Genomic DNA, 55,301 nt, shown 5'->3' on the forward strand with positions numbered 1-55,301 from the left:
CAGCCGCATCAAGAAGCCGGATATACGTCTGCAGTTGTGACCGTCGATCCTGATCAAGCCGGCCGTTGCAATCGGGCTTTTCGGACCTGATAGGCCCGGCTCGCAACGTCTGCCTTTGAGGTAAAGCGGACTGGCTAGTTGCGCACTCGGACTTCTGAGTTTGACCCTGAGCGGAAGTATTGAAATGCTCGTGAAGGTCGGCTCTCGAAAGTAAGGCCGACGAAAATCCTGAAACGAGAATCCGACGCGGTACACAGCGCAACCGCAGGTAAAACGAGCACGGCTGGATGCGGAACTCCAGTGTCCGTGAGCGGGCACTCGTTATCTTGCGTGAGCTCTGATCCACCGAGCTCCCCGTATGAGGACGCAATGCCTAGTCCGTTGGCCGCTCGATCTGTTCGGCAGCGTCATCGAAGGACGGCGGGGCCGCGTGCGCGGTCATCGAGACGGAGGTTGTCCGCCAGGGGTGCCCCCCTGCGTTGCCGCCGACGGCTGAATTGACCGCGCCTTGTCCAATAAGGTTAGAGTGTTGTCCACGCATGATTTCATGGATTCTTGTGGATCGCATCGCACAGCAATCGTCGCATCTCCGTTCCGCATGAAGAATGCGGCACCACCACCTCGGCGAAGGACGCCGCGACCAGGGTCGCCGCCGCGACCAGAGTCGGCACCTCGCAACAGTTCGTCCAAATCACGGTCAATTCGAGCGGAGGAATCCCGTCCATCGGCGCCAGCTGCGTTCTGGCCAAAAGCGGGCGGCGAAAACAGCAAAAGCATGGCCGTAACGACAATAGCCTTGTTCATGATCGCTCTCCAATTTGGGGGTGCACCTCGGGAGCGGGACGTTGTTCCTCGATTGCCCCGCTCTGGCTCTGCTGGAGCGACATTTCTGTCGAGCACTCAATCAGGATAGCCGATTTGGAGATATCCCTAGTCCGGGCATATCCGTCGGCGAACGATAACGAGAAAATCTCCGTCCGCGTCTCGCAAGCTCCGGGTGAGGAAATAACACTCTCCTTCCTCTCCGCCGTGGCGCCGCTCAGCTATCCTCTCGGCGAACCGTTCCCGCAGGTGGCCGCGCCCGGCTCCGTCGTCCTCATCTTCCTCGCGGTCACGCCAGTTGCTCATCCGCTCGCGCAGGCGGCTTCGCAGCTCCGGCCGGTCGCGAAGAAGGTCGACGATGAGATCGCGGAGATCCTCGCGCGTCCGTATCCGATCCCTCAGGAGATCCCGCAGATCGCGGCCCATCCCTCCGTCCCTGTCACGTGCTTCTTGGGCAGATGCAGGGTTTGTTGTCACAAATATCATTGGAACAGACGCAGTAGTAGCGAGGAGGAATGCTGCGGCAATTGCTGAAAATCGCGTCATGGCGTTCTCCCTTCAGTGGCCCCAATGCTCTCTTCGAATATTCCCCTTCGCCGTCGAGATTGGACTTCCTGAGCGGTTGCCCCAAGTGCTTTACTGAGCCAGCCAAGTATGACGAGAGCGTGAAGTCTGCCTGTTCATTTCAGCTAAATAAGGGTCATGGACCGTGACTGGTTTGGATGCTCAAGGGAACGTCCGCCAGCGAAGCGCCAGGAACGGCACGACTTAACATCGTGGGAGCGTAAACTTTTGTTCGAAGTTCAATTGGCCCAGCTAGAGCAGCGCCCAAAAGCCCTGGACGCGAACGCGGAACTTGCGTCGGCATCCGCGGGAGAAATCATTGTTTGCGTCTGCCATTTCCGATTTTGGCGATCGACGGCATCGAGCGACTCCGCTTCAACGTCGTCTTCTGCGCGCATAGCGGACACGGCAATTGAGATACAAGCTGGCTACAGTTCTCGTGTCCCGGAGGCAACGGGGCGTCCTGCAGCGGGCTGCCCGTCTCAGCCGCCGGCGCCGGTTTTGCCGATGCGTAGGGCGGGAGGCTCATAAACGTCCGCTTGGGAGTTTGGAGCGGAGGACGCGCTGCTTCGTCGTGATCGACAACTTGTGACCCGGAACGGACATCCTGAACGTTTTGAAAGTCGCGCCCTGAGAGTTTCACTAACTCGGCGGGTTGCAGGTATCAGCGCTGGCAATCGGTCTGACGCAAGTGTCTTCGTTCCATTAAATGGAACCATCGGCATTCTTCGAAGGGACGCGAAACATTTTCGCATCTCTGTAACTTAAGTTAATTATGGGGCCTACCGAAAGGTCGCGATATGGAGCCGACCAGTCGAAAATCGGATCACATCGATCGTAAGACTGCCCGGTCGATCTGTGACGAGGTGGGTGACAGATTGCAACAGAACTTATCTCTTGAAGCCTCGCCTCTGCCGCCCTACCTCGAACGTCTAGTCGATGAATTGCGCAAACAGGAGCGTCATCTAATTGATGGCGTCGCAGCTCCCGCTAACCGTTTCCTTCATGCGACGCGGCGGGTAGTCGCGACCGTCTGATCGCGTAACGAAGAAGCCGTCGCAGTGCTCAACCCGGCGACGGCTTTTCCGCTAATCTTGTCGCTGAGGCATTCCAGGCTTGGCCGCGCCGGACGCGATCAGGACGTGCTCATTCAGTGAACGGTCAAGCCGGGTTGCTTCCCCTAAGCGGATATGCGCGACTGATTGACCGACGCCGGTTTCGCCTTTTTTGGAACACACACTCTGCAAATTTCGCGAGAGGCACTAAGAGCTTCGCGCTTTAGTCTCGACCTTGCTGTCCGTCAAAATGCAGACGCTGACCAATAGAACCCAAATCGGGAATACCACCAGACTCCAGTCGAAATAGTAGCTACCGATCAAGAGAATGGCTGCGACCGCATATCCGGTCAGTGCCAACCAGCGCGGCGTGAAACCCGTATAAACGCCGATGGTCGAAGTCGTAATCATGAAAACGGACGCCGTTTTCACCACGTAAATATTGATCATTCCGTAGGCCAGGCCGCGCCCAAAATGGAAAGTTGCCGAATTGACCATTTCCGGAGCCGCATGAAATGCAAGTATGATCGCGCCCACGACGGCTGCAGCCGCAAACAGCATCGCCAACAACAGCAAGCCACTGCCAAGAAACACAGTGGCAAAAAATTGATCCTCGCGTTGCCCCAGCTTGTCGCGGAGTGCGCCGACAAACCAGAGAAAGGCAATACCTGCAAAGGGCACGAGGTTTAACGCCACCAAAACGTTGGTCGTGCCGGTGTGCAGCCACACTCCCGCCTCGAGCGGGTCTCGCGGCACCGAATGTCGCATCAGCAGAAATACCGCAAAAAGGAGGACGGAGAACACAACTCCGGCTATGGCGGCAGCTTTTGGAGTTCGCAAATGGGCGTGAGTCACGCCTGACCCGTCAACAGAATCGCGCATAAGAAACCCTCCGCTCAAGCATCGCTTCGCACCGCAAATCGGTCTACTGGCCAACGACGGGGATCAGTAAATCAACCGCCGGAAGCAGACCCCGCGACTTTGGACCGAGCCGCCTGCTTCGATTTGGCAAAAGCCTCGTAGTCTTGCTCGGTCTGCATGGCATAGCTCACCGCAAACTTGCAGATGGCTTGGTCAAGTGCGTCGCTCTTGCCGCAATAACCAGCAATCGTTGCAGCATCGCCAGACTTGGCGTGCGCCGAAGCCAGCGCCCAACCACACATCCCGCAGTAGTCGGACAGAGTCTCAAGATCTTCGAGCTCGGCACCGCCCTTCAATTCTGAAAGCGGCGAACGTAGAAATCCCTTCCGTCAGTTCGTGCCCAACCCAGGAAAATGTCCGGCGAACCTTGTGTGAGGCGCTGCCCCATGACTACCCTGCGGCCTTGGTGGTCAAATGGCAACTTGATGCTGATGTAAGGTGCAAGTACCGACTGTTGTGCTTCCTTGATCTGGAGAAAGAGCGGATCGTCCTCGTCGGTGCCCTGCAACAGGAGCACCCAGCACAGCACCCGGTGCCGACGCTTCCGATGCCAACGACCTTGCGCGCAAAATCGTGTTTTTGGACCGTCTCCTGGAAGCTTACATCGGCTCGATGACGCGCGTCACGTGCTCGATCAGCGGAACCTGCTCGAAGACGATCGTCGTCTACTTCCTCGGAGCGGCAACCGGTGGAAGTCTGTTTGCACTACTTCGTCGCACTTATAAGGGTTCGAGACGGGCACTATGGGTTCGTCCTGAAAAACCCGCGTGCGAAGGTGCAATACCAAAGTGCCGGACGGATCAGGCGGCGCTTCGACGGCCGGCGATCAGTCCGTAGACGAATAGGACGATGATTGCGCCGACGACGCTGCCAATCCAGCCTGCGCTTTCATTGGACCCATACCAACCCAGGGCCTGTCCTAGGAAGGTCGCTACGAACGCACCTACGATGCCCAATATCGCGGTGAGAATGAAACCCGAAGGCTCGTTGCTTCCGGGCATGAGAAACTTGGCAATCACTCCGACAATAAAGCCAATGATGATGGTCCAGATTATGCTCATCTGATGCTCCCGCTTATCCAATGAACAAATGCGGTTCTTTCGCTCGTACGCAAACGCCTTTGCTCGCACATCTCCTCACTTCTTGCGAGGTCTGGCGGACGGTGGTTGATCTAGATCAACGTCGAGGATCGTAACCCCCTTGCTACTATTGCGGGGCAGGAACAAAAAACAAAGGAAGTTTAGACATTGCTAGGGAAATCCAATCGGGATTGATTTCGCGTCGATCAGCGTTTTCGCTCTTAGCCGCAGCGTTGGGCTTGGCGTTGCCAGCCACTATCTTAGCCGTTCCAGAGGTGGAGGCTCAGACCGCAGGGATGGAGCGGCGCCAAGACCGGCGCGAAGGCCGCCGAGATCGCCGTGAGGACCGACGCGAAGGCCGCCAAGACCGCCGAGAAGAGCGCGAAGTCCGGCGCAATGACCGGAGGGGCGTGACCACGGGCAGCGTTGCGACCACCGGCTCGAAATAGATCAAGCGCAAAATAAACACCCCGCCGCGCATGTCCGCGCGCGAATGAGCAGATATCGCGCGTGATGCCAGGCTCGAGAGCCAGGTTACAGCTACCTTTCAACAGGAGGCAACAATGGGTTTACTCGACGCTCTGAACGGAATGCAGCTTGGTCCGCGGGGGCAAGCTTCCCGGCCTGCCGCCGGAACGCGCGGCGGTAGGTCGCCCGTCGCCATGGCCGGTATGGGCCTGCTTGCGCACAAGGCCATGAAACACCTGGGCGGAGGCCAATCAAGTCCAGCTCCGACCGATCCCAGCAACGCATCCGCTTCCGGTTCACGCGGTAGTCTCAGCGATTTGCTCAGTGGCGGATTGGGCGGCCTTCTCGGCGGCGACGCCGCCGGGCCGACGGTAACCGGCGGCCTAAGCGATCTGCTCAACCAATTTCAGCAGAAAGGCCATGCCGACGTCGCCAACTCCTGGGTTGCAACGAGCCTAACAAACCGATTTCGCCGGACGTTTTGTCAAAAGTGCTGACCGAGGATCAGGTCAAAATACTCACGCAGATGACGGCGATGTCGCGTGATGAATTAGTCAAGACTTTGAGTGCACGTCTGCCGAAGTGGTCAATCAACTGACGCCGCAGGGGCGACTACCTACCCAACAAGAAGCATCGCGTTTGCTTTGACAGATGACATAGGGAAGCTCTCGCGGCGGGCGCATCCCTAGGTGCTCTTCATGATCTGACGCACTTTGGGCATCTCGGCACTATGCCGGGTTAACTTCCGCTCGGTCAGGCCTGCCGATTTGGATCGCAGCGGGGGTGCTTGGCCTTGAGCACACGCTTGACCAAAGCCAGTGACGCCTTTGATTTAACGCTACGGAAGTTCTGTACGAGCTCCATACTTGCTCCGCTGGGATCCACCCAACAATGGAGGCAAGTATGAATACTAAAATACTTTTGGCGGCTGCGTCCACTTTCGCATGCGCGACATTCCTTTCGTTCGGCTGGTCAGAGCAAAGTGGTCTGTCGCTGTCGGTTCACAAGGCTGAGGCGCAAACGCGGCTGTATGTCGGGCGCCTCTACTGTGGCGGCTATATCGCGATACGACCAGCCTGCCTTGGTATGCAGTGCGAGCCTATTAAGCGGACGGACCTTGGACATACGGCTATAGCGGCTGGACTGATTACGCCGCGCGGAACGGTATTGGCTGTGTCCCCGGTACGCTTTGTAAAGGGCGGGGACGGCATCATGTACGTTTGTCAATAAGCAAGGCGAAGATTAGGGAGGCGGCCTAAGGTCGCCTCTTTCGGCTTCGTCATTCGACCAGATCAAGGCCATGATTGTCGAGGCGCAACCACCGACGAATCTAGGCTCGCAACTGGCTAGTGGGTCCTGATTGGAGCTATGAAGCGCCACTCCGGTCGGTGCTACGGCGTGGATCCGCTAGCTGGACTGCTCGGCGTCGGTTGGGACGACCCGTCTGGGAGACCCCCGCCGGTCGACCTTCGCTTCCCGAAGCTGCGCGAGGGCACCAAACGTCACGTTGGCACGCTCTAACAGGCCTAGATGGGATGTTCAGATACCAAAACCGTGCTAGTGATTTGATTGCCTGGCCACGGTACGCCGCCGAAGCGATCATACTCGGCTTGGGTGGAGTCGCGCATCAACAGGAGGCGGCCTGTATATCACTTTAGCGGCGATGTTTTTTCGAAGTAGGCGAAGCCGCTGGCGCCATCGATATCGATGCCACCGGCACCTCAGGGAGGGCCTGTTCGACACCGATCTCGCGGCGCGGCCAGGAGGGATCGTCGGCGCGGCCCGCAGGCGGGTTCAGCGGTTCGCCCTTCACCAGCGTCCGCGCGGCCAGCGCGTCGACCTGAACCGGAGGCAATCCCGGTCCTCCCAGCAAATGATCGGTCGAGATCGAAACTGCAACCAGTGGCACGATCGGCCCGGCCAGCGGCCGCGGCGCGGGCTGGCCGGGCTCCGCACTGGCGTCCGGTGTCGCCGGCTCGCGCGGGAGCTCGGCCGGGCCGGAGCGCGCGGCCAATAGCCGCGTGATCTCGCGCTCGACATAGTGCGCGAGCTTGCGCGCGCCGGGCTTGGTGAAATAGACGCCGTCAGGGGTGCGGAGCTGGCGGATCTGGCCTTCGAAGTCTGGGCCCTTTTGCAGGAAGCGGCCGGCCTCATCAACAAAGCCGTCCCAGACGTCAACATAGGTGATGCCGGCCTTGTTGGCGCGCTCGCGGTAGAGCGAATCCAGGAACAGCATGTCCGCCGTGCTCTTCTCTCCGCGGATCGCCGGCAGGCCGACCCAGAGTACCGGCACGCCCTTGGTCTTGAGCACGCCGATCAGTTCCTCGATCTTCTTGCTGTAGAGTTCCGCCCAGTGGTCGTCGTGGAATTCAGAGACGCCATTGGACGAGCGTGCGCTCTTTGCCAGTGCCTTGATCTGCGCCGCATTGTCGGCATCGTCCTGCGGCAAATCGGCATCGTCCGGGCTGGCTGCGGCGTCCGCGCCGTCCAGTTTGGTATTTGAATTTGCCGGCACCTTGGTACGCGCGTTCTTGTCGTTCTTGTCAGCCGGTTTGTCGGACTTGTCGGGCGCAGGCTCGCGGATTGCAATGCGGTCATTGAGCCCGAGTAAGACGACGATGACGTCGGGCTTTTCGTTATCGAGGATGCCCCTTGCCGCGGCGGTCCAGTCCGAGGGCTCACCATTGGGCTGGTACTTGATCAGGCCGGAGGTGGTCTTGTGTTTCCGGATCACGCCCATTTCGGGCTGTTCGCTATAGGCGTCTTCCAGGCCATAGGCCAGCCAGTCCGCCATGCTGTCGCCGAGCACGAGCACGTTGCGCTCAGGTATTACGTCCCGTTTTGCTGGCGGCGGCGCTCTGGAAAAGTCCTCTCGCGCAGACGGTGCGGTTTGCCGTCTCTCCCAACGAGGCTGGGGAACACGTTGCTGGAACGGGCCAAATGAGTCATTCCCGAACCAGCCGCCACCCCAGCCACCGCCGCGTTGCGGCTGCGGCCGCTGCTGAAATCCGCCGAAGTTGAAAAACTGCGCCGATGTCGGTTCCCCAGCGATCAGCAACATTATCGCCGCGATCGCCAGAGCAACCAGCGGACCGATTACGGTAAAGACCTTCTTTGGTTTTTCGGACACGTTATCTAACAGACCTAGTGGCAGAAGGGGACGATCGCCCCGGTGGCCGGATGAGGCCGTCCCCCTCAGTTTCTTCGGCTGATATCCTTGTAGTATGCCAATGCGTCGTCGATGCGGCCATGCGGCTCAAGGCGTCTGGCAGGCCGTCCTGGGCTCCCGGCTGTTTACTGTCCCCGGTGTTAGAAAAGCTCGCCGCAGCTGTTAACAATTCGGGGAGCTTGTCCCGTCTGATATCCAGCAAGAGCAAGCGTCCCAAGAAGTGCAGTCATCGACGGCATTCCGCGGTTCATGTTACCTCCTTCGCGTGTTTTCCGCCGTCTTGGGTTCGTCAGTCCGATCAAACCCCGAGAGCGCCTGAAATTTCGGCCAAGGTCGCTTTCTCGGCCTCACTGACCTGAACGCCGCCAAGACCTAGTAAGCCGCCACCTTCTTTTGCGGCTTCGGCGGTAGCTTGACTGATCTGACGCAACCAACTCTTAAAGGCTGCAGCGTCGCCAGGAGCCTTTGCCGTCAAGACGGCCGAAACCTGGCGCAAAGCTTCAACCGATTTAATCTTGACGTCTGCGGGCTGACTGTTGGCGAACTTGGTTTTGAGTCCATCGCGCGCAGCGCTTCGCGCCTCGCTCGTCGAAAAGTCGGCAGCAAGCGCCTTCACCAACGGATTGGCGCCGGGATCGGAAAGCGCCTTCGCGAGCGCATTGCCGCCGGCCAATGATTCTTTTAGCAAACCCCAAAGGCCGCTTGGATCGGCCGCAGTGATGGCCATGCCAGCCATCATCGGGCTCTCAAGCAGAAGCGTCCACTCTTCCTTCGTAAAGTTCGATTTGTCCGCCACGACTGTCCTCCTCGAAACGTTTGAAGCGGCGTTGCTTGTCACGGTCACCCACGGGGCCGGTCGCCAATCCCATGTTCAATGCTTCAGATCGGCAGGTACATTTCCGCCATTGTCCGCCAGTTTGGTCATCACCTGCTTGTGCAGCCAAACATTCATACTTGCCGAGTCATTGGTGTCGCCGGTGAAGCCGAGTTCCTTGGCAAGCTCCTTGCGCGCGCCAATGCTCGAGTCGATGTCGAGTGCCTTCATCAGATCGACAATGGACGTTCGCCACTGCAGCTTTTCCCCCTTGGCTGCGACGGCCTCGTCGAGAACAAGAGCGATATCGACCGCCTGCGTCGGCGTCGAAGATTGACTGCCAACGCTACTCGGACTCGCAGAAGCGGCCGAAGCCGTGGTGCTAGCCGACGGGGCCGCTTCCGCCTTGGTGCTGCCCGACGTGGCCGCTTCAGCCTTGGTACCAAAGATTGCGCCCGCAATCTTACCAAAAATACTCATCCAAACCTCCTCTTTCGGAGCGCTTCATGTGACGATCGAAAGTTCGTGGCCGGACGGTAGTAGCTCTTCGTCAACGGCGTTCTTGACCTGAATCAATGAAGCGACCTGCTAGAATGACGCTACCCACTCATGGAACGGTTGGCAGCGTTCCGGGCGAGATCCCTCGCGGGGCTTCTAAGGCCGTCGCAAGCTGACATGGCTCTTCCGGTTGCGCAGGGAGCAACCGGCGATGGGAACACGTTCGACGCGTGACAACCCATGGCTGCGGTCGACGTTGCGTTCCTTGGAGTGCTGCAGAACATGGAGACTCATCGGCACCATCAACGTGACAAGAGAGCCGGTTCCGTCAATTAGGAACAACGGCTCCGCGCCTTGCATCCGCAGTCTTCGCCGCCGATTCCACGGGCTGGACTAATATTGGAACCGGCAGCGAGACACGCGCGTGGTCACCGCCTTCATGCGAGCTGCGCCACGGCTCGCTCTTGATGTACATCAATGGTGGCGCTGTGACCCGCGCAACCGTGAGTCATGGGATGGGAAGATCGCCTTTTCATCGCGCTGATCGTGCTGGCGATTGGCCCTTCAAACTGGCTGTTCTGGACCGCGGCCGGCTCTGTAGGAGTACTGGCGCATGCCGCGCTATTTCTTCCACGTCACCCACAAACGCCGCGAACTCGACCTCGAAGGCGAGGAGCTGCCTGACGAGCAGGCCGCTTGGTATGAAGCCACGGTAACGGCGGGGCAGATGCTCCAAGGCCTCGATGGGAAATTAACGCCCGACCGCGAATGGCGGATGGAAGTCGTGGACGAGTCCCAAGACACGCTCTATGTCCTGCATATTAATGCCGAGAAGCGAAAGTAAGGCTTGGCTCAGTTGGCGGCTTCATCGCGTTTATCGTGCTGTCGATGCTGGGGGGCGGCCGAACGTTCGCGAGTCGGTCCGGCGTGTCTGTCTGTCGCCTTGGCACTGGCACGCCCCTGTTAGTGGCATTGGATCTTTTGGAATTCCGGATCGGCCGGATCGCCGACGATCCGCACGTCCTTCTCGCGTCATTGGACAGACCGCCGGTGTTCGTGACGACCGCGACGGTAGCGGCAAACGCAGCGGCGAGCCTGCACATCGGCTGGAATTCGCTCGATGGGTTCAGCGCGGCCAGCCGGCCTTGATCGGCCAAGGCCTCGTGCGGGTTTGTTAGCGACCGATGAGCCCTATCATCCATGCAGTTGCGACCAGCATTGCCGCTGTGGTCGCGATAAAGACCATCGCTTCCATTTCAGCCTTGGGCCACATATCCGCGAACGGTCCCACTCAGCGCCGACAGAAATGGGACTTCAAGACGACCCGGCATCAGCGGGCGTTGACTGAACTGATACCTCAATGACGCGGCGAGCATTCCCGCACGACAATCTTCGCGCGGGGCGCCTGCGGCATGAGGAAGAAGCTCGCGCCACACTGCAAGCAAGCCAGATGTTCCCCGACATCACCGGGATCAATCTCGAAATTCGCGGTCGAGCAGTCCGGGCATTCGAGATGATTAAGGGATTCCAGAATGTGCTCGATGGCGGTGCCGGCCGATGGTTCGGTCCAGCTCTCTCGCTTCGATGAGACGAGCCCCGACGCGAGGCTGGGGGCCGGAGTTTGTACCGGGGCCGCCGCTCGCCGCCCACCCGGAGCACTTGGAGGTAGGACCGGTCCGGCAGCCGAGGAGGATGAGCTGCGAATGTCGAATTCGATATCGGCGGGATTGACGGCTAAGTTGAAAGGATTTTGCCCGAGCCTCACGAAAATGCGGCGCCACGTGATCCCGGTAATAATACCCGCGACACGGGTCCGCCGGTGAATGACAGGACGGCCTTCGTCCCCCGGTCGAGGCTGCTTCATCGTTGCCCCCAGTTGCGTTGCGATTTAGACACAACGGGTGCGAATCCGAAAGTGCAGTTTGTGCCATCCTGTGATGCCATGACGGAAAGCCCGTTGCTGCTAGGCTTCTATGGAACCGACGGGCGTGTGCGTGGTCAATCCGCGGCGCGGCAAGCTTCTATCAGCGCGACGACTGTGTCTCGTTGATGCGGAGGTCGGAGAGCTTGGGTGGCTTTGCGATCACGGTAGCAGCCGGCAACCGTGATCTTCGGTCGCCACCTTTGCCCTTGTCGCGTTGCCCAGCCTTCTTCATCTCTCGCAGCAATTCGCCTGCCCTGATTTCCGCGCGCATGCGAATCTCGGTGGCGTGCTCGATCAGCGCGGCTTTGTCGGTGCGCACACAATCGAGATTGTCTCTACCCCAAGCGCGACCCTGCCGAGCGATGTCGGCACCATGACGATTGTTCGTTTATCAACCACGGCGCCGCGCTCTATCAATCCACCGCGCCACAATTTCCAGAGCGCCATCGAGCCGCGCCCGTTCAGTGTGAAGGAAAACATGTGCGGGTCGTGCTTGACTTCACCGCGCGCTGCGGCTTCCAGCGCCCGACGTTGCGCCTTGGTGAGAGAGATGCTGCCCGGTGTCTCCCGCGCCACTGCTCGGCCTCAATGGTCCACTGTTGCCATAAGATCAGAAAGAAGGTCGGCCCCGGCGCTCTGGCTTGGGGCTGATATGGCGCCGGAGCCGCCTTTCCCCGCCGCCAACAGATGCATTTGAGGGAGGACATCCGCCGGCGGCTAGAGAAATCGAAACTTCGATAGCAAAGCGCGAAGGTCTCCCTCGTTCCTCGCCCAGTACCGACCCGACCGGAACACCTTGTGCTGCAAATGGGATACACCTGCGGGGGTGAAATGTTTAGATGTTTCAACCATAGTGTGCGGAGCCTGTCTCATGCGTCTTTTGGGAGCAACGTCATGCTGTTCGATCGCCTCTTTCATATCCTTGTCGTGATGTCCGGATTGTTTTCGGGTGCGATGATCGGGGTCATTCTGCTTGCGCTCTGACCTGCCCTGCACCCTTGACCACGGCCGCGCTGCGTTGGTGGTGTTGCGCCGATCAGGTCCTATGACCGCCGCGCGGCTGGCCGATATCCTAGCGGACGGCGGACACCGCTTCGCCTTGGGCAGCGACCGCGCCAATCTCGTCGCTGACGGCCTGCGCCGGCTCCGTCGGCTCGGTGAGGACGGGCAGGTGTGCGCCGGGCTATGGCAGTGCGCGGAGCCGGTGACCGCGGCGCTCTGAGGCTCAATGCGTGGTTGATGATTCTCGCACCACGATCTTTGGCTCATGGCGCCTGCGGCATGACGTAGCAGCGACCAGCCGGGTCATGTTGTCGCCCCCTCGCGGGAAGCCGAACTTCGCTTTACGAATTCGACGCGTGCTTCAGGAAATGATTACGCTGATCCAGCAGCAAGTCGCCGTCGAGCACGAGGAGCGCCAGCGCATCGTGCAGCGTGAAACGCCCGGCAGGACAACGCCGCCGAAGTCTCCAGCGCACCGCGCGCCGCCGCGCCCGACCGCTTTCCGCTCACTGGTCGACCAGATCCAAAGGAACAACCATGGCTAAAACACCCGCACCAATCGAGACCACCGGCACCGATGCGTTACGCGTTCACGTCCAGCAGCTCATCAAGAAAATGTTCTACGGCCGGGTGGCGCAGGAGATCGGCATCCACGCTGAGACTTTGCGCGCGTTCGGAGAGGGTCGCGTCTCGCTGCCGGCCGACAGGCTGATCGCGCTCGCCGAAGAACTGTATGGCGGCCACGCGACCTTTGACCCGGTACTGGATCGCCTGCGCTCGAAGGCGCCGCCGGCGAAGCCGCTGTGCACGGCGAGGCCGACGCCTTCGTGCCGAAGCAATTCGGCCTCGGTATCCCCTATGAGAAAGGCGGGCGAGCGCCGCAGCCGGTGAAGCCGAACCCGCCGCAAGCCCCGAAGCGCCGGCCCGGCTGGATCGGAGATTACTTCAGCTAACCGCCACCGCGAAAGCTGTCGCCGGAAAAGGTTTAAAAAGCCCCAGCCCGCGGACAGGGGTGTTCACGAGCTGGGGTACTGCGGGGTGCCCTGTGGAGTCTGGGGCAGGGCATCGGGAAAACTTGGCAGCCCCAGGTATCGTTCCAACGGCCGCCTTTGTCGAACTGGCCTGCCGTTTTGCCGGGCACTAACAAACGCGCGACGGCCCCAACGCCGTGGGCCGGAAGAGGGAGGCAGGACGCCGGGGCCGGAGCGCGCCGGAGGCCCAGCGCACCCAAGTGAGCACGTGCCAGCATTCCTCTTTCATCTGTCCACTTGTGTACGCTCGACTTCACGCCCGAGGTCTATTCTTCCAGCTTCGCGTCAGCAACGTTGACGCTCAACTAGGAACAGCGCGGCTTTGGCCGGGCAGGGGCATAGCGTTCGATCATGAACAACCGCCGTCTGTTCAGTGTGGGGCTCATCGTAGCGTTCGTTATGGCACCGGCATTGGCGATCTGCGCGCTACTGCTTTATTGCGTCGCCATCAGACTAGTGGAGGCGCTCTGGCCTGAATAGCACCGGGGCGTCGCTTATCGCCTGTCCTCCAATTGCTAAAGTCAAAAAAGCCCCCGGTGGGAGCCGGGGCACATTTGGCTGGAACGCTGAACGGGAAACCGAGCCGATTCCCTTACAGCACGCCGAGGCTATATTCGGATGCCACCGTCGTCCGGCTCGAAATCGTTCCTTCCCGCGTTGCCGCCATTGCGCAGTCCCGGTGTACATCTTCGAGGGTTGATTGTTCGTTGGCAGTTGGCATATGGCTGCCCCGCCTTGCGGGGCATAGTCATGCATTCTGCGACGCAATGCCGTCGCGGTGTTCCTCTATGCGTGGCTGACGGATCCGCTGGTGCCTTCATTCTCGCGGTTGTCTTCGGAGCGGTGCTGCCGCTGTCTACCTTCCGAAATTCTATCGGAAGTGGCGGCGTCCACGGTTGACGAAAGCCGATACCGGCAAACTATTGGCGCTTGTTGTTTGCGCCAATCATGTCGATCCAATGTTGTTGCCATTGCTGAGCTAGCTTCATCCATACTTCGATCGGGTTCGCTGCCGCAGCTGGAGTTGCTGTGAGACCCTGCAAGGAGGTTAGTTTGGACAGCATCGCAGATGGTGACGCCATCGGGCTCGGCGACTTTAGTTGCTCTTCCCAGGCGTCCATCATTTGGTCCATCGTTTTAACCTGGAGTTCGGCAACATTTTTCAACTGTGAGCGGGCGGCATCAACGACCTGCACAGGCCATCCCAGCGTCTTCGCGGCTTCCGCCATCTGGTCGAGGACCCGCTCGCCATTTTTGCGGTTTGTGTCGGCAATCTCGTTTCGCCAAGTTGCTAATGCCTTCAAGGCTGCGTTCGTGCCTTCCAGGGCCTCTTTGGTGAGCCCCGAGGCGGCTACAGGATTGAAGGCGCGAGGTTTGGTCCCCAGGAAGCTGACAGACATGACCTGCTCTCCATGATCGACGTCCCGCCCTGCCGAACGCTTTCACGGGCAACCGGAAAGCGCTTGATGCAGATCAAGAGAATTCTGAGGGAAGTACACAACGTCGGTCGGGTTGATCTCCCCGCTGCCCTTTGGCCGGGTGGTTGCCCGCAATCGTTAAGGCGCTATGCCGCACCGGATGGACGCTGCCAACATTGGGCAAGGTCAAGAACCGGAAGCATCCGGCGTATCGGCGTGTGGAGGACCAGTTCTAACTGGACGGCGCTTCCGCTTTCACAAAGAAATCGACATGGACCGCGTCATACGGGAAGACCACCGCGCCGCTTGCGGTGCGTTCGATCAAGCCAGCGTCGGTCAGCGCGACAATGTCGGTATGAACCTCATAGACGTCGCGATCCAACATCCGCGCCAGCTCGCGAACTCCGATCTCGCCGCGTCCCATCATCGCCCTCAGGACGCCCCACCGATTTGGATTCAGAACGCGATGCATCAAATCCAGCGACGCAAAGCTGATGTGCTCGCGCTGCGACACGCCCTTGTCGGCCGTCGTGGCCCGCGTCTTCACGTCATCAGCGGCTGCGATGCCAATATGGACCGTTTTCACCGCATGGTCTCCACTTGCTACCAATTTACTTCAATGCTCCGCTTGCCCTCACGGACACTACTCGAACGGAATACCCGTCGTATGGGTCTTCCGCTTCGGCGCAGCTTCTTATTTCGTTGCCTCGTCGGTCGTGTCGTCGAGGAATTTCGCGAAAGCCGCGTAGTTCGTCGGTGCCTCCAATCCGTGTCGAGGGTAAATTGTCTTGTACAGATAATCGGCGGAGTTGTAGGAGAGCCAAACCTTGCCCTGATCATCCTCCCAGACTAGCGCTTTCGGCGGATTGTCGATCGCCAGCAATGGCGTCTTTGTCATCACCGGTGTGCCGAGTTTTGGATTGCCGAAGATGACCACTGTACGGGGGCGCATGTCTAAACCAAATTTCTTTCCCGCAGCGGCGTGGTCGATTTCAGTGAACACAATGAAACCTGCACCTTCTCTTGATTTGACGGCGGCCTCAAAGCGCGAAATCGTATCCTTCACCGAATAATTGCTGGGCTTCGTAGTGATCCCACTGTCTGCATGAGCTGGTATTGCCATCAGTAACGCAAAAAACGCGAAAATGTATTTCATCGGAACGTCTCCCTAAACAGTTCTCAAATCTCAGCCTCCCTCACTCGATCATGTGGCCTCCGGAGGCTGAGAGCAAGGCAACATACGTAGATCGTTGCCGCCCGATGTCTCAGTGGGGTCAAAGTCGGAAGTGTTCCTGCCTGGCACGGCACGTCCGTTGTACCCTCAAGAGCTGACGTCGCTCGCGCGAATACCTTAGGCTGCTCCAGAGTCTGTTCGCGGTCATTCTCCGATCAGCTCGTCATGGCGGGCTCTTACTGATCCTAATGCCTGCGCCCTTCTTTCCGCTCTCAAGGCTTGAATCCACCAGCCTGCGAATAGCCTCCGGGCGGCTAATGTCTTCTAAGCTGCCCCGCGGGGCCTTATCCAGGCATTGTCCTCAGGGACAATGTTCTACGCACCTCCTGGAGTGGTATTTTCAACGAGCGGGACGCGTCAAGGAGGCGAGCTACCAAAAATAGTATACTACCTTTAGATGCAGCGGGTTTGATGAAACCACGAAACAGTTCCACGTCGTAGCGCGTCTTGTCATCACTGGCGGGGAGGCTTGAGTGCGGGGAACAAAGCACGTCGCGCGTCAGGTCGCGGGCCTGTTGGGCTACGCCAAGTCCACAGTGATCGAGCGATCAAGAAGGCTGGTTAGACGACGCTCTGCTAGCAGGATGGCGCTCGATCGGGAAGCCGTCACGGAGCTTATTAGGCTCACCGACAACCTGCTCCGGCAGTACGGCCGACACGTCGAAGAGGACGATAGAGCCACCCGCTGCTTCGCTACCGACGAATTTCTCGTCGCTACGTACACAGTGGAACCGGGCCTCGCTCTCTACCAAATTTCGCAGCACGCTCACTGTGAGAATATATCTCCAGTATTTGTCGCGACGTGGCACTGCGCTTCGGGCACGCCAGACCTGCGACTCTACCGTGACGGATATTGGCGGAGACGATTTCGGAGTTTCGCTGACGACTCAATGGACCCGGCTCCAGCGCGGCTTCTACATTGATAGCGCAGGGTCCTGATCCAACATAGCCGCGGACTAGGTTCATCACCGCACCGCATATGGCTGGCAAGGTGATGAGAACACTGGTTGCGCTCCGGCCTTAGCTCAACGACCATCCATCGAAAAGCAGCGCACCGATGCCGCAGAGGCCGCGCTGATCCGCGACTTGGCGACGGACCCAGCAAAGCGCGACGTATTCAACCGCCTTTACGAACACCTCAACCGACTTGCCGACGAAGTCGAGCGAGTGATGCGCGGTGAGACCCTAGAGGTCGTCCGCGAGCACGGGAATGACCAGCGAGATCAGTAAGACCGCCGCTCAGTTGGGGCCGGCCTCATCACGCCACGTCGCACGTCGAAGTCACCTGCGATAATCGCCTCACGCTTTCCCGTCTAAGCTCGCTTTTAATATGTCCAGCGCAACCTTACTCAGGCGCATGCGGATGGTTGCGGGTACAGCCGTCGTGAGCGCCGTCTGTGGCTCGTCCTCTATCAATTCGTTCGCGAGTAGTTTCCAGAGCATGCGCGGCGAGACGCCATTGCGCTCGCACTTCAACGCGCTACCGCTCGGCCCATAAGTGCGAAATACTTTCTGGTCATTAGTCGCGATCATCGCACGACGAACCGCAGGCGTGAGGTTGAATCTCTTCTGCTCTGACTGCCTCATCAGTCAAACAAGAAAGGAGATGCCAGTTGGCTGGTGTTGATTTAAATCAAAACGACCGTTTCGGTTCACAAGGGCAGTTGAAGCGAGCGCCGCTTCACATCCGCTCTACTGACAATACCCGACATCACAACCGGTCGCGTGGTTCGACTAAGGGCCCCAGCAATCCTCGAAAACGATCTGAGCCCCAGCCTCGGGCGCTCAGTGTGTGTGAATGATCGCGCTTGCCAGCCGCCGCTCTCGCGATCCTGAGTCAAGGCCGTCGTCGGTCAGGTCATTTGTCTGCCGCAGCGCCGAGAGGTGGCCCGTCTGAGGTGTTATATGCGACCTTTGGCTATGACTGGAACCCAATGAAATCCATCGCGTTTCTTCGTCGCCAACGTCACGCTTGGCAGCACTGACTGGCCCCGGCAAGGCCCTCGCCGCCGATGCCGTTTCGTCGGGGCCCCTTGTCTTCAGGAGGATTGCATGAGCGGCAAGCGACGTCGTTTCAAGCAAACCGTAAGCCTAGAGGAGCGGCTTGCGGTGGGGGCGAAATTGCTGCGAGAGCGCGCTATGGCATTGCCGCCCGGCGCCGAGCGAGAAGCTTTGTTGAAAAAGGCCAGAGAGACCGAAATGACGGGTAATGTGTCTCATTGGCTTGCCTCGCGCCCCCTTCCACCGGAGGAATGATCTGGGGCGAACAGCTCCGGTTGAACTTGAACGAGAGACAGGCGGCTTACGCCGACACGATGCTCGACGACAGAAGGCAGGCACGCGCCTTACTTAGAGAGGAAGCCGACCCTGACCACGCGCGTGTCGCCGGTTCCAAAAGAGCCACCGCCGCAAGGGCCCCGCGCGGTGAGCGCCTTGCACTCAGTGACGCGGCCTGCGAGCCACACGTCCGACCAAACCGGGGCGATCTGTCGGGATTCGAACAGACGCGTCAGCGCCAAGTATTCAGCCTACAGCCATTGGAACGGACGGCGGGTCGGCCCGGTGGTCTCCTCCAGAGCCACCGGGTTCTTCCGGTCTGCGAGGGCGAGTAGCCGAGGGCGCTGTGTGGGTGAGGGCAAATGGGCTTGGATAGTAATCTTCATTTCAAAATCGCTGTCATCGCCCTTGGCGCGTTTACGACCCTGTTGGCGATCAAGCTGATCTCTTCGTTCTGAGGCGTTGAGATTCCCAATTTTCCCGGCCGTCATTCTGCAAGGTTGCAGAGGCGTGCCTGACGCTCTCGGTGCGTTGACGCAAAGCGTTTGCAGCCAACCCCTCGGTTAGGGCTCGTGTTTTTTGATGTGAGGTGATCCGCTGCCCCGGCGCAGCGCGTTCAAAGCGTTGCGCGCGTGGCGCACAGCCGCCTGGTTGCCGGCTTTCTCGATGTGCTCTATGGCCCATATCAGATATTGCATGGCGGTTTTAGAAGGATCAGGGGCAGCAGTCATTGATGGTATCAAATCACCGGTTCGGGACTGGCGTTGTTACAACACGCCGTCAGTTCATCTCCTTAGACGAGAGTCGGATGTAGCAATTGCGCTGAGTTGCCATTCTTCCCGCTGCGATGCGGCTGCATATTGCGCATTATGCCGAAGCACGTCAGCAGACGGTCCAAGGAGGGCTATTGGCCCGATGCTATCGAGCGTCGTGCGTTTCGCACGAGATCGCGCCGCTGCTGTCGATGTCTGTGAGCTTCTTCGATCTCCCAAAAAGCCCAGACGAAACCCGCACTAAGGCAGACTGAAATCACGATGAGCAAAAATGCCTGATCGCAGGCGGTCTGGATCATGAAATGTCCAATGCGAATAGAATTTCAAAACAAAGGGAATACGCTGAAAACGCCTGATCAGGGAACGTTGACGCTCGGCAGCGGACCGGTCGGGCGGATCGACACCTTCGCCGGTGGCTGCTGCGCGACAGCCGCGAGTGCAATCAGAACTGCGCATGACAGAGCGATGAAAATGCCGGGAAGCCATCGCCTCGACCTCCCGCCAGCGCCGAGCCTCCCAAGCCGGCGCCCGCCCGTTGCTGTGCGCATCGTTGATCTCCCAAAATAGTTACGGTGAGAAGACCCATCTTCCCAGCACCCGCGCCGAATGTCGCGCCACTTGATGAGTCTGAAAACTACCTAGAAAGGTGGTTTGCTGTCGTTTATGTATGCCCGCTTAGGTCGGCGATCTGCACACACTTTGGGAATGACATGCATCTCTCCACGGATCCCACCGATCCGCAAAATCAAGAAGTTTACGCGCTCTGGGATCAGCTGGCCGAGTTCTCCGTCGGCGACGGCGACGCCGCACTGACCCACCTGATGGCCGCATTGTGTACCATGTTGTCGGCACGCAATGTGCTATGGGGTGTACTCGTGCGATTGCCTTCGCCGCGGCGGGCCGATCCCTTGCTCGGCTGGCGTCCTCGCCTCGTCCGGCTGCTGCACCCGATACCGGCGGTGGCAGCATCTGTGCAGAAGCAGTTCGATACGCTCTGGTCCGATAACGTCGACCTGTCTCAGATCCTTTCCATGTCGGGAGATGAGCCGTTCCGCATTCGCCTGCTCTTCGAAGCGCTGCCGCCGGAATGGTTCGATGGCGAGCACTATCGGCGGCACTATCTGGACGTCGGCTTCGTCGACAGCATTTCCGTGCGCATTGCGCTCAATGACGACGTGAGGGTTCGCCTGTTCGTATTTCGCGATGCGCAGACACCCCGCTTCTCGGCGCAGGACGGCCAGCGTCTGGGCTTCGTGATGCGCGGATTGGGATGGTTTCACCGTCAGCAACTGCTCAGCCACGGTCTGCTCATCGCCAACGCGCCCCTCTCACCTGCTGAACGCAGGGTGTTGCTCGCCCTGCTCGACGGTAATACAGAAAAGCAGATCGCGCTGAGGCTCGACCAAAGTCCGAACACCACGCACTTCCACGTCAAGTCGATCTACGCCAAGTTTGGCGTGCGCAATCGCTCGGCGCTCGCTGCGCTGTGGCTCGGAAAACTGAGATAACTAATTGTCCGACGTAGATTTCGCTGCAAGCACCGAGTAGCGCCTAGCCACGATCAACCGTGTGGCAGCCAGCGATTTGCTGCACTAAGAGGTAGGGTCTTTCGCTCTCGCCAGTCGCGCCTCCATTGTCTCCAGCCGCTCGATCGGCTGAGCGTCTGGCTGGCCAGCCTCGAACGACTGCTCGATTCTCTTTTCCAGCTCGGCGCTGATCGATCTGCCGTTGGCGGACGCGGCAGCGACGAGCTTCTCATAGACGGTGGGCGATAGCCGGGTAGCGACGCTTGGTTTCATGATCGCCAATAATGCTGTGTGTTGTTCTGTGCTGCAAGGTCCGCACGTCGCACCCCAGAACTCAGGCGACCCTGACGATTTCGATGCCGGCGCGTTCGGCCTTGTCGATCATATCGGCGGTGCCGGCGTGGCCGGGAAACGCGAGCACCAATTCGGACTGGCCGTATGTGATCATGTCGGCTTTGCGCTTCGGTCCCGCACCTGGTCCGAGCTACCAGCATGGCGGCTTTCCCGATTGTGCTGGCCGAGCGGACCATGCGGTGGTGTCGTGGTTAACGCGGTCCGTAAGACTACGGTTATAGCGCAATGGCGGATCGCGACACAGATGTGAACACAACAACCGCATCGCATTGATTTTTCTCAAATTGTTTGTCCATTCTTCTCCCCTGCGCAGGGAAGGCCGGGATGCTCCGGTTGCCCTGTTACCCGCTGTGCATTGTAGCGCAATCTGCTCTTGGCATGGCGGTCCATGGGAGCCAACCGTCTCCCGGTCTTCCCTGCGCCCTCTTTCATGAGGGGGTGAGGCGACGAAGCAAAGCTCGGGCGAAACGCGCCGCGAGGATGCAAGCCCATGTCAGCCATTCAACAACGGTCTCGTGCCCCGGACGCATCGCAGCACGAAGTGATGCGCTGCAGAGCCGGGGCCCATGTATCAGCGAGTGCGCGGTCTGCTGGGTCCCGGCGCTGCGCAGCAACGCCAAGAGGCATTGCAGCGCGTCCGGGACGCGAGAGAGCGCGGATGTCAGACCGGCTTGCCCGTATACGGCATCGACGCCGTCAAACCACCGTCCACCGGGAACGCCTGGCCGTTCACATACGACGCCTCGTCGCTGGCCAGGAACAGCCCCATCGCCGCGAGCTCGTGCGGCTGGCCGGGGCGCTTCAGCGGATTGAGCTGGCCGATCTTGTCCTGGGTGCCGCGCTCCTTGGCGCGGTCGAAGATCGGTTTGGTCATGCCGGTCTCGATCAGGCCCGGACACACCGCGTTGATGCGCACGCCGGTGCCGGTCAGCGAATACGCCGTGGTCTGGACCAGGCTGATCACGCCGGCCTTGCTCGCCGCATAAGGATGTCCGCTGGCGCCGGCCTTGAGGCCCGCGACGGACGCCGTGAGCACGATCGCGCCGGACTGCTGCTTCACCATGTGCGGCATCGCATGTTTCACCGCGAGGAACGGGCCGATCAGGTTGATGCGCAAGACCTCCTGCCACTGTTCCACGGTCTGCTCGCCGAGCGGCACGAGCCCGCCGGAGACACCGGCGTTGGCCCAGATCACGTCGAGCCGGCCCTGCGTCTTCACCGCCTTGTCGATGACGGCCATGACGTCCTTTTCGGAGCCCGCGTCCGCGATCATAGCTTCCGCGACACCGCCGGCCTTCTTCACCTCCTCGACGGTCTCCTTCACCGCCTCGGTGCGGTCGACCGCTATCAGCTTGGCGCCTTCCCTGGTGAAGAGGAGTGCGGCGGCGCGGCCGATGCCGCTGCCGGCGCCGGTGATGATGACGGATTTGCCTTGCAGACGGCCCATGCGTTTCTCCCTTTGGTATGCTGCGCGACGCTTGCCGCGCGACGGAATTTCAAACAGAATTTGAAACAGTAAAGTGTCTTGAGACACGTTCACACCTGACGTACAGCGACATCAAACGGGATGGAAGGGTTTCGATGGCAGCCGCAGAAAAGCCCAATGTGGTCACGACACGGTGGTGGTGGGTCCGTCACGCGCCGGTGCGCAACGATGGCGGCAACATTTACGGCCAGAGCGATCTCGCCTGCGACACCAGCGACACCTACGTCTTCAATGCTGTTGCCAAGGTGCTGCCACGCAAGGCGGTCTGGTATTCGAGCAATCTGATGCGCACCCACCAGACCGCGGAAGCGATCTGGGCGGCCGGTTACCCGAAGCCTGCGTCGATGAAATGGGAAGCGGATCTCGCCGAACAGAATCTCGGTCGCTGGCAGGGCATGAACCGCGCCCAGTTCGTCGCGAGCCGCCCCGTCGGATCGAGCTGGTTCGCCGACATCAACGAGCCCGCGCCCGGCGGCGAAAGTTTTATGGATCTCTACAACCGCACGCGCCGTACCGTTGAGCGGATCAACAACGAGGCGGCCGGGCAGGACGTGATCGCGGTCGCGCATGGCGGCACCATCAAGGCGGCGATCGGCCTCGCGCTCGACGGCCAGGTGGAGCGGGCGCTGTCGTTCGACATCGACAATGTGTCGATCACGCGGCTCGATTATTTCTCGAGCCCGGAGCGCTCGGTCTGGCGTTTGCCGATGGTCAACCAGCAGCCGTGGATCGCGGATGACGCGCACGCCGAGATGCATCAGTTGGCGGGGCCGGAAGTCAAGAAGCTCGCCTGACGCCATTGTCCGCTCGTGCGGTCGCGGCGTAAGCTTCAAGCCAATCAAAACGCACTCTGGGAGAGAAACATGACCTTGTTCGACATGAAGGGGAAAGTCGCCGTCATCACGGGATCGACGCGCGGCATCGGGCTTGCGATCGCCGAGCGCATGGCCGAGCACGGCGCCAAGGTCGTGATCTCCTCGCGCAAGGCCGACGTCTGCGATGAGGTTGCGAAGGGCATCAACGACAAGTTCGGCAAGGGCACGGCGGTTGCGATCGCCGCCAACATCTCGTCGAAGGAAAATCTGCAAAACCTCATCGACGAGAGCAACCGCGCCTTCGGCAAGATCGACGTGCTGGTCTGCAACGCCGCGTCGAACCCGTATTACGGTCCGCTCGCCGGCATCTCCGACGATCAGTTCAGGAAGATTCTCGACAACAACATCGTCGCCAACAACTGGCTGATCTCGATGGTGGTGCCGCAGATGATCGAGCGCAAGGACGGCTCGATCATCATCGTCTCCTCGATCGGCGGCCTCAAAGGCTCGACCATCCTCGGCGCCTACGCGATTTCCAAGGCCGCCGACATGCAGCTCGCGCGCAACCTCGCCTGCGAGTACGGCAAGCACAACATCCGCGTGAACTGCATCGCGCCCGGCCTGATCAAGACCGATTTTGCCAAGGCACTGTGGGACAATCCAGAGAATTTGAAGGCCTCGACCTCGCGCTCGCCGCTGCTCCGCATCGGCATCCCCGACGAGATCGCCGGCGCCGCCGTGTTCCTGGGATCGAAGGCCGGCGACTTCATGACCGGCCAGACCATGGTGATCGACGGCGGCGCGACGATCAGTTGATGCGCTTGCAGGAAGGGGCAAGCAGCCCACCCCAACATTGGTGTCATCGCCCGCGAAGGCGGGCGATCCAGTATTCCAGAGACCGGCAATAGAGTGCTCGCTCTCGCAACATCCGCCGCGGCGTACTGGATGCCCCGGTCAAGCCGGGGCATGACAGCGATTGTGGAGTTGCGGCGTCGCGACTAACTAGCTTAACCGCCGCTACCTCAATCCACCGCCGCGTAAACCAGATCCCGCACCAGCGTCCGCGTGTGGTCGCGCTGCCCCGGGCCCTGCGACATAAACACGACGAACAAATCCTCCTTCGGGTCGATCCAGAAGAACGTCCCGGCAATGCCGCTCCAGAAATACTGGCCGACGCTGCCGGGGAACGGCGCGATGCCGGCCTCGCGGCGCACGGCGAAGCCGAGGCCGAAGCCGTGGCCCGGCGACAGCAATGTGCCGTTGGTCACGACGTGCGGCCCGAGGTGATCGGATGCCATCAGCTCCAGCGTCTTGCGGCCGATGATCCTGTTGCCGTCGAGCGTGCCGCCGTTGCGCAGCATCAGCGCGAAGCGGGCATAGTCTGTCGTGGTCGAGACCAGGCCGCCGCCGCCGGACTCCATCACCGGCTGCTCGAGCATGTTGAACAGCGCGACCTTGTCGCCGGTCCAGGGATCGGCTTCGAACGGCTGAGCGAGCCTGTTGGCATTGGCTTCGCTGGTGGAGAAGGCGGTTTCAGTCATCTGCAACGGCGCGAGGATGCGCCCGGTGAGGAACGCGCCGAGCGATTTGCCGCTGACGACCTCAATGATACGGCCGAGGATGTCAGTGGAGCGGCTGTAGTTGAACTCGTCGCCGGGGTGGCAGAGAAGCGGGAAGCTCGCCACCAGCGCGGCATGCTCGGCATTGGTGATCTTGCGGCTGCGGACGCGGGACTCCTGGTAGAGCTTGTGCACGGGGCTGTCGCCCTGGTGCTCATAAGTTAGACCAGAGGTGTGGCGGAGCAGGTCCTGCACCGTCATCGGCCGCTTCGGCGGAACCAGTTCCAGCTTGTCGCCGCTGACGACGCCGACCTTCTGGTCCGCGAACTCCGGAATGAACTTGGCGACGGGGTCGGCGAGCAGCAAATGGCCATCCTCGACCAGCGCCATGATGCCGACCGACACGATCGGCTTGGTCATCGAGAAGATCCGGAAGATCGAATCAAGCGCCATCGGCGCAGGTCCGGCCGGGCTCTGCTTGCCGAGCGCCTCGAACCAGCCGACCTGGCCGCGCCGGGCCACCAGCACGGTCACCCCGGGAATGGTTCCCTTGTCGATCTCGCGCTTGAAGGCATCCGACATCGCCTGGAGGCGAGGGCGCGACAGACCCAGCGTTTCCGGCCTTGCCTCGGGCAAAGGCGGGGTTTTCGGCGCGGTGGCGGCTTGGGCGGCGGCTGTGGCAGTCATGGGCACTCCCGGTTGCTCTTTATTATCGGGAGTGAACTGTTGCCCAGATGGCGCGGCTTAAACAAGCGAGGCCAGCGCGCTTCACCCTTGCAATCCGTCCTTGCAATCCGGCCGTCCCCTGTGCTTGAAAGCGGCCCTGATCCGCGGCGACGCAGGGTCCGTAGGAGTGTAGCTCAATTGGTAGAGCACCGGTCTCCAAAACCGGGGGTCGCAGGTTCGAGCCCTGCCACTCCTGCCAGCTAATCCCAGACAATCAGGATCGACAGGCAGGACGGCGTCGGGCCGACAAGCTCGGACCGTGGATCATGCGGGCCGGGTAAGCCCTTGATCCGGATCGGGTCCGCTGGCCTCGGCCGCGCGTGTCCCGGGCAGCCCACACCTTGACCTTTGGCCCCATCCGCAGTATCTACCCCGCACTCGCAGCCGGCCCGTTAAACGCGGATTTCCGGCGCGGCTTTAAATCCCCGAACAATCGAGCCCGGTTTCCCGGCTCATCCTTCGAGACAGAGGGCTGGGCCAACGGCGGCTGTTCGGATCCCTGAAATTCATTCGCGTCTGTCGACGGACGTTGGACATCAAACGATGGCAGTCAGCCCGTTCAAGTTCTTGCAGGAAGTGCGCTCGGAGACCGCCAAGGTCACCTGGCCGACCCGTCGTGAGACCACGATCACCACCATCATGGTGTTCGTGATGGTCGCCGTGGCCTCGATCTTCTTCTTCGCCGCCGACCAGATCATCCGTTACCTCATCACCTTCCTTTTGGGCATTCACTGATGGCAACAGCCGCTGCAACCCAATCGACCGACAAGCGCTGGTACATCGTCCACGCCTACTCGAACTTCGAGAAGAAGGTCGCCGAATCGATCCGCGAGCAGGCCAAGCAGCGCGGGCTCGAGGAGCTGTTCGAGCTGGTGCTGGTTCCGACCGAGAAGGTCACGGAAGTGCGCCGCGGCCGCAAGATCGACGCCGAGCGCAAGTTCTTCCCGGGCTACGTGCTGGTGAAGATGAAGCTGACCGACGAGGCGTTTCATCTGATCAAGAACACCCCGAAGGTCACGGGCTTCCTCGGCGCCGAGAACAAGCCGATGCCGATCTCGGAAGCCGAGGCCATGCGCATCCTGCACCAGGTGCAGGAGGGCGTGGAACGGCCGAAGGCGTCGGTGTCGTTCGAGATCGGCGAGAACGTGCGCGTGGCCGATGGTCCGTTCGCCTCGTTCTCGGGTGTGGTCGAGGAAATCGACGAGGCGCGCTCGCGCGTGAAGGTCGCGGTGTCGATCTTCGGCCGCGCCACGCCGGTCGAACTGGAATTCGGTCAGGTCGAGAAGGTCTGATCGGACGAGGCGTGAGGCTTCGGTTTCACGCTAGCAAGAGGCCGTGGGAGGGAGAGGGCGGTTGCCAGCCGCATCCGACCCAGACCACGAACCTGAAACCGCCGGCCCTGCCGGCACAACAGGAGTGATACATGGCAAAGAAAGTGACCGGATACCTGAAGCTTCAGGTCCCGGCCGGTGCGGCGAATCCTTCGCCCCCGATCGGTCCCGCGCTTGGTCAGCGCGGTCTCAACATCATGGAGTTCTGCAAGGCGTTCAACGCCCAGACCCAGAAGGAAGAGAAGAACACCCCGATTCCCGTCGTGATCACGATCTACGCCGATCGTTCGTTCACGTTCGAGATGAAGACGCCCCCGATGTCCTTCTTCCTGAAGCAGGCCGCCAAGATCCAGTCCGGCTCGAAGGCGCCGGGACGTGACAAGGCCGGCAAGGTGACCAAAGCGCAGGTGCGCGAGATCGCCGAGAAGAAGATGAAGGATCTCAATTGCGATTCCATCGAGTCGGCCATGAAGATGGTCGAGGGCTCTGCCCGTTCGATGGGTCTGGAAGTGGCGGGGTAAGCGGTCATGGCAATCGGAAAGCGTTTGAACAAAGCCCGCGAAGGTGTTGACCGCGAAAAGCTTTACCCGCTCGCGGACGCCATCAAGATGGTCAAGGAACGCGCCAAGGCGAAGTTCGACGAGACCATTGAGGTCGCGATCAATCTCGGCGTCGATCCGCGTCACGCCGACCAGATGGTCCGCGGCGTCGTGACCCTGCCGAACGGCACTGGCCGTACGCTCCGCGTCGGCGTGTTCGCCCGCGGCGCCAAGGCCGATGAGGCCAAGGCTGCGGGCGCCGACGTCGTCGGTGCCGAAGACCTGGTCGAGAAGGTGCAGAACGGCTCGATCGATTTCGACCGCTGCATCGCCACCCCCGACATGATGCCGCTGGTCGGCCGTCTCGGTAAGGTGCTCGGCCCGCGCGGCCTGATGCCGAACCCGAAGATCGGCACCGTGACCATGGACGTCACCGGTGCGGTGAAGGGTGCCAAGGGCGGCTCGGTCGAGTTCCGCGTCGAGAAGGCCGGCATTTTGCAGGCCGGCGTCGGCAAGGCCTCGTTCTCCGAGGAGAAGCTGGTCGAGAACATCAAGGCTCTGGCCGATGCTGTCTCGAAGGCGAAGCCGGCTGGCTCCAAGGGCACCTACATCCAGCGCGTTGCGGTGTCCTCGACGATGGGCCCGGGCGTGAAGGTCGAGCCGGGCACGATTCTCGGCTAAGGCTTGCCTCGGCTGAGGTTTGGAAATTGCATGAGGCGAGGGGCGGAATTGGGCAACCGATTCCGCCCCTCGTCGTTTGTGGCGTTCATCGGAAACAAGAACCGGGAAACAAGAAAAAATGGCTGACAAGGTCCTGATCTACTCGCGCTTCCCGAAGACGATGATGGCGCGTTTCGCGGAGCGGTTCGAACTGCTCGACACCGGCGGCAAGCCGGCGCTTGAGGTGTTTTCGGCCGATGAGCTCGGCGGCATCCGCGCGATGCTCACCGCCGGCGGCTCGCCGCTTGGGGCGGACACGATGGACCTGTTCCCAAAACTGGGCGCCATCGTCTGCTACGGCACCGGTTATGACGGCGTCGACCTGACGGCGGCCGCCGCGCGCAACATCGCGGTCGGCCACAGCCCCGGCGCCAATGCGGCCTCGGTTGCCGATATCGCGATGACCCTGATGCTGGCGACGACGCGGCGGATCCTGGTCGCCGACCAATATGTCCGCAGCGGCGATTGGGCGGGCTCGAAGCAGTCGCCGATGATGCGCCCGCAAGCGGGCATGCCCGGCCGCCGCATCGGCGTCTACGGCATGGGCGAGATCGGCCGCAAGATCGCGGCGCGCTGCGCCGCCTTCGAGAGCGAGGTCGGCTATTTCAGCCGCAGCAAATACGATCTGCCCTATCAATATTTCCCGACGCTGGAGGCGCTCGCCGACTGGTGCAGCGTGCTGATGATCGCGGTCCGGGCAGGGGCCGAGACCCAGCACGTCGTCAACGCCGATATCCTCGGGCGACTCGGGGAGCACGGCTACGTCGTCAATATCTCCCGCGGCTCTGTCATCGACGAGAGGGCGCTGGTCGCGGCGCTCTCCGACAAGACCATCGCCGGCGCCGGCCTCGACGTCTACGAGAGGGAACCGCACGCCCCCGACGCGCTGACGGAGCTCCCAAATGTCGTGTTCGCCCCGCATATCGGCGGCCACACCCTCGAATCGCACGTCGCCATGCAGAACTGCGTGCTGGCGAACCTGACGGCATTCTTCGCGGGCGAGCCGCTGCCATACCGGGTCAAATCGGCCTGAATCGGCCCTTGTCGGGGCGTCTCAAGCCCCGCCGCCAGTGGATTGGAACTGGTGTGAATTTTGCTCTTGGCAAGCGGGCTCCGAGCGGTTAAAGAACCGCTTCCGGACGTGCCGGCCTCGGCTGGCGCGTTCGTGCACGCATTCCGAAAACCCGACAAGACAGGAGATCATTCCTTTTCAGGACGTCCGTGAGGATTTGCCCGAAAAGGAAGGAAAACCCGTCGGTTGGTGGAGTGCGGGCAGGGGTCGGGCGGTTCGCCGGCTGACCTTGTCCTGTCCAAGACTGCAGGCGCCCGCGGGAAATTTCGATTTCTCAACGGCTTAATCGCATGGCCTGCATAGACGGGTGAAGACCGGATTTCACTTCGCACCCAGCTTTAACGGCTGGTTCGCGAAACGGGTCTGGTTCGGACCTCGACACGCCGTGGGCCTTAAGGGCTCCCGGAGGGCAGGCTTTGAATTGTCGTCTCGCCCGGCGCGTGTCCCAGGGGTTTTGGCCCCGAGGTTCAGGTTTTGGGTGGGACGATGGGTGCAACCCGGCGGTCCCGCTTCTCGCGATGACCGCCAACCGGAAAGAGCTTGCTGTGGAACGAGCGGCAAAAAAGGAAGCGGTCGAACAGCTCAATGGGGTCTTCAAGACCACGAGCGTCGCGGTCGTTGCTCAATATTCCGGCCTGACCGTTGCCCAGATGCAGAAGCTGCGTATGCAGATGAAGCAGGCTGGCGCCTCGGTGAAGGTCTCGAAGAACCGTCTCGCCAAAATTGCTCTTGAAGGCACTGACGTCGTTGCCATCGGCCCCATGCTGAAGGGACCGACCGTGATCGCCACTTCGAACGATCCGGTAGCGGCGCCAAAGGTCGCCGTCGAATTCGCCAAGGCGAACGAAAAGTTCGTCATCATTGGCGGCTCGATGGGGAAGACCGTCCTGAATGTCGACAGCGTGAAGGCGCTTGCCTCGCTGCCGTCGCTTGATGAACTGCGCGCCAAGATCGTCGGCCTGCTTGTGGCCCCGGCGACCAAGATCGCTCAGCTCGCCAATGCGCCCGCGGGCAAGCTCGCGCGCGTCATCCAGGCTCATGCCTCAAAGGGCGAAGCGGCCTGACGCCCTTCGCAAAACTCAAACCCGAACCAGACATACACTCAAGGAAACTGAACAATGGCTGACTTGCAGAAGATCGTTGACGACCTCTCGAGCCTCACCGTGCTCGAAGCTGCCGAACTCGCGAAGCTCCTCGAAGAGAAGTGGGGCGTTTCGGCTGCCGCGGCTGTCGCCGTGGCCGGCCCGGCTGGTGGTGGCGCTGCCGCCGCTCCGGCCGAAGAGAAGACCGAGTTCACGGTCGTTCTCGCCGCCGCCGGCGAGAAGAAGATCGAGGTCATCAAGGAAGTCCGCGCCATCACCGGCCTGGGCCTGAAGGAAGCAAAGGACCTCGTCGAGGGCGCGCCGAAGCCTGTCAAGGAAGGCGTGAACAAGGACGAGGCCGAGAAGCTCAAGGTCCAGCTCGAGAAGGCTGGCGCGAAGGTCGAGCTCAAGTAAGCAACGCTTACTGGCGCAAGACCCCGGGCGAACATCAGCGAGACCGGGGTCTCGGTCCACCCATCACGGGGTGGGCAACATGCAAAAGGCGTGCGATGGAACATCCCGACGCAGGCCGAACACGAAAAAGTGTGGGGATTTGAGGGTCAACCCCTCGAATCTCCACTACTGTCGCCCCATATCGGTTCGGCAGCACGAAAGCGCGGTGGGCAGGGATGCCGGATTTCCCTGTAAGCCGTTGGGAGAGCAGGCTATTTCGGGCTTTTGCAGTCCGTGAAGACAATCGTTGTGACGGGCGGGCGTGCCTATGCGCCCCGCGCGTCGTTTTGCGTTTTGAAGGTCTGAAGAACAGATTCAGGACATGACGGCCTGAAACTGGATTTTTAGTCCCCGAAACGGGTTCGAAAAATTCAACCCGGGGAGCGGCGGCAGCCGCGTCCTGGACGGCGCGCCCAGAGCGGGCGACGAAATGAGAGGCCACGATGGCGCAGCAGACATTCACCGGTCGCAAACGCGTTCGCAAGTTCTTCGGACACATCAAGGAAGTCGCCGAGATGCCGAACCTCATCGAGGTTCAGAAGGCGTCCTATGACCAGTTCCTGATGGTCGACGAACCCGCGGGCGGGCGTCTCGACGAGGGCCTGCAGGCGGTGTTCCGCTCGGTGTTCCCGATCTCCGACTTCTCGGGCACCTCGATGCTGGAATTCGTCCGCTACGAGTTCGAGCAGCCGAAATACGACGTTGACGAGTGCCGCCAGCGCGGCATGACCTTCGCGGCCCCCCTCAAGGTGACGCTGCGCCTCATCGTGTTCGACATCGACGAGGAAACCGGCGCGAAGTCGGTGAAGGACATCAAGGAGCAGGACGTCTACATGGGCGACATTCCGCTCATGACGATGAACGGCACCTTCATCGTCAACGGCACCGAGCGCGTCATCGTCTCGCAGATGCACCGTTCGCCCGGCGTGTTCTTCGACCACGACAAGGGCAAGACCCATTCCTCGGGCAAGCTGCTGTTTGCCGCCCGCGTCATTCCGTATCGCGGCTCCTGGCTCGACATCGAGTTCGACGCCAAGGACATCGTCTATGCGCGTATCGACCGTCGCCGCAAGATTCCGGTGACGTCGCTGATGTTCGCGCTCGGCCTCGACGGCGAGGCGATCCTGTCCACGTTCTACAAGAAGATTCTCTACAAGCGGACCAAGGAAGGCTGGCGCGTTCCGTTCGACGCCAACCGTTTCCGCGGCTACTCGACCATCAACGACCTGATCGACGCCGACACCGGCAAGGTCGTGCTCGAGGCCGGCAAGAAGCTCACCGTGCGCGGTGCGCGTCAGATGCAGGAGAAGGGCCTGAAGGCGCTGCGGCTGTCCGATGAGGAGCTCGTCGGCAACTATCTCGCCGAGGACCTCGTCAACCCGAAGACCGGCGAGATCCACGCGGAAGCCGGTGAAGAGATCACCGACAAGTCGATGAAGGCCCTCAACGAGCAGGGCTACAAGGAACTGCCGCTGCTCGACATCGACCACGTCAATGTCGGCGCCTACATCCGCAACACGCTCTCGGCCGACAAGAACATGACGCGCGAGGACGCGCTGTTCGACATCTACCGCGTGATGCGTCCGGGCGAGCCGCCGACGCTGGATTCGGCGCAGGCGATGTTCCAGTCGCTGTTCTTCGACGCCGAGCGCTACGACCTGTCCGCGGTCGGCCGCGTCAAGATGAACATGCGCCTCGACCTCGATGCGCCCGACACGCAACGTACGCTGCGCAAGGAAGACATCCTCTCCGTCATCAAGACGCTGGTGGATTTGCGCGACGGCAAGGGCGAGATCGACGACATCGACCATCTCGGCAACCGCCGTGTGCGCTCGGTCGGCGAGCTCATGGAGAACCAGTACCGCATCGGTCTGCTTCGCATGGAGCGCGCGATCAAGGAGCGCATGTCCTCGGTCGACATCGACACGGTCATGCCGCAGGACCTGATCAACGCGAAGCCGGCGGCTGCCGCCGTGCGCGAGTTCTTCGGCTCCTCGCAGCTCTCGCAGTTCATGGACCAGACCAACCCGCTGTCGGAGATCACACACAAGCGCCGCCTCTCGGCGCTTGGACCGGGCGGTCTGACCCGCGAGCGCGCCGGCTTCGAGGTGCGCGACGTGCATCCGACGCATTACGGCCGCATCTGCCCGATCGAGACGCCGGAAGGTCCGAACATCGGCCTGATCAACTCGCTCGCGACCTTCGCGCGCGTGAACAAGTACGGCTTCGTCGAGACGCCGTACCGCAAGGTCAAGGACGGCCGCGTCACCGACGAGGTCGTGTACCTCTCGGCGATGGAAGAGGGCCGCTACACGGTCGCGCAGGCCAACGTGCCGCTCGACCCGAAGGGCCGCTTCACCGAAGATCTCGTGGTCTGCCGTCACGCCGGCGAAGTCTTGCCGGTGACGCCGGACAAGGTCGACTACATGGACGTGTCGCCGAAGCAGCTCGTTTCGGTCGCCGCGGCGCTGATCCCGTTCCTCGAGAACGACGACGCCAACCGCGCGCTGATGGGCTCGAACATGCAGCGCCAGGCGGTGCCGCTGGTTCGCGCCGAGGCGCCGTTCGTCGGCACCGGCATGGAAGGCGTGGTTGCGCGTGACTCGGGTGCCGCGATCGCGGCACGCCGTTCGGGCGTGATCGACCAGATCGACGCGACCCGCGTCGTCATCCGCGCCACGGAAGATCTCGATCCGACCAAGTCGGGCGTCGATATCTACCGTCTGATGAAGTACCAGCGCTCCAACCAGTCGACCTGCATCAACCAGCGTCCGCTGGTGAAGGTCGGCGACATCGTCAAGAAGGGCGACATCATCGCCGACGGTCCGTCGACCGATCTCGGTGAGCTCGCGCTCGGCCGCAACGTGCTGGTCGCGTTCATGCCGTGGAACGGCTACAACTTCGAAGACTCGATCCTGCTCTCCGAGCGGATCGTGAAGGAAGACGTCTTCACCTCGATCCACATCGAGGAGTTCGAGGTGATGGCCCGCGACACCAAGCTCGGCCCCGAGGAAATCACCCGCGACATTCCGAACGTCTCGGAAGAAGCGCTGAAGAACCTCGACGAAGCCGGCATCGTCTACATCGGCGCGGAAGTGCGCGCCGGCGACATCCTGGTCGGCAAGATCACGCCGAAGGGCGAAAGCCCGATGACGCCGGAAGAAAAGCTTCTGCGCGCCATCTTCGGCGAAAAGGCCTCCGACGTTCGTGACACCTCGCTGCGCGTGCCTCCGGGCGTGCAGGGCACGATCGTGGAAGTGCGCGTGTTCAACCGTCACGGCGTCGACAAGGACGAGCGTGCGCTGGCGATCGAGCGGGAAGAGATCGAGCGTCTGGCCAAGGACCGCGACGACGAGCAGGCGATCCTGGACCGCAACGTCTACAACCGTCTTGCCGAGCTCCTCGAGGGACGGCAGGGCATTGCGGGCCCGAAGGGCTTCAAGAAGGACACCAAGATCACCCGTGCGGTGCTCGAGGAGTACCCGAAGTCGCAGTGGTGGCTGTTCGCTTCGCCGAACGACAAGCTGATGGCCGAGATCGAGGCCATGCGGAAGCAGTACGACGAGTCGAAGAAGGGGCTGGAACAGCGCTTCCTCGACAAGGTCGAGAAGCTTCAGCGCGGTGACGAATTGCCGCCCGGCGTGATGAAGATGGTCAAGGTCTTCGTCGCGGTGAAGCGCAAGATCCAGCCCGGCGACAAGATGGCCGGCCGCCACGGCAACAAGGGCGTGGTGTCGAAGATCGTGCCGATCGAGGACATGCCGTTCCTCGAAGACGGTACGCATGCCGACATCGTGCTCAATCCGCTCGGCGTGCCCTCGCGCATGAACGTCGGACAGATCCTCGAGACCCATCTCGGCTGGGCTTGCGCCGGCCTCGGCAAGCGTATCGGCCAGACGGTCGATGCCTATCTGTCGAAGCAGGACATCAAGCCGCTGAAGGAAACCTTGAAGAAGGTCTACGGCGAGGACGAGACGATCAAGTCGCTCAACGACAACGAGTTGATCGAGCTTGGTCACAATCTGAGCCGCGGCGTGCCGATCGCGACGCCGGTGTTCGACGGCGCCAAGGAAGCCGACATCGAGGAGATGCTGAAGCTTGCCGGTCTCGACGCTTCGGGTCAGTCGACCGTCTATGACGGCCGTACCGGCGATGCCTTCGATCGCAAGGTGACGGTGGGCTACATCTACATGCTCAAGCTGCACCATCTCGTGGACGACAAGATCCACGCGCGTTCGATCGGTCCGTACTCGCTCGTCACCCAGCAGCCGCTGGGCGGCAAGGCGCAGTTCGGCGGTCAGCGCTTCGGCGAAATGGAGGTGTGGGCGCTCGAGGCTTACGGCGCGGCGTACACGCTCCAGGAGATGCTGACGGTGAAATCGGACGACGTCGCCGGCCGTACCAAGGTGTACGAGGCGATCGTCCGCGGCGACGACACGTTCGAGGCCGGTATTCCGGAATCGTTCAACGTGCTGGTCAAGGAAATGCGCTCGCTCGGCCTCAACGTCGACCTGCACAACTCCAAGGTGGGACCGGCGCCGACGTCGGAAGCAGCCGAGTAATACGACCTTTCATGCCCGGCCTTCACGGCCGGGCATCGGCGCCCCTCCCGAGGCCTTGAGGGCAGGGCGCCCCGATTGAGTGATTTTCGAATTTGCGGCCGTAGGCGACCGGCACGCGAGGAGAAGACGATGAACCAAGAAATTATGAATCTCTTCAACCCGACGACTCCGGCTCAGGTCTTCGACCAGATCCGGATTTCGATCGCGTCTCCTGAGAAGATTCTGTCCTGGTCCTACGGCGAGATCAAGAAGCCGGAGACCATCAACTACCGTACCTTCAAGCCCGAGCGCGACGGCCTGTTCTGCGCCCGCATCTTCGGGCCGATCAAGGACTACGAGTGCTTGTGCGGCAAGTACAAGCGCATGAAGTACAAGGGCATCATCTGCGAGAAGTGCTCGGTCGAGGTCACGCTGTCGCGCGTCCGGCGCGAGCGCATGGGCCATATCGAGCTCGCGGCCCCCGTCGCCCACATCTGGTTCCTGAAGTCGCTGCCCTCGCGCATCGGCCTTCTGCTGGACATGACGCTGAAGGATCTCGAGCGGATCCTCTACTTTGAATATTACGTCGTGCTCGAGCCGGGCCTCACCGCGCTCAAGGACCGTCAACTGCTGTCGGAAGACGAGTATCTGAAGGCGCAGGACGAGTACGGCCAGGATTCCTTCACCGCCATGATCGGCGCGGAAGCGATCCGCGAGCTGCTCAAGGGCATGGACCTCGAGAAGCTCGAAGCCACCTTGCGCCTCGAGATGCAGGAGACCGACTCCGACATCAAGCACAAGAAGCTCGCCAAGCGCCTGAAGATCGTGGAAGCGTTCCGCCACTCCGGCAACAAGCCGGAATGGATGATCATGACCGTGGTTCCGGTGATCCCGCCGGACCTGCGTCCGCTGGTGCCGCTGGACGGCGGCCGCTTCGCGACCTCGGACCTCAACGACCTCTACCGCCGCGTCATCAACCGCAACAACCGCTTGAAGCGGCTGATGGAGCTGCGCGCGCCGGACATCATCATCCGCAACGAGAAGCGCATGCTTCAGGAAGCGGTCGATGCGCTGTTCGACAACGGCCGCCGCGGCCGCGTCATCACGGGTGCCAACAAGCGCCCGCTGAAGTCGCTCGCCGACATGCTCAAGGGCAAGCAGGGCCGCTTCCGTCAGAACCTGCTCGGCAAGCGCGTCGACTATTCGGGCCGTTCGGTGATCGTGGTCGGTCCCGAGCTGCGCCTGCATCAGTGCGGCCTGCCGAAGAAGATGGCGCTCGAGCTGTTCAAGCCGTTCATCTACTCGCGGCTTGACGCCAAGGGCCTGTCCACCACCGTGAAGCAGGCGAAGAAGCTGGTCGAGAAGGAGCGGCCCGAGGTCTGGGACATCCTGGACGAGGTCATCCGCGAGCATCCGGTGCTGCTCAACCGCGCACCGACGCTGCATCGTCTCGGCATCCAGGCGTTCGAGCCCGTGCTGATCGAGGGCAAGGCGATCCAGCTGCATCCGCTGGTTTGCGCCGCGTTCAACGCCGACTTCGACGGCGACCAGATGGCCGTGCACGTTCCGCTGTCGCTCGAGGCGCAGCTGGAAGCGCGCGTGCTGATGATGTCGACCAACAACATCCTGCATCCGGCGAACGGCCAGCCGATCATCGTGCCGTCGCAGGACATCGTGCTCGGTCTCTACTACGTCTCGATCATGCGCGAAGGCCTGCCCGGCGAGGGCAAGATCTTCGGCGACATGGCCGAGCTCGAGCACGCACTGCACGCGAAGGTCATCCACCTCCACACCAAGATCAAGTATCGGTGGCAGGGCATGGACGAGACCGGCAAGGTCTCGACGCGCTGGATCGAGACCACCGCGGGTCGCGTCATGCTCGGCAATCTGCTGCCGAAGAACCCGCGGATTTCGTACGAGATCATCAACAAGCTGATGACCAAGCGCGAAATCTCGGGCGTGATCGACCAAGTCTACCGTCACTGCGGCCAGAAGGAGACTGTGATCTTCTGCGACCGCATCATGGCGCTCGGCTTCTACAACGCGTTCAAGGCCGGCATCTCGTTCGGCAAGGACGACATGGTCGTGCCGAACTCCAAGTGGAAGATCGTCGACACCACCCGTACCCTGGCGAAGGATTTCGAGCAGCAGTACAACGACGGTCTGATCACCCATGGCGAGAAGTACAACAAGGTCGTCGACGCCTGGTCGAAGGCCACGGAAGAAATCGCCAAGGCGATGATGAAGGAGATCTCCTCGACCAAGAAGACGGCGAGCGGGGCGGATGCCGACATCAACTCGATCTACATGATGGCTCACTCCGGTGCCCGTGGTTCGCCGGCCCAGATGCGCCAGCTCGCCGGCATGCGCGGCCTGATGGCCAAGCCGTCGGGTGAGATCATCGAGACGCCGATCATCTCGAACTTCAAGGAAGGCCTCTCGGTGCTCGAGTACTTCAACTCGACCCACGGCGCCCGTAAGGGCCTCGCGGACACCGCGTTGAAGACCGCGAACTCGGGCTACCTGACCCGTCGTCTCGTCGACGTGGCGCAGGACTGCATCATCACGCAGAATGACTGCGGCACCAAGCTCGGCATCAAGATGCGCGCCATCGTCGATGCCGGCACCGTGGTTGCCTCGCTCGGCTCGCGCATCCTGGGACGTACGGCCTGCGAAGACGTGCGTGACAGCTCGGGCAAGGTGATCATCAAGCGCGGTACGCTGATGGAAGAGAGCCATCTGGACGCCATCCACCAGGGTGGCGTGCAAGAGGTGAAGATCCGCTCGGCACTGACCTGCGAGCTCGTCAACGGCATCTGCGGCATGTGCTACGGCCGCGACCTCGCCCGCGGCACGCCTGTCAACCACGGTGAAGCCGTCGGCGTCATCGCGGCGCAGTCGATCGGCGAGCCCGGCACCCAGCTGACCATGCGCACCTTCCACATCGGTGGTGCGGCGCAGCTCAACGAGCAGTCGTTCGTCGAATCCAACTTCGACGGCAAGATCGTGATCCGGAACAAGGCCATCGCCCGCAACAGCGAAGGTCACCTGGTCGCGATGGTCCGCAACATGGTGATCGCGATCGTCGATGCCGACGGCACCGAGCGTGCAACGCACCGTATCCAGTACGGTTCGCGCCTGCATGTCGACGAGGGCGACACCGTCAAGCGCGGCCAGCGTATCGTCGAGTGGGATCCCTACACCCGTCCGCTGCTCACCGAAGTCGAAGGTACCATCGGCTTCGAGGATCTGGTCGAGGGGCAGTCGATCTCGGAAACGCTCGACGAGGCCACCGGTATTGCCAAGCGCGTGGTCATCGACTGGCGCTCGACCCGCGGCGGCGCGGACCTGCGTCCGGCCATCGTGGTCAAGGGCAAGGACGGCAAGGTGCTCAAGCTCGCCCGTGGCGGCGATGCCCGCTACATGCTGTCGGTCGATGCCATTCTCTCGGTCGACGTCGGAGCCAAGGTCAATACGGGCGACATCCTCGCCCGTGTCTCGACCGAAAGCGCCAAGACGCGTGACATCACCGGCGGTCTGCCGCGGGTGGCGGAACTGTTCGAGGCACGGCGTCCGAAGGATGCGGCGATCATCGCCGAAATCGCGGGCACCATCCGGTTCGGGCGCGACTACAAGAACAAGCGTCGCATCTCGATCGAGCCGATGGACAAGACCGACGAGGCACGCGAGTACCTGATCCCGAAGGGCAAGCACATCCACCTTCAGGACGGCGACGTCGTTGAAAAGGGCGACTTCATCGTGGAAGGCAACCCGGCGCCGCACGACATCCTGGCGGTCAAGGGCATCGAGGAGCTCGCGGCCTATCTGGTCAACGAGATCCAGGAGGTCTACCGGCTCCAGGGCGTGCTCATCAACGACAAGCACATCGAGGTGATTGTCCGTCAGATGCTCCAGAAGGTGGAAGTCACCGACCAGGGCGACACGGACATGATCTCCGGCGAGCAGGTCGACAAGATCGAGTTCGACGCGCTCAACGAGAAGGCGAAGGAAGAGGGCAAGAAGATCGCTACGGGAACGCCGGTTCTGCTCGGCATCACCAAGGCGAGCCTTCAGACCCGCTCCTTCTTCTCGGCGGCCTCGTTCCAGGAGACCACCCGCGTCCTCACGGAAGCGGCGGTCAACGGCAAGGTCGATCCGCTCGAAGGCCTCAAGGAGAACGTCATCGTCGGCCGACTGATTCCGGCGGGCACCGGCGCCTCCATGGCCAAGATCCGCGAAGTCGCGATGAAGCGCGACAAGCTGATCCTGGACGAGCGCGAGAAGCAGGCGGCCGTCGTGTCGCCGGCGCCGGAAGCGGAGCTTCCTGCGCTGCCGCCTGCGGAATAATCGCTCATCCGTAGGAATACCGAGGACAATGAAAAGGCCGGCGCAAGCCGGCCTTTTTGCTGCTTTGTTTGCCTGTTGCGGTGCAGGATCAACCTTTGTTCATCTTTCCTTCAGGCGCAAAAGCGCTTCTGCTAAGGGAAGTTAGACCGGTGGTCCCGTGACGGGGGCAGGGCCGGAGACCACGGAACGCATATGCTTGATCTCGCAATCGTAGGCGGCGGCCCCGGCGGGCTGATGAGCGCCTGGTACCTGAAGCGTAAGCTCGGCGACCTCTGCCGCATCACCATCTACGAGGCCTCCGACCGGCTCGGCGGCAAGATCGTCACGCGCAAATTCGATTCCGCGCCGGCGATGTACGAGGCCGGCGTTGCCGAGATCTACGACTACTCGATGACCGGTCCCGATCCGCTGCGCGAGCTGATCCAGCATTTCGGACTTCAGACCATTCCGATGGACGCCGAGCAGGTGCAGTTCGGCGGCGAGCTCCTCAACGACGTCGCAGGCATGCGCCGCAAATACGGCGCCAAGACCGCGGCGGCGATCGAGGCGTTCCGCAAGCGCTGCGCCGAGGCGATGACGCCGATCGAATATTACGAGGGCGTCGGCGCGCACGACAACGAGAATCCCTGGGCCTACAAGACCGCCGAGCAGGTGCTCGACGAGGAGGTCGAGGACGAAACCGCAAAGCGTTTCTTCAAGGTGATGGCGCGCTCCGACATCGCGACCGAAAGCCACAACACCAACGGGCTCAACGCGCTCAAGAACTATCTGATGGATGTCGACGGCTATATCGGCCTCTACTCCATCCAGAACGGCAACGAGCAGCTGATCGAGTGCCTGCAGTCGGAGGTCAACGCCGACATCCAGCTCAATCACCGCGTGCTCACCGTCGGCAAGGCGCCGACCGGCCGCTACCAGCTCAAGATGATGAACGGCAAGGGGCCGGAGACGCGCGACTTCGACCTCGTGCTGGTCTGCCTGCCGCATTCGTGGCTCGCGACCATGGGCTGGGAAGGCGAGCAGCTCCGCAAGTCGATGGTCAAGCACGTCTCGTATTTCGATCGTCCCGCGCACTATCTGCGCGTCTCGATCCTGTTCGACGCGCCGTTCTGGGGCGAGAAGATTTCCGGCGCCTGGTTCATGTCGGAAGCCTTCGGCGGCTGCTGCGTCTACAACGAGGGCGCGCGCCACGACGTCGGCAAGCACGGCGTGCTGAACTGGCTGATTCCCGGCTCCGACGCGCTGGCCTTCGCCAATCTGTCGGATCAGGAGCTGATCGACGCTGCACTGAAATCGCTGCCCGCCTCGCTCGGCGATGCGCGTTCGCATTTCGTGGAAGGCAAGATCCACCGCTGGCTGTCGTCGGTGAACGCCATCCCCGGCGGCCTGCCCGTGCGCGATGTCATGACCAATCACCGGCCGGAGCCGAAGGAGCATCCCGGCATCGTGGTGGTCGGCGATTATCTGTTCGACTCCACGCTGAACGGTCTGCTCGACTCCTCGGACGCGGCGACCGACATCATCCTGACCGAGATGATGCGCCTGCGCCGCGAGCGCGCACAGGAGGAGGGCGAGCCGGTCTCGGACAAGATCGACCGCGACTATTTCGAGAATTATCGCGGCCTCGGTCCCTACAGCGAAGCCTGGCGCCACTTCACCGATCCCGATTATCTCACCAAGCTGATCGGCATCGTCTGGGGCAAGGCCAAGGGCGCCAAGCTGCTGGTCGCGGGCTCGGCCAGCGGCGAACTGGTGGGTGCGCTACGCGATCGCGGCATCGACGCCTTCGGCGTCGAGAACAACCGCGCCATCCACGCCAGGACGCCGAAGGCGCTGAAGAAGTACAACAAGCTCGGCTCGATCACCGACATGCCGTTCAAGGACGGCGCCTTCGACTTCGTGTTCGAGACCAGCCTCTGCCATGTTTCCCCGAAGCAGGTGGTCCGCGCGATCCGCGAACTGAACCGCGTGGTCAAGACCGGCCTCGTGTTCGGCTCGATCACCTCGGACATGGCTTCGGTGGTGATCGACCGCTACGACCTGCTGCGCGGCGTCAAGAAGCTCGGCACCTGGTGGGAATGGTCCGAGCTGTTCTTCGGTAACGGCTTCGACCTGTCGATGCATCGCAAGGACTGCACCGATGCGCTCTGGGAGGCGACGCTTTCCGCCAACAAGGGCCCGGGCCAGTGGTACGCCGACGCCGATAGCCTGCGTTATTCCTTCTTCGACAAGGTCGAGGACGAGGACGACGACTAGAGACAGGATCGGACCGGCCTAGCCAATTGCTTTGCCGAATTCGTCATGATCGCATAGAATCGGTGCGATAGCGGTTGCCGCTATTTCCTGCTTTCTCCGCGGTCATGCCGGCCGTCAGCATCGGTTGGTTTCATGGCGTCCAAGCCCCTCCCGCCCGACAAACAGAAACTCGCCACGGAAGAGGCGGCCGAGCTCGACGACAAGCTTGTCCCCGTCAAGCCGGACCTCGAAGACGACGAGGACGACGAAGACGAGGAGGATGACGAGCTGGAGCTCGACGACGACGATGAGGACGAGGAGCTCGTCGTCTTTACCGCGCGCGAGGCCGCTGGCGCGCTCGCGACCATCCTGGGTTTCGTCAAGCCGTTCCTGTCCAACTACAAGCGGATGCTGTCATTCGTGGCGTTCGGCGTCTGCGTCGAGACGCTGTTCAACGTCATCATGCCGCTCAGCCTGAAGTACCTGATCGACGACGCGCTCGGCGAGGAGGATTTCCAGGCGCTCTACAAGATCCTCGGCGTGCTCGCGGTCGCCGGCATCTTCACCTCGATCGTGGCGGTCTGGTACGAGCGCTGGGACGCCAGGCTGGCTGCCTGCATCATCTCCGACGTCCGCAAGCGCCTGTTCGAGCATGTCCAGGACCTGCCGGCGGCCTATTTCGGCCGCACCAAGCGCGGCGAGATCCTGTCGCGCTTTTCCGTCGACCTTTCGGCTTTCGAGGGCTCGGTCAAGACCTTCGCCAACAGTGCGGCGTTGCCGTTCCTGGAATTGATCGCCGGCATCATCCTGATGGTGTTCCTGAACTGGCAGCTCGCCGCGGTGGCGCTGCTGGTGTTCCCGATCACGCTGATCGGGCCGCGCATCCTCACCCCCAAGGCGGTGCAGGCCAATTACGAGCAGAAGCAGAACGAGAGCGCGCTGCTCGGCATGGTGCAGGAGAACGTGGCCGCGCAGGCCGTGATCAAGGCGTTCAGCCTGCAGCGCAAGATGTTCGGCTTCTTCACCTTCCGCAACGACGAGACTCGCCGCAAGATCGCTTCGGCTGCGTTCCTGTCGACCATGGTGGAGCGGACGGTCACCATTTCGGTGCTGCTGCTGCACCTCGTCGTGCTCGCGATCGGCGCGTATCTGGCGACCAAGGGCCAGATCACCATCGGTACCTTCGTCACCTTCGAGAGCGCGTTCTGGGAGGTCTCCTACAACATCGCCCACGTGATGCACTTCATCCCGGTGTCGATCTCTTCGGCCGCCGCGATCCGCCACATGCAGGAGCTGCTGGACGAGCCGACGCGCGGCGCCGATCGTCCGGGCGCGCCCGATCTGCCGCGCATCACCAACGACATCACCTTCGACCACGTGACGTTCCAGTACGGAGGCAGCCAGACGCCGGTGCTGGACAATCTCAGCCTCAAGCTCAACGCCGGCAAGCGCATCGCCATCGTCGGCCCCTCGGGCTCCGGCAAGAGCACGCTGCTCAATTTGATCCTGCGGCTGTACGTGCCCAACGAGGGGCGCGTCGCCATCGACGGCGTCGACGTCCGCAAGGTGACGCTCGATTCGCTGCGCCGGAGCATGGCGGTGGTGTTCCAGGAGAACATGCTGTTCAACATGTCGATTCGCGAGAACATCCGGCTCGGCAAGGAAGGCGCGACCGACGAGGAGGTGGAGGACGCCGCCAAGAAGGCCGAGATCCACCGCTACATCATGAGCCTGCCACAGCGCTACGACACGCCGGTCGGCGAGCGCGGCGATACGCTGTCGGGCGGTCAGCGCCAGCGCATCGCGATCGCGCGCGCGGTCATCCGCAACCCTTCCGTGCTGCTGCTGGACGAAGCCACCTCGGCGCTCGACCAGACCACCGAGGCCGCGATCAACCGTACGCTGCTGAAGCTCGCGAAGGGGCGCACCATGATCTGGTCGACTCATCGCCTGACTTCCGTGGTCGAGATGGACGAGATCATCGTGATCTCAGGGGGCAGGGCGATCGAGCGCGGCTCGCATGCCGAACTGCTCGCCAAGAACGGCACCTATCGCAAGCTGTGGAACGACCAGATCCACCAGCCGCATGGCGCCGTGGCTCAGGCCGATGACGACAGCGAAGATGACGACGAGGATGAAGACGACCTCGACGAGGATGATGAGGACGAAGATGACGAGGAGGCGTGACCGAGGAAGTTCGGCTCCAGATGGACGGCTCCTCCGAGCGGGCGCAGCAGCCCCTGAACCGACCAGGCGATAAAGCGCGCCCAGCGCTGCGCAGCCCAATAGGGGCTCATGCTGATTGAAACCTCGCGGAAGTCGAACGCCTTCGCCGCCGACCATTCGTCGCAATCGCGCTTGACCGGATCGGCGTAGAAGGTGGCGATCTTGTCCGCATCCATCCCGTCGGAGGCGAGCCATCGCGGGATATGTATGCTGCAGAGCCGCTCGACGTCGGTGAAGACCTTGTCGCAGCCGGTGCCGGCGGCGGGGCAGGAGGTCGCGAACGCATCGCCCACCAGCACGAGGCCGGGCTGGCCGCTTGCGTCGTTCACATAGAGGTCGACCGGACGGATCTTGATCTCGCCGGCGATGTCGAAGGCGCCGGTGATGCGCTTGAGCCGGGGTAGGGCAGCGTTCAGCGTCTCGGCTGGCGCGCGGCGCAGCTCGCGCAGCCATGGGTCGTCGAAGCCGCGATAGACGAACAGATTGGCGCGCATCCGCGGACCGGTCGGAAACAGCGTGATGTAGGGGATTCGGTCGCTCGGCCGTTCCGAGAAATAGGTCAGCGCCGGGAAGTCGAACGAATTCCGTCCCGCCGGCACTACGTCGAACCCGATCGAGATCGAATGGCAGGCGCTGATGACTTTTCGTGCGATGCCGAGCTGGTGGCGCAGGCCGACGTTCAAGCCGTTGGCGAGCACGACCAGCCGGGCCGAGATCGTCTCCTCATTGGAGAGCGTGATCTTTTGTCGCTCCGGGCTCGTCGAGAGCGAGACCGCCTTGGCACAGATGCGCTCGACGCCGGCAGGAATCTCGTCGCGGACGGCGTTGACGAGGGAATCGTAGAGGATGTTGAACTGCCGACTCGGCGCCTTGTCGAGCAAACGGCCGAATCGGGCGACCCAGTTTTCGCCGGCAAAGGTCGCTCGGCGCAGTAACGATTCTCCGATTCCGGTCTTCAGGAATCGCTCGACTTGGACGTGGCCACTCAGTTTTTCGACTCGAAAGTCCGCCGGATAGCTCCCATGCGGGTCGATCAATACCGTCGAAATGCCGGCGCGGCCGAGCATTGCGGCGGCGGTCGAGCCGGACAATCCCCCGCCGATAATGGCAATGTCGGTGTACCGCATGGTGCAAATCTCTGCCGCAGGCGGCAGATTGACGCATCAACAGGAAAAAAAGCCTTAGCAAGGGTTATAAAAGTACATTTTGCCCGGATATAAATTGGTTTTGGGCTGGCGGAACAGACGTCTGGTCCCCATATCCGGCAGGCGCGGTGAATGCGGGCAAACAGCGATTTCGTCAGGTGGCAGAAGCGTTTTCTGACTGTCGTTTCACCTTGACTTGGCCGACTCTCACTTATAGAAAGCGCCTCACTTAACGACAGGCGGTGAGCATCGCCAGCGTCGGAACGGGCCACCCGTTGATCCCCAGGGATTAGATCTCCAGGGATCGGATCCTCAGGGATCGCTAAGACGGGCACCAACCTCGACGAATGCCGCTCAAACGCTGTCGATCATAGCTAGGCAATGCCAGTGCGATTCTAGGTCTCTTGAGCTCGTTCTCTTGAGATCGAATTCGGATGCATGACCTCAGTGTGCGGGCCGCAGCTTTATGCTGATTGGCCCGAAACTGTGGTCCTCTGTGGCGTCGTAACGCTTTCCGCTCGGTGATGGAGCGGTTGGCGCGATTTCGCTTTGTGCGGTTTGTTCCGTGCGAGGCGACCTCGTCGGGCGGGTGGCCCGAAAAGAATTGCGGTTCCGGCAACGGGCCGCGCCAAGACAGCGGACCCGGAAGGGACCGCGGCAGAACAAAGGGTAAGGCCAGGATGCCGACGATCAACCAGCTGATCGCTCAACCGCGTGAAGTGCAGAAGTCGCGCAAGAAGGTGCCGGCGCTGCAGCAGTCGCCGCAGAAGCGTGGTGTTTGCACCCGCGTCTACACCACGACCCCGAAGAAGCCGAACTCGGCGCTTCGTAAGGTCGCCAAGGTGCGCCTGACCAACGGCTTCGAGGTGATCGGCTACATCCCCGGCGAAGGTCATAACCTCCAGGAGCACTCGGTGGTCATGATCCGCGGCGGCCGCGTCAAGGACTTGCCCGGCGTGCGCTACCACATCCTTCGCGGCGTTCTGGATACCCAGGGCGTCAAGAACCGTAAGCAGCGCCGTTCGAAGTACGGCGCGAAGCGTCCGAAGTAAGCGGGAACCAGCTCAATGTCTCGTCGCCACTCAGCGGAAAAGCGCGAAGTTCTCCCGGATCCGAAGTTCGGGAACATCATCGTGACGAAGTTCATGAACTCGGTGATGTACGCCGGCAAGAAGTCGGTTGCAGAAGGCATCGTCTACGGTGCGTTCGGTATCATCGAAGCCAAGACCAAGCAGAGCCCCCTCGGCGTGTTCGAGCAGGCACTCGAGAACGTCATGCCGACGATCGAAGTGCGCTCCCGCCGCGTCGGCGGCGCGACCTACCAGGTTCCGGTCGAGGTTCGTTCGACCCGCCGTCAGGCTCTGGGTATCCGTTGGCTGATTTCGGCAGCGCGCGAGCGCAACGAGAAGACGATGACCGAGCGGCTCTCGGCTGAGCTGCTCGACGCCTCGAACAACCGCGGCAACGCCGTCAAGAAGCGCGAAGATGTGCACCGGATGGCGGAAGCCAACCGCGCCTTCTCGCACTATCGCTGGTAACGGCGAAACACGGAATCTAAGGAACAGCCCATGCCTCGCGTTCATGCCATAGAGAACTACCGCAATTTCGGTATCATGGCGCATATCGATGCCGGCAAGACCACGACCACCGAGCGCATCCTTTATTACACCGGCAAGAGCCACAAGATCGGCGAAGTGCACGAAGGTGCCGCGACGATGGACTGGATGGAGCAGGAGCAGGAGCGTGGCATCACGATCACCTCGGCTGCCACCACCGCGTTCTGGGCCGGCAAGCGCCTGAACATCATCGACACCCCCGGCCACGTCGACTTCACCATCGAAGTCGAGCGTTCGCTGCGCGTGCTCGACGGCGCCGTCTGCGTGCTCGACTCGAACCAGGGCGTCGAGCCCCAGACCGAGACCGTCTGGCGCCAGGGCGACAAGTACAAGGTTCCGCGCATCGTCTTCGCCAACAAGATGGACAAGACCGGTGCCGACTTCTTCAAGTGCCTGGCCGACATCGTTGACCGCCTCGGCGCCAAGCCGATCGCGATCCAGCTTCCGATTGGTGCCGAGAACAACTTCAAGGGTCTCGTCGACCTCGTGAAGATGCAGGGCATCATCTGGAACGATGAATCGCTCGGCGCGAAGTTCGACTATGTCGACATCCCGGAAGATATGGTCGAGCAGGCCAAGGAATACCGCGAGAAGATGGTGGAAGCCGCCGTCGAGCTCGACGACGACGCATTGGCTGCCTTCCTCGACGGCAAGGAGCCGGACGAAGAGACGCTGAAGCGGTTGATCCGCAAGGCAGTGCTGACCGGCGCGTTCTATCCCGTGCTGTGCGGCTCGGCCTTCAAGAACAAGGGTGTGCAGCCGCTGCTCGACGCCGTCGTCGACTATCTGCCGTCGCCGATCGACGTGCCCGCGATCAAGGGCACCGATGACCGCGGCAACGAGGTCGTGCGCAAGGCGGACGACAAGGAGCCGCTCGCGCTGCTCGCGTTCAAGATCATGGACGACCCGTTCGTCGGCACCATCACCTTCTGCCGCATCTACTCCGGCGTCCTGCAGAGCGGCACCGGCGTCGTGAACTCGACGCGCGAGAAGAAGGAGCGCATCGGGCGCATGCTGCTGATGCATGCGAACAACCGCGAGGACATCAAGGAAGCCTATGCCGGCGACATCGTCGCGCTGGCTGGCCTGAAGGAAGCGCGCACCGGTGACACGCTGTGCGATCCCGACAAGCAGGTGATCCTGGAGAAGATGGAATTCCCCGAGCCGGTCATCGAGATCGCGATCGAGCCGAAGTCCAAGGCCGACCAGGAAAAGCTGGGTGTGGCGCTGGCGAAGCTCGCCGCGGAGGATCCGTCCTTCCGCGTGTCGACCGACCAGGAGTCCGGCCAGACCATCCTCAAGGGCATGGGCGAACTCCATCTCGACATCAAGGTCGACATCCTCAAGCGTACCTACAAGGTCGACGCCAACATCGGCGCGCCGCAGGTTGCGTTCCGTGAGCGCGTCACCAAGAAGGCCGAGGTCAAGTACACCCACAAGAAGCAGACCGGCGGTACCGGTCAGTTCGCGGAAGTGTCGATCGTGGTCGAGCCGAACGAGCCCGGCAAGGGCTACGAGTTCGAGTCCAAGATCGTCGGCGGTGCGGTTCCGAAGGAATACATCCCCGGCGTCGAAAAGGGCCTCAACAGCGTGATGAGCTCTGGTGTCGTCGCGGGCTTTCCCGTGGTCGACGTCAAGGTTCAGCTCGTCGACGGCAAGTACCACGACGTCGACTCGTCGGCGCTCGCCTTCGAAATCGCATCGCGCGCGGCATTCCGTGAAGCGCTGCAGAAGGGCAAGTCCGTCCTGCTCGAGCCGATCATGAAGGTCGAAGTGGTGACCCCGGAAGACTACACCGGCTCGGTCATCGGCGACCTGAATTCCCGGCGCGGTCAGATCCAGGGTCAGGACATGCGCGGCAACGCCAACGTCATCAACGCGATGGTGCCGCTCATGAACATGTTCGGGTACGTGAACAACCTGCGCTCGATGAGCCAGGGTCGCGCGACCTTCACCATGCAGTTCGACCACTACGCAGAAGCGCCGGCCAACGTGTCGGCAGAAGTCCAGAAGAAGTTTGCCTGATTGTCGTCGGTCCAGAGCTGACGATTGAACGGAGAGTCAAATGGCCAAAGCAAAGTTTGAACGTAACAAGCCGCACTGCAACATCGGCACCATCGGTCACGTCGACCATGGCAAGACGTCGCTGACCGCGGCGATCACCAAGATCCTCGCCGAGACCGGCGGTGCGACGTTCACCGCGTACGACCAGATCGACAAGGCGCCGGAAGAGAAGGCGCGCGGCATCACCATCTCGACCGCGCACGTCGAGTATGAGACGCAGAACCGCCACTACGCCCACGTCGACTGCCCCGGCCACGCCGACTACGTGAAGAACATGATCACCGGCGCCGCCCAGATGGACGGTGCGATCCTGGTCGTGTCGGCCGCTGACGGCCCGATGCCGCAGACCCGCGAGCACATCCTGCTCGCCCGCCAGGTCGGCGTGCCCGCGCTCGTCGTGTTCCTCAACAAGTGCGACATGGTCGACGATCCGGAGCTCCTCGAGCTCGTCGAGCTCGAAGTCCGCGAGCTGCTCTCGAAGTACGACTTCCCGGGCGACAAGATCCCGATCATCAAGGGTTCGGCGCTCGCCGCTCTCGAAGATTCGGACAAGAAGCTCGGCCACGAGGCCATTCTCGAGCTGATGAAGAACGTCGACTCCTACATCCCGCAGCCGGAGCGTCCGGTCGACCAGCCGTTCCTGATGCCGGTTGAAGACGTGTTCTCGATCTCGGGCCGCGGCACCGTCGTGACCGGCCGTGTCGAGCGCGGCATCGTCAAGGTCGGCGAGGAAATCGAGATCGTCGGTCTGCGCGCCACGCAGAAGACCACGGTCACGGGCGTCGAAATGTTCCGCAAGCTGCTCGATCAGGGCCAGGCCGGCGACAACATCGGCGCGCTGCTCCGCGGCACCAAGCGCGAGGACGTCGAGCGCGGCCAGGTGCTGTGCAAGCCGGGTTCGGTCAAGCCGCACACCAAGTTCAAGGCTGAGGCCTACATCCTCACCAAGGAAGAGGGCGGCCGCCACACCCCGTTCTTCACCAACTACCGTCCGCAGTTCTACTTCCGCACCACCGACGTGACCGGTGTCGTGCACCTGCCGGAAGGCACCGAGATGGTGATGCCGGGCGACAACATCGCGATGGAAGTGCACCTGATCGTGCCGATCGCGATGGAAGAGAAGCTGCGCTTCGCGATCCGCGAAGGCGGCCGCACCGTCGGCGCCGGCGTCGTCGCCTCGATCATCGAGTAACAAGCGAATAGGGAATGGTGAGTGGCGAATAGGGAATTCTATTCGCTACTCGCTACTCGCCACTCACTAGAGAAAGCACGGCAATGAACGGCCAAAACATTCGTATCCGTCTCAAGGCGTTCGACCATCGTATCCTCGATACGTCGACCCGCGAGATCGTGAACACGGCGAAGCGCACCGGCGCGCAGGTCCGCGGACCCATTCCGCTGCCCACCCGCATCGAGAAGTTCACCGTCAACCGTTCGCCGCACGTCGACAAGAAGAGCCGCGAGCAGTTCGAGATGCGCACCCACAAGCGCCTGCTCGATATCGTCGATCCGACCCCGCAGACCGTCGATGCTTTGATGAAGCTCGACCTGGCCGCCGGTGTCGACGTCGAGATCAAGCTCTAAGATTTTTGGATCACGTTCGCGACTAGCGGACAGAAAGAACAGGAAGCACGCCGATGCGCTCCGGAGTGATCGCACAAAAGGTCGGGATGACGCGGGTCTTTACAGAGGCCGGCGAACATATCCCCGTGACCGTGTTGAAGCTCGGCAATTGCCAGGTCGTAGGCCACCGCACTGAAGAGAAGAACGGTTACGTCGCGCTCCAGCTTGGTTCTGGCAGCCGCAAGACCGTGTACATGCCCAAGGCGGAGCGCGGCCAGTTCGCGGTCGCCAAGGTCGAGCCGAAGCGGCAGGTCGAGGAATTCCGCGTCTCCCAGGACGCCATGATCCCCGTCGGCGCCGAGATCCTCGCGGATCACTTCGTCGTCGGCCAGTTCGTCGACGTCACCGGCACCTCGGTCGGTAAGGGCTTCGCCGGCGGTATGAAGCGCTGGAACTTCGGCGGTCTGCGCGCCACCCACGGCGTGTCGGTCTCGCATCGTTCGATCGGTTCGACCGGTGGCCGTCAGGACCCCGGCAAGACCTGGAAGAACAAGAAGATGCCCGGCCACATGGGTGTCGACCGCATCACCACGCTCAACCTTCGAGTCGTTCAGCTCGATGTCGAGCGCGGCCTGATCCTCGTCGAAGGCGCCGTTCCCGGCTCCAAGGGCGGCTGGATCCGCGTGCGCGACGCTGTCAAGAAGCCGCTGCCGAAGGAAGCTCCGAAGCCCGGCAAGTTCAAGGTTGCTGGCGAAGCGGACGCCGCTCCGGCTGCGCAGGAGGCGTGAGATGGAATTGAAGGTCACGACCCTCGAAGGTAAGGAAGCCGGCTCGGTCCAGCTTTCCGACGCCATTTTCGGCCTTGAGCCGCGCCAGGACATCATTGCGCGTTGCGTGCAGTGGCAGCTCAACAAGCGTCAGGCTGGCACGCACAAGGCCAAGGGCCGCGCCGAGATCTGGCGCACCGGCAAGAAGATGTACAAGCAGAAGGGCACCGGCGGTGCTCGTCACGGCTCGGCCCGCGTGCCGCAGTTCCGCGGCGGTGGCCGTGCCTTCGGTCCGGTGGTGCGTTCGCACGCCACCGACCTGCCGAAGAAGGTCCGCGCGCTTGCCCTCAAGCATGCGCTGTCGGCGAAGGCCAAGGACGGCGATCTGCTGGTGATCGACAAGGCCGCGCTGGAAGCCGCCAAGACCAAGGCGCTGCTCGGCCATTTCTCGGGCCTCGGCTTGACCAACGCGCTGATCATCGACGGCGCCGAGCTCAACAACGGCTTTGCCGCTGCGGCCCGCAACATCCCGAACATGGACGTGCTGCCGATCCAGGGCATCAATGTCTATGACATCCTGCGCCGTCAGAAGCTCGTTCTGACCAAGGCCGCCATCGATGCGCTGGAGGCGCGCTTCAAATGACGAAGAACATCGAGCCTCGCCACTACGACGTGATCTTGTCGCCGGTCGTGACCGAAAAGGCGACGATCGCCTCGGAGCACAACAAGGTCCTGTTCAAGGTGGCCGCGAAGGCGACCAAGCCGCAGATCAAGGAAGCGATCGAGAAGCTGTTCGACGTCAAGGTCAAGAGCGTCAACACGCTGGTCCGCAAGGGCAAGACCAAGATCTTCCGCGGCAATCTCGGCTCGCAGTCGAACAGCAAGCGCGCGATCGTGACCCTCGAAGAGGGCCACCGGATCGACGTGACCACCGGTCTGTAAGGTCGTACGACGATGGCACTGAAAAAGTTCAATCCCACGACGCCGGGCCAGCGCCAGCTGGTCATGGTCGATCGTTCGGCCCTCTACAAGGGCAAGCCGGTCAAGGCGCTCACCGAAGGCAAGCACTCCTCGGGCGGTCGCAACAACACCGGTCGCATCACCGTGCGCTTCCGCGGCGGCGGTCACAAACAGACGCTGCGCATTGTCGACTTCAAGCGCGACAAGGTCGATGCGCCCGCGACGGTCGAGCGGCTGGAATACGATCCGAACCGCACTGCGTTCATCGCGCTGGTCAAGTACGAAGACGGCACCCAGGCCTATATCCTGGCGCCGCAGCGCCTTGCCGTCGGTGATTCCGTGGTTGCCGGCAACTATGTCGACGTGAAGCCGGGCAACGTCATGCCGCTCGGCAACATGCCGGTCGGCACGATCATCCACAACATCGAGGTCAAGATCGGGAAGGGCGGCCAGCTCGCTCGTTCCGCCGGCACCTACGCCCAGCTCGTCGGCCGCGACCACGACTACGTGATCATCCGCCTGAACTCGGGCGAGCAGCGCCTGGTGCACGGCCGTTGCCGCGGCACGATCGGCGCGGTGTCGAACCCGGATCACATGAACACCTCGATCGGCAAGGCCGGCCGCAACCGTTGGCTGGGCCGTAAGCCGCATAACCGCGGTGTTTCGATGAACCCGATCGACCATCCGCACGGCGGTGGTGAAGGTCGTACCTCGGGCGGTCGCCACCCGGTCACCCCGTGGGGCAAGCCGACCAAGGGCAAGAAGACCCGCAGCAACAAGTCGACCAACAAATTCATTCTCCTAAGCCGCCACAAGCGGAAGAAGTAAGGAACGCCGGACATGGTTCGTTCAGTCTGGAAAGGCCCGTTCGTCGAGGGTTCTCTGCTCAAGAAGGCAGATGCTGCCCGCGCGTCCGGCCGTCACGACGTCATCAAGATCTGGAGCCGTCGCTCGACGATCCTGCCGCAGTTCGTCGGCCTGACCTTCGGCGTCTACAACGGTCAGAAGCACGTACCGGTTGCCGTCAACGAGGAAATGGTCGGTCACAAGTTCGGCGAGTTCTCGCCGACCCGGACCTTCCATGGCCACTCCGGCGACAAGAAAGCCAAGAAGGCTTGAGGATTAAACGATGAGCAAACCTAAGCGCGAACGGAGCCTCGCCGAGAACGAGGCCAAGGCGGTCGCCCGGATGCTGCGGGTGAGCCCTCAGAAGCTCAACCTGGTCGCCCAGCTCATTCGCGGCCGGAAGGCGGCTGCTGCGCTCGCCGATCTGCAGTTTTCGCGCAAGCGGATCGCGGTCGACGTGAAGAAGTGCCTGGAATCGGCTATCGCCAATGCCGAGAACAACCACGACCTCGACGTCGACGATCTCGTCGTGGCGCAGGCCTTCGTCGGCAATGGTCTCGTGATGAAGCGCTTTGCCGCCCGCGGCCGCGGCCGCTCGGGCCGTGTCTACAAACCATTTTCGCAGCTGACGATCATTGTTCGTCAGGTCGAAGCCGAAGCAGCAGCGGCTTAAGGGTCGCAGGAGAAAACGATGGGTCAAAAGATCAATCCGATCGGTCTGCGTCTCGGCATCAACCGGACCTGGGATTCCCGCTGGTTCGCCGGCAAGCAGGAATACGGCAAGCTGCTGCACGAGGACGTCAAGATCCGCGAGATCCTGCACAAGGAGCTCAAGCAGGCGGCCGTCGCCCGCATCGTGATCGAGCGTCCGCACAAGAAGTGCCGCGTCACCATCCACTCGGCTCGTCCGGGCGTGGTGATCGGCAAGAAGGGTGCCGACATCGACAAGCTGCGCAAGAAGGTCGCGGACATCACTTCGTCCGACGTCGTCATCAACATCGTCGAAATCCGCAAGCCGGAGCTCGATGCGACGCTGGTGGCCGAGTCGATCGCGCAGCAGCTGGAGCGCCGCGTGGCGTTCCGCCGTGCCATGAAGCGCGCCGTGCAGTCGGCGATGCGTCTCGGCGCGGAAGGCATCCGCATCAACTGCTCGGGTCGTCTGGGCGGCGCGGAAATCGCGCGCATGGAGTGGTACCGCGAAGGTCGCGTGCCGCTGCACACGCTGCGCGCCGACATCGACTACGGCGTTGCGACCGCGTTCACGACCTTCGGCACCTGCGGTGTCAAGGTCTGGATCTTCAAGGGCGAGATCCTCGAGCACGATCCGATGGCCCAGGACAAGAGAATGGCCGAAGGCGAGACCAGCGGCGGTGGTGATCGCGGTGGCCGTGGACGCCGTGACAACGCTGCGGCCTGAGGCCAGCACAGAGAATTTGAGGGCTTGAAGCCATGATGCAACCTAAGAAAACGAAGTTCCGGAAGGCGCATAAGGGCCGTATCCACGGCGTTGCGTCTTCGGGTGCGACGTTGGCCTTCGGCCAGTTCGGCCTGAAGGCGACCGAGCCTGAGCGCGTCACCGCGCGCCAGATCGAAGCCGCTCGCCGCGCGCTGACCCGCCATATGAAGCGTGCCGGCCGCGTCTGGATCCGCGTGTTCCCCGACGTTCCGGTGTCGAAGAAGCCGGCCGAAGTCCGCATGGGCTCCGGCAAGGGCGCGCCGGAATTGTGGGTCGCTCGCGTCAAGCCAGGCCGGGTGCTGTTCGAGATCGACGGCGTCAACACCCAGACGGCACGTGAGGCGCTGACCCTGGCGGCCGCCAAGCTGCCGATCAAGACGCGCTTCGTCGAGCGCATTGCGGAGTAATGGCCATGGCACAGATGAAGATCGAAGACATCCGCGCGATGAGCCCCGATCAGCAGGATGATGCCATCCTGAACCTGAAGAAGGAGCGCTTCAACCTGCGCTTCCAGCGCGCCACCGGGCAGCTCGAGAATACCTCGCGCCTGCGCGAGGCTCGCCGTGACATCGCCCGGATCAAGACCGTCGCCGCGCAAAAGCGCGCGAAGAAGAAGTAAGAGGCTTACGAAGATGCCGAAACGTACTTTGCAGGGCGTGGTCGTCAGCGACAAGCAAGCCAAGACCATCGTGGTGCGCGTTGATCGCCGCTTCACGCACCCGATCTACAAGAAGACGATCCGCCGTTCGAAGAACTACCACGCGCACGACGAGAGCAACGAGTTCAAGCCGGGCGACATGGTGTGGATCGAGGAATCGAAGCC

55 protein-coding genes, 1 tRNA gene and 1 pseudogene (1 of these 57 running past the window's edge) are annotated in these 55,301 nt (G+C 61.8%); 38 read left to right on the plus strand and 19 right to left on the minus strand.

Annotated features, from left to right (window positions below; genetic code table 11):
- Positions 1 to 555 precede the first annotated feature (555 nt).
- Positions 556 to 1,356: a hypothetical protein gene (locus tag AC5ZFO_RS09035; protein ID WP_496121977.1), complete on the plus strand. Its 801-nt coding sequence runs from the start codon at positions 556 to 558 to the stop codon at positions 1,354 to 1,356.
- Between the two features lie 1,292 nt (positions 1,357 to 2,648).
- On the opposite strand, the gene AC5ZFO_RS09040 is transcribed toward AC5ZFO_RS09035, so the two are convergent.
- The 4 genes from AC5ZFO_RS09040 to AC5ZFO_RS09055 all read right to left on the minus strand — a co-directional run bounded on the left by AC5ZFO_RS09040 (position 2,649) and on the right by AC5ZFO_RS09055 (position 4,423).
- Entirely contained in the window at positions 2,649 to 3,323 is a 675-nt protein-coding gene (locus tag AC5ZFO_RS09040) for a hypothetical protein (RefSeq protein ID WP_496121978.1), read from the minus strand.
- A 71-nt stretch (positions 3,324 to 3,394) separates the two neighbouring features.
- The gene (locus tag AC5ZFO_RS09045; RefSeq protein ID WP_496121979.1) at positions 3,395 to 3,658 is read right to left on the minus strand and encodes a DUF2252 family protein; all 264 of its coding nucleotides are present in this window, start codon (positions 3,656 to 3,658) and stop codon (positions 3,395 to 3,397) included.
- The gene (locus AC5ZFO_RS09050; RefSeq protein ID WP_496121980.1) at positions 3,655 to 3,870 is read right to left on the minus strand and encodes a DUF2252 family protein; all 216 of its coding nucleotides are present in this window, start codon (positions 3,868 to 3,870) and stop codon (positions 3,655 to 3,657) included. Before AC5ZFO_RS09050 ends, AC5ZFO_RS09045 begins: the two co-directional genes overlap by 4 nt.
- Positions 3,871 to 4,162: 292 nt before the next feature.
- Entirely contained in the window at positions 4,163 to 4,423 is a 261-nt protein-coding gene (locus tag AC5ZFO_RS09055; RefSeq protein ID WP_496121981.1) for a GlsB/YeaQ/YmgE family stress response membrane protein, read from the minus strand.
- Positions 4,424 to 5,136: 713 nt separating this feature from the next.
- Between AC5ZFO_RS09055 and AC5ZFO_RS09060 the strand changes: the two are divergent.
- Positions 5,137 to 5,507: pseudogene (locus AC5ZFO_RS09060) on the plus strand (YidB family protein).
- Between the two features lie 1,056 nt (positions 5,508 to 6,563).
- Here AC5ZFO_RS09060 and AC5ZFO_RS09065 read toward each other — a convergent pair.
- The 3 genes from AC5ZFO_RS09065 to AC5ZFO_RS09075 all read right to left on the minus strand — a co-directional run bounded on the left by AC5ZFO_RS09065 (position 6,564) and on the right by AC5ZFO_RS09075 (position 9,372).
- Positions 6,564 to 7,970, minus strand: coding sequence for an SGNH/GDSL hydrolase family protein (locus AC5ZFO_RS09065; RefSeq protein WP_496122047.1), 1,407 nt, complete (start codon positions 7,968 to 7,970; stop codon positions 6,564 to 6,566).
- Positions 7,971 to 8,376: 406 nt separating this feature from the next.
- Positions 8,377 to 8,874: a hypothetical protein gene (locus AC5ZFO_RS09070; RefSeq protein WP_496121982.1), complete on the minus strand. Its 498-nt coding sequence runs from the start codon at positions 8,872 to 8,874 to the stop codon at positions 8,377 to 8,379.
- A gap of 75 nt (positions 8,875 to 8,949) precedes the next feature.
- Positions 8,950 to 9,372 (minus strand): DUF3597 domain-containing protein, encoded by a 423-nt coding sequence (locus AC5ZFO_RS09075; RefSeq protein ID WP_496121983.1) that lies wholly within the window; start codon positions 9,370 to 9,372, stop codon positions 8,950 to 8,952.
- Positions 9,373 to 10,003: 631 nt separating this feature from the next.
- On the opposite strand from AC5ZFO_RS09075, the gene AC5ZFO_RS09080 reads away from it, so the two are divergent.
- Together AC5ZFO_RS09080 and AC5ZFO_RS09085 are read left to right on the plus strand one after the other, a co-directional pair.
- Positions 10,004 to 10,234, plus strand: coding sequence for a DUF6894 family protein (locus AC5ZFO_RS09080; RefSeq protein ID WP_496121984.1), 231 nt, complete (start codon positions 10,004 to 10,006; stop codon positions 10,232 to 10,234).
- A gap of 35 nt (positions 10,235 to 10,269) precedes the next feature.
- Positions 10,270 to 10,539 carry a hypothetical protein gene (locus AC5ZFO_RS09085; protein WP_496121985.1) on the plus strand — a complete coding sequence of 90 codons (270 nt, stop codon included), beginning with the start codon at positions 10,270 to 10,272 and terminating at the stop codon, positions 10,537 to 10,539.
- Positions 10,540 to 10,747: 208 nt separating this feature from the next.
- Here AC5ZFO_RS09085 and AC5ZFO_RS09090 read toward each other — a convergent pair whose 3' ends face one another.
- The 3 genes from AC5ZFO_RS09090 to AC5ZFO_RS09100 all read right to left on the minus strand — a co-directional run bounded on the left by AC5ZFO_RS09090 (position 10,748) and on the right by AC5ZFO_RS09100 (position 11,890).
- Entirely contained in the window at positions 10,748 to 11,254 is a 507-nt protein-coding gene (locus AC5ZFO_RS09090; protein WP_496121986.1) for a hypothetical protein, read from the minus strand.
- 160 nt (positions 11,255 to 11,414) lie between these two features.
- Positions 11,415 to 11,633 carry a hypothetical protein gene (locus AC5ZFO_RS09095; RefSeq protein WP_496121987.1) on the minus strand — a complete coding sequence of 73 codons (219 nt, stop codon included), beginning with the start codon at positions 11,631 to 11,633 and terminating at the stop codon, positions 11,415 to 11,417.
- The gene (locus AC5ZFO_RS09100; RefSeq protein WP_496121988.1) at positions 11,609 to 11,890 is read right to left on the minus strand and encodes a hypothetical protein; all 282 of its coding nucleotides are present in this window, start codon (positions 11,888 to 11,890) and stop codon (positions 11,609 to 11,611) included. Before AC5ZFO_RS09100 ends, AC5ZFO_RS09095 begins: the two co-directional genes overlap by 25 nt.
- Before the next feature lie 469 nt (positions 11,891 to 12,359).
- Between AC5ZFO_RS09100 and AC5ZFO_RS09105 the strand changes: the two genes are divergently transcribed.
- The 3 genes from AC5ZFO_RS09105 (at position 12,360) to AC5ZFO_RS09115 (ending at position 13,207) form a co-directional block, all read left to right on the plus strand.
- Positions 12,360 to 12,536 (plus strand): hypothetical protein, encoded by a 177-nt coding sequence (locus tag AC5ZFO_RS09105; RefSeq protein ID WP_496121989.1) that lies wholly within the window; start codon positions 12,360 to 12,362, stop codon positions 12,534 to 12,536.
- 136 nt (positions 12,537 to 12,672) lie between these two features.
- Positions 12,673 to 12,861, plus strand: coding sequence for a hypothetical protein (locus AC5ZFO_RS09110; RefSeq protein WP_496121990.1), 189 nt, complete (start codon positions 12,673 to 12,675; stop codon positions 12,859 to 12,861).
- Complete coding sequence (locus AC5ZFO_RS09115) at positions 12,854 to 13,207, plus strand: hypothetical protein (RefSeq protein ID WP_496121991.1); 354 nt, start codon at positions 12,854 to 12,856, stop codon at positions 13,205 to 13,207. Before AC5ZFO_RS09110 ends, AC5ZFO_RS09115 begins: the two co-directional genes overlap by 8 nt.
- 1,060 nt (positions 13,208 to 14,267) lie before the next feature.
- Here the strand turns inward: AC5ZFO_RS09115 and AC5ZFO_RS09120 are convergent.
- The 4 genes from AC5ZFO_RS09120 to AC5ZFO_RS09135 all read right to left on the minus strand — a co-directional run bounded on the left by AC5ZFO_RS09120 (position 14,268) and on the right by AC5ZFO_RS09135 (position 17,586).
- Positions 14,268 to 14,747 (minus strand): hypothetical protein, encoded by a 480-nt coding sequence (locus tag AC5ZFO_RS09120; protein ID WP_496121992.1) that lies wholly within the window; start codon positions 14,745 to 14,747, stop codon positions 14,268 to 14,270.
- A gap of 250 nt (positions 14,748 to 14,997) precedes the next feature.
- Positions 14,998 to 15,351: an HVO_A0114 family putative DNA-binding protein gene (locus tag AC5ZFO_RS09125; protein WP_496121993.1), complete on the minus strand. Its 354-nt coding sequence runs from the start codon at positions 15,349 to 15,351 to the stop codon at positions 14,998 to 15,000.
- 108 nt (positions 15,352 to 15,459) lie between these two features.
- Positions 15,460 to 15,921 carry a DUF302 domain-containing protein gene (locus AC5ZFO_RS09130; RefSeq protein ID WP_496121994.1) on the minus strand — a complete coding sequence of 154 codons (462 nt, stop codon included), beginning with the start codon at positions 15,919 to 15,921 and terminating at the stop codon, positions 15,460 to 15,462.
- Between the two features lie 1,377 nt (positions 15,922 to 17,298).
- On the minus strand, positions 17,299 to 17,586 hold the full coding sequence (locus AC5ZFO_RS09135; RefSeq protein ID WP_496121995.1) for a hypothetical protein: 288 nt from the start codon (positions 17,584 to 17,586) through the stop codon (positions 17,299 to 17,301).
- Between the two features lie 465 nt (positions 17,587 to 18,051).
- Here AC5ZFO_RS09135 and AC5ZFO_RS09140 point away from each other — a divergent pair, with 465 nt between their 5' ends.
- Positions 18,052 to 18,255, plus strand: coding sequence for a hypothetical protein (locus AC5ZFO_RS09140; RefSeq protein ID WP_496121996.1), 204 nt, complete (start codon positions 18,052 to 18,054; stop codon positions 18,253 to 18,255).
- Between the two features lie 584 nt (positions 18,256 to 18,839).
- Here AC5ZFO_RS09140 and AC5ZFO_RS09145 read toward each other — a convergent pair.
- Entirely contained in the window at positions 18,840 to 19,007 is a 168-nt protein-coding gene (locus tag AC5ZFO_RS09145; protein ID WP_496121997.1) for a hypothetical protein, read from the minus strand.
- Between the two features lie 752 nt (positions 19,008 to 19,759).
- On the opposite strand from AC5ZFO_RS09145, the gene AC5ZFO_RS09150 reads away from it, so the two are divergent.
- On the plus strand, positions 19,760 to 20,557 hold the full coding sequence (locus tag AC5ZFO_RS09150) for a helix-turn-helix transcriptional regulator (RefSeq protein WP_496121998.1): 798 nt from the start codon (positions 19,760 to 19,762) through the stop codon (positions 20,555 to 20,557).
- Positions 20,558 to 20,641: 84 nt separating this feature from the next.
- On the opposite strand, the gene AC5ZFO_RS09155 is transcribed toward AC5ZFO_RS09150, so the two are convergent.
- Positions 20,642 to 20,848 carry an Arc family DNA-binding protein gene (locus AC5ZFO_RS09155; protein ID WP_496121999.1) on the minus strand — a complete coding sequence of 69 codons (207 nt, stop codon included), beginning with the start codon at positions 20,846 to 20,848 and terminating at the stop codon, positions 20,642 to 20,644.
- Between the two features lie 742 nt (positions 20,849 to 21,590).
- Positions 21,591 to 22,376 carry an SDR family NAD(P)-dependent oxidoreductase gene (locus AC5ZFO_RS09160; protein ID WP_496122000.1) on the minus strand — a complete coding sequence of 262 codons (786 nt, stop codon included), beginning with the start codon at positions 22,374 to 22,376 and terminating at the stop codon, positions 21,591 to 21,593.
- A gap of 134 nt (positions 22,377 to 22,510) precedes the next feature.
- Here AC5ZFO_RS09160 and AC5ZFO_RS09165 point away from each other — a divergent pair, with 134 nt between their 5' ends.
- Positions 22,511 to 23,209, plus strand: a complete 699-nt coding sequence (locus AC5ZFO_RS09165) for a histidine phosphatase family protein (protein WP_282521073.1) — start codon at positions 22,511 to 22,513, stop codon at positions 23,207 to 23,209.
- Positions 23,210 to 23,278: 69 nt separating this feature from the next.
- Positions 23,279 to 24,046, plus strand: coding sequence for an SDR family NAD(P)-dependent oxidoreductase (locus tag AC5ZFO_RS09170; protein WP_282521072.1), 768 nt, complete (start codon positions 23,279 to 23,281; stop codon positions 24,044 to 24,046).
- A 206-nt stretch (positions 24,047 to 24,252) separates the two neighbouring features.
- Here the strand turns inward: AC5ZFO_RS09170 and AC5ZFO_RS09175 are convergent, their stop codons facing one another.
- Positions 24,253 to 25,476 carry a serine hydrolase domain-containing protein gene (locus tag AC5ZFO_RS09175; RefSeq protein WP_282521071.1) on the minus strand — a complete coding sequence of 408 codons (1,224 nt, stop codon included), beginning with the start codon at positions 25,474 to 25,476 and terminating at the stop codon, positions 24,253 to 24,255.
- A 162-nt stretch (positions 25,477 to 25,638) separates the two neighbouring features.
- On the opposite strand from AC5ZFO_RS09175, the gene AC5ZFO_RS09180 reads away from it, so the two are divergent.
- The 12 genes from AC5ZFO_RS09180 to AC5ZFO_RS09235 all read left to right on the plus strand — a co-directional run bounded on the left by AC5ZFO_RS09180 (position 25,639) and on the right by AC5ZFO_RS09235 (position 44,022).
- Positions 25,639 to 25,714 (plus strand) — tRNA-Trp (locus tag AC5ZFO_RS09180).
- A gap of 344 nt (positions 25,715 to 26,058) precedes the next feature.
- Positions 26,059 to 26,250, plus strand: coding sequence for a preprotein translocase subunit SecE (gene secE / locus AC5ZFO_RS09185; protein ID WP_007611620.1), 192 nt, complete (start codon positions 26,059 to 26,061; stop codon positions 26,248 to 26,250).
- Positions 26,250 to 26,807: a transcription termination/antitermination protein NusG gene (nusG, locus tag AC5ZFO_RS09190; RefSeq protein WP_063982569.1), complete on the plus strand. Its 558-nt coding sequence runs from the start codon at positions 26,250 to 26,252 to the stop codon at positions 26,805 to 26,807. The genes secE and nusG overlap by 1 nt, the downstream gene beginning before the upstream one ends.
- 131 nt (positions 26,808 to 26,938) lie before the next feature.
- Positions 26,939 to 27,367: a 50S ribosomal protein L11 gene (rplK, locus tag AC5ZFO_RS09195; protein ID WP_006611824.1), complete on the plus strand. Its 429-nt coding sequence runs from the start codon at positions 26,939 to 26,941 to the stop codon at positions 27,365 to 27,367.
- A gap of 6 nt (positions 27,368 to 27,373) precedes the next feature.
- Entirely contained in the window at positions 27,374 to 28,066 is a 693-nt protein-coding gene (gene rplA / locus AC5ZFO_RS09200; protein ID WP_014494487.1) for a 50S ribosomal protein L1, read from the plus strand.
- A 118-nt stretch (positions 28,067 to 28,184) separates the two neighbouring features.
- Positions 28,185 to 29,138, plus strand: a complete 954-nt coding sequence (locus AC5ZFO_RS09205; protein ID WP_282521070.1) for a 2-hydroxyacid dehydrogenase — start codon at positions 28,185 to 28,187, stop codon at positions 29,136 to 29,138.
- Between the two features lie 584 nt (positions 29,139 to 29,722).
- Positions 29,723 to 30,241, plus strand: a complete 519-nt coding sequence (gene rplJ / locus AC5ZFO_RS09210) for a 50S ribosomal protein L10 (RefSeq protein ID WP_247967835.1) — start codon at positions 29,723 to 29,725, stop codon at positions 30,239 to 30,241.
- A 54-nt stretch (positions 30,242 to 30,295) separates the two neighbouring features.
- Positions 30,296 to 30,673 (plus strand): 50S ribosomal protein L7/L12, encoded by a 378-nt coding sequence (gene rplL, locus AC5ZFO_RS09215; RefSeq protein ID WP_063982571.1) that lies wholly within the window; start codon positions 30,296 to 30,298, stop codon positions 30,671 to 30,673.
- A gap of 482 nt (positions 30,674 to 31,155) precedes the next feature.
- Complete coding sequence (gene rpoB, locus AC5ZFO_RS09220; protein WP_028152884.1) at positions 31,156 to 35,274, plus strand: DNA-directed RNA polymerase subunit beta; 4,119 nt, start codon at positions 31,156 to 31,158, stop codon at positions 35,272 to 35,274.
- A 129-nt stretch (positions 35,275 to 35,403) separates the two neighbouring features.
- Positions 35,404 to 39,600: a DNA-directed RNA polymerase subunit beta' gene (rpoC, locus tag AC5ZFO_RS09225; protein ID WP_282521069.1), complete on the plus strand. Its 4,197-nt coding sequence runs from the start codon at positions 35,404 to 35,406 to the stop codon at positions 39,598 to 39,600.
- A gap of 192 nt (positions 39,601 to 39,792) precedes the next feature.
- Positions 39,793 to 41,856, plus strand: a complete 2,064-nt coding sequence (locus AC5ZFO_RS09230) for an FAD-dependent oxidoreductase (protein WP_282521068.1) — start codon at positions 39,793 to 39,795, stop codon at positions 41,854 to 41,856.
- Between the two features lie 132 nt (positions 41,857 to 41,988).
- Positions 41,989 to 44,022 carry an ABC transporter ATP-binding protein gene (locus tag AC5ZFO_RS09235; protein WP_282521067.1) on the plus strand — a complete coding sequence of 678 codons (2,034 nt, stop codon included), beginning with the start codon at positions 41,989 to 41,991 and terminating at the stop codon, positions 44,020 to 44,022.
- Here the strand turns inward: AC5ZFO_RS09235 and AC5ZFO_RS09240 are convergent.
- Positions 43,935 to 45,188, minus strand: a complete 1,254-nt coding sequence (locus AC5ZFO_RS09240) for an FAD-dependent oxidoreductase (protein ID WP_496122001.1) — start codon at positions 45,186 to 45,188, stop codon at positions 43,935 to 43,937. The genes AC5ZFO_RS09235 and AC5ZFO_RS09240 overlap by 88 nt on opposite strands.
- A 698-nt stretch (positions 45,189 to 45,886) precedes the next feature.
- Between AC5ZFO_RS09240 and rpsL the strand changes: the two genes are divergently transcribed.
- From rpsL to rpsQ, 15 genes are all read left to right on the plus strand, one after another.
- Positions 45,887 to 46,258, plus strand: coding sequence for a 30S ribosomal protein S12 (gene rpsL / locus AC5ZFO_RS09245; protein WP_007603006.1), 372 nt, complete (start codon positions 45,887 to 45,889; stop codon positions 46,256 to 46,258).
- 15 nt (positions 46,259 to 46,273) lie between these two features.
- On the plus strand, positions 46,274 to 46,744 hold the full coding sequence (rpsG, locus tag AC5ZFO_RS09250) for a 30S ribosomal protein S7 (protein ID WP_028152987.1): 471 nt from the start codon (positions 46,274 to 46,276) through the stop codon (positions 46,742 to 46,744).
- A gap of 30 nt (positions 46,745 to 46,774) precedes the next feature.
- A complete protein-coding gene (gene fusA, locus AC5ZFO_RS09255) occupies positions 46,775 to 48,847 on the plus strand; it encodes an elongation factor G (RefSeq protein WP_282521065.1) in 2,073 nt (690 codons plus the stop codon).
- A 40-nt stretch (positions 48,848 to 48,887) separates the two neighbouring features.
- Complete coding sequence (tuf, locus tag AC5ZFO_RS09260) at positions 48,888 to 50,078, plus strand: elongation factor Tu (protein WP_014494497.1); 1,191 nt, start codon at positions 48,888 to 48,890, stop codon at positions 50,076 to 50,078.
- Positions 50,079 to 50,161: 83 nt separating this feature from the next.
- Complete coding sequence (gene rpsJ, locus AC5ZFO_RS09265) at positions 50,162 to 50,470, plus strand: 30S ribosomal protein S10 (protein ID WP_002712302.1); 309 nt, start codon at positions 50,162 to 50,164, stop codon at positions 50,468 to 50,470.
- 53 nt (positions 50,471 to 50,523) lie between these two features.
- On the plus strand, positions 50,524 to 51,237 hold the full coding sequence (gene rplC, locus AC5ZFO_RS09270) for a 50S ribosomal protein L3 (protein WP_282521064.1): 714 nt from the start codon (positions 50,524 to 50,526) through the stop codon (positions 51,235 to 51,237).
- Position 51,238: 1 nt separating this feature from the next.
- Positions 51,239 to 51,859, plus strand: coding sequence for a 50S ribosomal protein L4 (rplD, locus tag AC5ZFO_RS09275; protein ID WP_011088150.1), 621 nt, complete (start codon positions 51,239 to 51,241; stop codon positions 51,857 to 51,859).
- Entirely contained in the window at positions 51,856 to 52,158 is a 303-nt protein-coding gene (locus tag AC5ZFO_RS09280) for a 50S ribosomal protein L23 (RefSeq protein WP_007603019.1), read from the plus strand. The genes rplD and AC5ZFO_RS09280 overlap by 4 nt, the downstream gene beginning before the upstream one ends.
- Positions 52,159 to 52,170: 12 nt before the next feature.
- On the plus strand, positions 52,171 to 53,004 hold the full coding sequence (gene rplB / locus AC5ZFO_RS09285; protein WP_028152985.1) for a 50S ribosomal protein L2: 834 nt from the start codon (positions 52,171 to 52,173) through the stop codon (positions 53,002 to 53,004).
- 12 nt (positions 53,005 to 53,016) lie between these two features.
- Positions 53,017 to 53,295, plus strand: a complete 279-nt coding sequence (rpsS, locus tag AC5ZFO_RS09290) for a 30S ribosomal protein S19 (RefSeq protein WP_008136357.1) — start codon at positions 53,017 to 53,019, stop codon at positions 53,293 to 53,295.
- Between the two features lie 10 nt (positions 53,296 to 53,305).
- Positions 53,306 to 53,695 (plus strand): 50S ribosomal protein L22, encoded by a 390-nt coding sequence (gene rplV, locus AC5ZFO_RS09295; RefSeq protein WP_011088147.1) that lies wholly within the window; start codon positions 53,306 to 53,308, stop codon positions 53,693 to 53,695.
- An 18-nt stretch (positions 53,696 to 53,713) separates the two neighbouring features.
- The gene (gene rpsC / locus AC5ZFO_RS09300; RefSeq protein ID WP_129268065.1) at positions 53,714 to 54,439 is read left to right on the plus strand and encodes a 30S ribosomal protein S3; all 726 of its coding nucleotides are present in this window, start codon (positions 53,714 to 53,716) and stop codon (positions 54,437 to 54,439) included.
- Positions 54,440 to 54,471: 32 nt separating this feature from the next.
- Entirely contained in the window at positions 54,472 to 54,885 is a 414-nt protein-coding gene (gene rplP, locus AC5ZFO_RS09305; protein ID WP_063982581.1) for a 50S ribosomal protein L16, read from the plus strand.
- Positions 54,886 to 54,890: 5 nt separating this feature from the next.
- Positions 54,891 to 55,097 carry a 50S ribosomal protein L29 gene (rpmC, locus tag AC5ZFO_RS09310; RefSeq protein ID WP_140982250.1) on the plus strand — a complete coding sequence of 69 codons (207 nt, stop codon included), beginning with the start codon at positions 54,891 to 54,893 and terminating at the stop codon, positions 55,095 to 55,097.
- A 13-nt stretch (positions 55,098 to 55,110) separates the two neighbouring features.
- Positions 55,111 to 55,301 carry the 5' portion of a 30S ribosomal protein S17 gene (gene rpsQ, locus AC5ZFO_RS09315; protein WP_007603028.1) on the plus strand. The gene runs 58 nt beyond the window's last position, so 191 of the gene's 249 nt are visible here — the first part of the coding sequence; the start codon lies at positions 55,111 to 55,113; the stop codon falls past the right edge of the window.

It is taken from the genome of Bradyrhizobium sp. Unk1 (assembly GCF_059512345.1).

Excerpts from the sequence above, each read along its gene's own strand:
- rpsS (WP_008136357.1), top strand. The coding sequence starts at position 53,017 with ATGGTTCGTTCAGTCTGGAAAGGCCCGTTCGTCGAGGGTTCTCTGCTC.
- AC5ZFO_RS09240 (WP_496122001.1), bottom strand. The coding sequence starts at position 45,188 with ATGCGGTACACCGACATTGCCATTATCGGCGGGGGATTGTCCGGCTCG.
- rpoB (WP_028152884.1), top strand. The coding sequence starts at position 31,156 with ATGGCGCAGCAGACATTCACCGGTCGCAAACGCGTTCGCAAGTTCTTC.
- secE (WP_007611620.1), top strand. The coding sequence starts at position 26,059 with ATGGCAGTCAGCCCGTTCAAGTTCTTGCAGGAAGTGCGCTCGGAGACC.
- rplL (WP_063982571.1), top strand. The coding sequence starts at position 30,296 with ATGGCTGACTTGCAGAAGATCGTTGACGACCTCTCGAGCCTCACCGTG.
- rplD (WP_011088150.1), top strand. The coding sequence starts at position 51,239 with ATGGAATTGAAGGTCACGACCCTCGAAGGTAAGGAAGCCGGCTCGGTC.
- rpsJ (WP_002712302.1), top strand. The coding sequence starts at position 50,162 with ATGAACGGCCAAAACATTCGTATCCGTCTCAAGGCGTTCGACCATCGT.
- tuf (WP_014494497.1), top strand. The coding sequence starts at position 48,888 with ATGGCCAAAGCAAAGTTTGAACGTAACAAGCCGCACTGCAACATCGGC.
- AC5ZFO_RS09115 (WP_496121991.1), top strand. The coding sequence starts at position 12,854 with ATGGCTAAAACACCCGCACCAATCGAGACCACCGGCACCGATGCGTTA.
- AC5ZFO_RS09130 (WP_496121994.1), bottom strand. The coding sequence starts at position 15,921 with ATGAAATACATTTTCGCGTTTTTTGCGTTACTGATGGCAATACCAGCT.
- AC5ZFO_RS09120 (WP_496121992.1), bottom strand. The coding sequence starts at position 14,747 with ATGTCTGTCAGCTTCCTGGGGACCAAACCTCGCGCCTTCAATCCTGTA.
- AC5ZFO_RS09055 (WP_496121981.1), bottom strand. The coding sequence starts at position 4,423 with ATGAGCATAATCTGGACCATCATCATTGGCTTTATTGTCGGAGTGATT.
- AC5ZFO_RS09280 (WP_007603019.1), top strand. The coding sequence starts at position 51,856 with ATGACGAAGAACATCGAGCCTCGCCACTACGACGTGATCTTGTCGCCG.
- AC5ZFO_RS09075 (WP_496121983.1), bottom strand. The coding sequence starts at position 9,372 with ATGAGTATTTTTGGTAAGATTGCGGGCGCAATCTTTGGTACCAAGGCT.
- AC5ZFO_RS09105 (WP_496121989.1), top strand. The coding sequence starts at position 12,360 with ATGACCGCCGCGCGGCTGGCCGATATCCTAGCGGACGGCGGACACCGC.
- AC5ZFO_RS09135 (WP_496121995.1), bottom strand. The coding sequence starts at position 17,586 with ATGAGGCAGTCAGAGCAGAAGAGATTCAACCTCACGCCTGCGGTTCGT.
- AC5ZFO_RS09155 (WP_496121999.1), bottom strand. The coding sequence starts at position 20,848 with ATGAAACCAAGCGTCGCTACCCGGCTATCGCCCACCGTCTATGAGAAG.
- AC5ZFO_RS09205 (WP_282521070.1), top strand. The coding sequence starts at position 28,185 with ATGGCTGACAAGGTCCTGATCTACTCGCGCTTCCCGAAGACGATGATG.
- AC5ZFO_RS09065 (WP_496122047.1), bottom strand. The coding sequence starts at position 7,970 with ATGTTGCTGATCGCTGGGGAACCGACATCGGCGCAGTTTTTCAACTTC.
- rplK (WP_006611824.1), top strand. The coding sequence starts at position 26,939 with ATGGCAAAGAAAGTGACCGGATACCTGAAGCTTCAGGTCCCGGCCGGT.
- rpoC (WP_282521069.1), top strand. The coding sequence starts at position 35,404 with ATGAACCAAGAAATTATGAATCTCTTCAACCCGACGACTCCGGCTCAG.
- AC5ZFO_RS09140 (WP_496121996.1), top strand. The coding sequence starts at position 18,052 with ATGAGCGGCAAGCGACGTCGTTTCAAGCAAACCGTAAGCCTAGAGGAG.
- rpsL (WP_007603006.1), top strand. The coding sequence starts at position 45,887 with ATGCCGACGATCAACCAGCTGATCGCTCAACCGCGTGAAGTGCAGAAG.
- rplP (WP_063982581.1), top strand. The coding sequence starts at position 54,472 with ATGATGCAACCTAAGAAAACGAAGTTCCGGAAGGCGCATAAGGGCCGT.
- AC5ZFO_RS09040 (WP_496121978.1), bottom strand. The coding sequence starts at position 3,323 with ATGCGCGATTCTGTTGACGGGTCAGGCGTGACTCACGCCCATTTGCGA.
- AC5ZFO_RS09145 (WP_496121997.1), bottom strand. The coding sequence starts at position 19,007 with ATGACTGCTGCCCCTGATCCTTCTAAAACCGCCATGCAATATCTGATA.
- rpsC (WP_129268065.1), top strand. The coding sequence starts at position 53,714 with ATGGGTCAAAAGATCAATCCGATCGGTCTGCGTCTCGGCATCAACCGG.
- AC5ZFO_RS09235 (WP_282521067.1), top strand. The coding sequence starts at position 41,989 with ATGGCGTCCAAGCCCCTCCCGCCCGACAAACAGAAACTCGCCACGGAA.
- AC5ZFO_RS09230 (WP_282521068.1), top strand. The coding sequence starts at position 39,793 with ATGCTTGATCTCGCAATCGTAGGCGGCGGCCCCGGCGGGCTGATGAGC.
- AC5ZFO_RS09170 (WP_282521072.1), top strand. The coding sequence starts at position 23,279 with ATGACCTTGTTCGACATGAAGGGGAAAGTCGCCGTCATCACGGGATCG.
- rplV (WP_011088147.1), top strand. The coding sequence starts at position 53,306 with ATGAGCAAACCTAAGCGCGAACGGAGCCTCGCCGAGAACGAGGCCAAG.
- rpmC (WP_140982250.1), top strand. The coding sequence starts at position 54,891 with ATGGCACAGATGAAGATCGAAGACATCCGCGCGATGAGCCCCGATCAG.
- nusG (WP_063982569.1), top strand. The coding sequence starts at position 26,250 with ATGGCAACAGCCGCTGCAACCCAATCGACCGACAAGCGCTGGTACATC.
- rplC (WP_282521064.1), top strand. The coding sequence starts at position 50,524 with ATGCGCTCCGGAGTGATCGCACAAAAGGTCGGGATGACGCGGGTCTTT.
- AC5ZFO_RS09150 (WP_496121998.1), top strand. The coding sequence starts at position 19,760 with ATGCATCTCTCCACGGATCCCACCGATCCGCAAAATCAAGAAGTTTAC.
- fusA (WP_282521065.1), top strand. The coding sequence starts at position 46,775 with ATGCCTCGCGTTCATGCCATAGAGAACTACCGCAATTTCGGTATCATG.
- rplA (WP_014494487.1), top strand. The coding sequence starts at position 27,374 with ATGGCAATCGGAAAGCGTTTGAACAAAGCCCGCGAAGGTGTTGACCGC.
- rpsG (WP_028152987.1), top strand. The coding sequence starts at position 46,274 with ATGTCTCGTCGCCACTCAGCGGAAAAGCGCGAAGTTCTCCCGGATCCG.
- AC5ZFO_RS09160 (WP_496122000.1), bottom strand. The coding sequence starts at position 22,376 with ATGGGCCGTCTGCAAGGCAAATCCGTCATCATCACCGGCGCCGGCAGC.
- rplB (WP_028152985.1), top strand. The coding sequence starts at position 52,171 with ATGGCACTGAAAAAGTTCAATCCCACGACGCCGGGCCAGCGCCAGCTG.
- AC5ZFO_RS09090 (WP_496121986.1), bottom strand. The coding sequence starts at position 11,254 with ATGAAGCAGCCTCGACCGGGGGACGAAGGCCGTCCTGTCATTCACCGG.
- AC5ZFO_RS09080 (WP_496121984.1), top strand. The coding sequence starts at position 10,004 with ATGCCGCGCTATTTCTTCCACGTCACCCACAAACGCCGCGAACTCGAC.
- AC5ZFO_RS09165 (WP_282521073.1), top strand. The coding sequence starts at position 22,511 with ATGGCAGCCGCAGAAAAGCCCAATGTGGTCACGACACGGTGGTGGTGG.
- AC5ZFO_RS09175 (WP_282521071.1), bottom strand. The coding sequence starts at position 25,476 with ATGACTGCCACAGCCGCCGCCCAAGCCGCCACCGCGCCGAAAACCCCG.